The sequence below is a fragment of the Nesterenkonia halophila genome, assembly GCF_009467795.1.
Lineage (GTDB): Bacteria > Actinomycetota > Actinomycetes > Actinomycetales > Micrococcaceae > Nesterenkonia > Nesterenkonia halobia.
This window is the reverse complement of record NZ_WIAX01000017.1, coordinates 56738-105580: the sequence shown is the minus strand read 5'-3', so window position 1 is coordinate 105580 and position 48843 is coordinate 56738. Positions and strand designations below refer to the sequence as shown.

At 71.8% G+C, this 48843-nt stretch carries 41 protein-coding genes; 28 read left to right on the top strand and 13 right to left on the bottom strand.

What is annotated here, in order from left to right:
- A partial coding sequence (locus GCL72_RS08925; protein WP_211365012.1) for a transglycosylase family protein occupies positions 1-922 on the top strand: 922 nt, incomplete at its 5' end.
- Positions 923-1020: 98 nt separating this feature from the next.
- Here GCL72_RS08925 and GCL72_RS08920 read toward each other — a convergent pair.
- Positions 1021-2025, bottom strand: a complete 1005-nt coding sequence (locus tag GCL72_RS08920) for a LacI family DNA-binding transcriptional regulator (protein WP_153144366.1) — start codon at positions 2023-2025, stop codon at positions 1021-1023.
- Positions 2026-2155: 130 nt separating this feature from the next.
- On the opposite strand from GCL72_RS08920, the gene GCL72_RS08915 reads away from it, so the two are divergent.
- From GCL72_RS08915 to GCL72_RS08895, 5 genes are all read left to right on the top strand, one after another.
- The gene (locus GCL72_RS08915) at positions 2156-2713 is read left to right on the top strand and encodes a TRAP transporter small permease (RefSeq protein ID WP_153144365.1); all 558 of its coding nucleotides are present in this window, start codon (positions 2156-2158) and stop codon (positions 2711-2713) included.
- On the top strand, positions 2710-3984 hold the full coding sequence (locus GCL72_RS08910) for a TRAP transporter large permease (protein WP_153144364.1): 1275 nt from the start codon (positions 2710-2712) through the stop codon (positions 3982-3984). Before GCL72_RS08915 ends, GCL72_RS08910 begins: the two co-directional genes overlap by 4 nt.
- A 63-nt stretch (positions 3985-4047) precedes the next feature.
- Positions 4048-5043, top strand: a complete 996-nt coding sequence (locus GCL72_RS08905) for a DctP family TRAP transporter solute-binding subunit (RefSeq protein WP_153144363.1) — start codon at positions 4048-4050, stop codon at positions 5041-5043.
- Positions 5040-5945 carry a shikimate dehydrogenase gene (locus GCL72_RS08900; RefSeq protein WP_153144362.1) on the top strand — a complete coding sequence of 302 codons (906 nt, stop codon included), beginning with the start codon at positions 5040-5042 and terminating at the stop codon, positions 5943-5945. Before GCL72_RS08905 ends, GCL72_RS08900 begins: the two co-directional genes overlap by 4 nt.
- Before the next feature lie 6 nt (positions 5946-5951).
- Positions 5952-7850: a bifunctional sugar phosphate isomerase/epimerase/4-hydroxyphenylpyruvate dioxygenase family protein gene (locus tag GCL72_RS08895; RefSeq protein WP_153144361.1), complete on the top strand. Its 1899-nt coding sequence runs from the start codon at positions 5952-5954 to the stop codon at positions 7848-7850.
- Here the strand turns inward: GCL72_RS08895 and hisD are convergent.
- Positions 7783-9090, bottom strand: a complete 1308-nt coding sequence (gene hisD / locus GCL72_RS08890; protein ID WP_153144360.1) for a histidinol dehydrogenase — start codon at positions 9088-9090, stop codon at positions 7783-7785. The genes GCL72_RS08895 and hisD overlap by 68 nt on opposite strands.
- A 200-nt stretch (positions 9091-9290) precedes the next feature.
- On the opposite strand from hisD, the gene GCL72_RS08885 reads away from it, so the two are divergent.
- Entirely contained in the window at positions 9291-10997 is a 1707-nt protein-coding gene (locus GCL72_RS08885; RefSeq protein WP_153144359.1) for a mechanosensitive ion channel family protein, read from the top strand.
- Between the two features lie 299 nt (positions 10998-11296).
- Positions 11297-11959, top strand: a complete 663-nt coding sequence (locus tag GCL72_RS08880; protein WP_153144358.1) for an AMIN-like domain-containing (lipo)protein — start codon at positions 11297-11299, stop codon at positions 11957-11959.
- Here the strand turns inward: GCL72_RS08880 and GCL72_RS08875 are convergent, their stop codons facing one another.
- Positions 11960-12784 carry an SDR family NAD(P)-dependent oxidoreductase gene (locus tag GCL72_RS08875; RefSeq protein WP_153144357.1) on the bottom strand — a complete coding sequence of 275 codons (825 nt, stop codon included), beginning with the start codon at positions 12782-12784 and terminating at the stop codon, positions 11960-11962. It abuts the gene before it with no gap.
- 119 nt (positions 12785-12903) lie between these two features.
- Here GCL72_RS08875 and GCL72_RS08870 point away from each other — a divergent pair, with 119 nt between their 5' ends.
- Positions 12904-13311: a hypothetical protein gene (locus GCL72_RS08870; RefSeq protein ID WP_153144356.1), complete on the top strand. Its 408-nt coding sequence runs from the start codon at positions 12904-12906 to the stop codon at positions 13309-13311.
- 59 nt (positions 13312-13370) lie between these two features.
- Here GCL72_RS08870 and GCL72_RS08865 read toward each other — a convergent pair whose 3' ends face one another.
- Complete coding sequence (locus GCL72_RS08865) at positions 13371-14210, bottom strand: MBL fold metallo-hydrolase (RefSeq protein WP_153144355.1); 840 nt, start codon at positions 14208-14210, stop codon at positions 13371-13373.
- Positions 14211-14281: 71 nt separating this feature from the next.
- On the opposite strand from GCL72_RS08865, the gene GCL72_RS08860 reads away from it, so the two are divergent.
- Positions 14282-15427, top strand: coding sequence for a glutathione S-transferase family protein (locus GCL72_RS08860; protein WP_153144354.1), 1146 nt, complete (start codon positions 14282-14284; stop codon positions 15425-15427).
- A gap of 135 nt (positions 15428-15562) precedes the next feature.
- Here the strand turns inward: GCL72_RS08860 and GCL72_RS08855 are convergent, their stop codons facing one another.
- On the bottom strand, positions 15563-16453 hold the full coding sequence (locus GCL72_RS08855) for an NAD(P)-dependent oxidoreductase (RefSeq protein ID WP_153144353.1): 891 nt from the start codon (positions 16451-16453) through the stop codon (positions 15563-15565).
- A gap of 226 nt (positions 16454-16679) precedes the next feature.
- Between GCL72_RS08855 and otnK the strand changes: the two genes are divergently transcribed.
- From otnK to GCL72_RS08820, 7 genes are all read left to right on the top strand, one after another.
- On the top strand, positions 16680-17999 hold the full coding sequence (gene otnK, locus GCL72_RS08850) for a 3-oxo-tetronate kinase (RefSeq protein WP_170289605.1): 1320 nt from the start codon (positions 16680-16682) through the stop codon (positions 17997-17999).
- Between the two features lie 29 nt (positions 18000-18028).
- Positions 18029-18856, top strand: coding sequence for a 2-oxo-tetronate isomerase (gene otnI / locus GCL72_RS08845; protein ID WP_153144352.1), 828 nt, complete (start codon positions 18029-18031; stop codon positions 18854-18856).
- Positions 18853-19641, top strand: a complete 789-nt coding sequence (locus GCL72_RS08840; protein WP_153144351.1) for a DeoR/GlpR family DNA-binding transcription regulator — start codon at positions 18853-18855, stop codon at positions 19639-19641. Before otnI ends, GCL72_RS08840 begins: the two co-directional genes overlap by 4 nt.
- 31 nt (positions 19642-19672) lie before the next feature.
- Positions 19673-20632: a D-erythronate dehydrogenase gene (gene denD / locus GCL72_RS08835; RefSeq protein ID WP_153144350.1), complete on the top strand. Its 960-nt coding sequence runs from the start codon at positions 19673-19675 to the stop codon at positions 20630-20632.
- 63 nt (positions 20633-20695) lie between these two features.
- Complete coding sequence (locus GCL72_RS08830; protein ID WP_153144349.1) at positions 20696-22096, top strand: GntP family permease; 1401 nt, start codon at positions 20696-20698, stop codon at positions 22094-22096.
- 85 nt (positions 22097-22181) lie between these two features.
- The gene (gene otnC / locus GCL72_RS08825) at positions 22182-22820 is read left to right on the top strand and encodes a 3-oxo-tetronate 4-phosphate decarboxylase (RefSeq protein WP_153144348.1); all 639 of its coding nucleotides are present in this window, start codon (positions 22182-22184) and stop codon (positions 22818-22820) included.
- A gap of 89 nt (positions 22821-22909) precedes the next feature.
- Complete coding sequence (locus tag GCL72_RS08820; protein WP_153144347.1) at positions 22910-23701, top strand: SGNH/GDSL hydrolase family protein; 792 nt, start codon at positions 22910-22912, stop codon at positions 23699-23701.
- 133 nt (positions 23702-23834) lie between these two features.
- Here GCL72_RS08820 and GCL72_RS08815 read toward each other — a convergent pair whose 3' ends face one another.
- Positions 23835-25310 (bottom strand): peptide MFS transporter, encoded by a 1476-nt coding sequence (locus GCL72_RS08815; RefSeq protein ID WP_153144346.1) that lies wholly within the window; start codon positions 25308-25310, stop codon positions 23835-23837.
- Between the two features lie 187 nt (positions 25311-25497).
- Positions 25498-26751 (bottom strand): aspartate aminotransferase family protein, encoded by a 1254-nt coding sequence (locus GCL72_RS08810; protein ID WP_153144345.1) that lies wholly within the window; start codon positions 26749-26751, stop codon positions 25498-25500.
- A gap of 181 nt (positions 26752-26932) precedes the next feature.
- Between GCL72_RS08810 and GCL72_RS08805 the strand changes: the two genes are divergently transcribed.
- From GCL72_RS08805 to GCL72_RS08780, 6 genes are all read left to right on the top strand, one after another.
- Positions 26933-28411 carry an NAD-dependent succinate-semialdehyde dehydrogenase gene (locus GCL72_RS08805; protein WP_153144344.1) on the top strand — a complete coding sequence of 493 codons (1479 nt, stop codon included), beginning with the start codon at positions 26933-26935 and terminating at the stop codon, positions 28409-28411.
- Positions 28412-28415: 4 nt separating this feature from the next.
- Positions 28416-29198 (top strand): copper homeostasis protein CutC, encoded by a 783-nt coding sequence (locus tag GCL72_RS08800; protein ID WP_153144343.1) that lies wholly within the window; start codon positions 28416-28418, stop codon positions 29196-29198.
- A 277-nt stretch (positions 29199-29475) separates the two neighbouring features.
- The gene (dnaK, locus tag GCL72_RS08795) at positions 29476-31350 is read left to right on the top strand and encodes a molecular chaperone DnaK (protein WP_153144342.1); all 1875 of its coding nucleotides are present in this window, start codon (positions 29476-29478) and stop codon (positions 31348-31350) included.
- Between the two features lie 13 nt (positions 31351-31363).
- Positions 31364-32134, top strand: coding sequence for a nucleotide exchange factor GrpE (locus GCL72_RS08790; protein ID WP_153144341.1), 771 nt, complete (start codon positions 31364-31366; stop codon positions 32132-32134).
- Between the two features lie 221 nt (positions 32135-32355).
- Complete coding sequence (locus GCL72_RS08785) at positions 32356-33345, top strand: DnaJ C-terminal domain-containing protein (protein ID WP_153144340.1); 990 nt, start codon at positions 32356-32358, stop codon at positions 33343-33345.
- An 86-nt stretch (positions 33346-33431) separates the two neighbouring features.
- Positions 33432-33866: a heat shock protein transcriptional repressor HspR gene (locus tag GCL72_RS08780; protein WP_153144373.1), complete on the top strand. Its 435-nt coding sequence runs from the start codon at positions 33432-33434 to the stop codon at positions 33864-33866.
- A 114-nt stretch (positions 33867-33980) separates the two neighbouring features.
- On the opposite strand, the gene GCL72_RS08775 is transcribed toward GCL72_RS08780, so the two are convergent.
- Together GCL72_RS08775 and trmB are read right to left on the bottom strand one after the other, a co-directional pair.
- The gene (locus GCL72_RS08775) at positions 33981-36131 is read right to left on the bottom strand and encodes a BCCT family transporter (RefSeq protein ID WP_153144339.1); all 2151 of its coding nucleotides are present in this window, start codon (positions 36129-36131) and stop codon (positions 33981-33983) included.
- Between the two features lie 280 nt (positions 36132-36411).
- Positions 36412-37260: a tRNA (guanosine(46)-N7)-methyltransferase TrmB gene (trmB, locus tag GCL72_RS08770; RefSeq protein WP_153144338.1), complete on the bottom strand. Its 849-nt coding sequence runs from the start codon at positions 37258-37260 to the stop codon at positions 36412-36414.
- Positions 37261-37580: 320 nt separating this feature from the next.
- On the opposite strand from trmB, the gene GCL72_RS08765 reads away from it, so the two are divergent.
- The 4 genes from GCL72_RS08765 (at position 37581) to GCL72_RS08750 (ending at position 41102) form a co-directional block, all read left to right on the top strand.
- Complete coding sequence (locus tag GCL72_RS08765; RefSeq protein ID WP_153144337.1) at positions 37581-38510, top strand: TetR/AcrR family transcriptional regulator; 930 nt, start codon at positions 37581-37583, stop codon at positions 38508-38510.
- Between the two features lie 209 nt (positions 38511-38719).
- Positions 38720-39628 carry a beta-keto acid cleavage family enzyme gene (locus GCL72_RS08760; RefSeq protein WP_153144336.1) on the top strand — a complete coding sequence of 303 codons (909 nt, stop codon included), beginning with the start codon at positions 38720-38722 and terminating at the stop codon, positions 39626-39628.
- A 2-nt stretch (positions 39629-39630) separates the two neighbouring features.
- Positions 39631-40644, top strand: a complete 1014-nt coding sequence (locus tag GCL72_RS08755) for a 3-hydroxyacyl-CoA dehydrogenase NAD-binding domain-containing protein (protein ID WP_153144335.1) — start codon at positions 39631-39633, stop codon at positions 40642-40644.
- Positions 40641-41102, top strand: a complete 462-nt coding sequence (locus GCL72_RS08750; protein ID WP_153144334.1) for a thioesterase family protein — start codon at positions 40641-40643, stop codon at positions 41100-41102. The genes GCL72_RS08755 and GCL72_RS08750 overlap by 4 nt, the downstream gene beginning before the upstream one ends.
- 112 nt (positions 41103-41214) lie before the next feature.
- Here the strand turns inward: GCL72_RS08750 and GCL72_RS08745 are convergent, their stop codons facing one another.
- The 4 genes from GCL72_RS08745 to nirB form a co-directional block, all read right to left on the bottom strand.
- Positions 41215-43251, bottom strand: a complete 2037-nt coding sequence (locus GCL72_RS08745) for a penicillin-binding transpeptidase domain-containing protein (RefSeq protein ID WP_153144333.1) — start codon at positions 43249-43251, stop codon at positions 41215-41217.
- A gap of 119 nt (positions 43252-43370) precedes the next feature.
- On the bottom strand, positions 43371-44567 hold the full coding sequence (locus tag GCL72_RS08740) for a uroporphyrinogen-III synthase (RefSeq protein ID WP_246161104.1): 1197 nt from the start codon (positions 44565-44567) through the stop codon (positions 43371-43373).
- A gap of 8 nt (positions 44568-44575) precedes the next feature.
- Positions 44576-45385 carry a uroporphyrinogen-III C-methyltransferase gene (gene cobA, locus GCL72_RS08735; RefSeq protein ID WP_153144332.1) on the bottom strand — a complete coding sequence of 270 codons (810 nt, stop codon included), beginning with the start codon at positions 45383-45385 and terminating at the stop codon, positions 44576-44578.
- Positions 45382-48132: a nitrite reductase large subunit NirB gene (gene nirB, locus GCL72_RS08730; protein ID WP_153144331.1), complete on the bottom strand. Its 2751-nt coding sequence runs from the start codon at positions 48130-48132 to the stop codon at positions 45382-45384. The genes cobA and nirB overlap by 4 nt, the downstream gene beginning before the upstream one ends.
- Before the next feature lie 285 nt (positions 48133-48417).
- Between nirB and nirD the strand changes: the two genes are divergently transcribed.
- Positions 48418-48813 carry a nitrite reductase small subunit NirD gene (nirD, locus tag GCL72_RS08725; RefSeq protein ID WP_153144330.1) on the top strand — a complete coding sequence of 132 codons (396 nt, stop codon included), beginning with the start codon at positions 48418-48420 and terminating at the stop codon, positions 48811-48813.
- Positions 48814-48843 lie beyond the last annotated feature (30 nt).

The window sequence follows — 48843 nt, the reverse complement described above, 5'->3', positions numbered from 1 at the left end:
CTCGCAGGATAAGTACACCGACTCGAACGGGGTCCTCGACCACGCGGCCATTCAGGCCCGGGTGGACGAGCTCGGCGCTCCGGAATCCGTGCCGGAGTCGTCGACGGACTCCTCCAGCGGCTCGTCCTCGAGCGGATCCGGCAGCAGCTCGTCGCACAGCTTGAGCCAGTACACTGCGGCTACCCAGGGTGTGGTGAAGGAGCTGGCCTCGCTGCTGGGGCAGTCGCCGGAGCAGACCTTCGGCAACCTGGTCTCGCAGGATAAGTACACCGACTCGAACGGGGTCCTCGACCACGCGGCCATTCAGGCCCGGGTGGACGAGCTCAGCGCCCCGGAGCCCGAGCCGGAACCCGAGCCTGAACCTCAGCCCGAGGGCGACGGATCGGCCGCCCAGTCCGGCGATTCCTCCACGCCGCCGCCGTCGTACAACCCGGTCTGGGACCGGCTGGCGATGTGCGAGTCCTCCGGCGACTGGAGCATCGACACCGGCAACACCTTCTACGGCGGCATCCAGTTCACCAAACAGTCCTGGGAGGCCGTCGGCGGAACAGGCTATCCGCACCACGCTTCGAAGTACGAGCAGATCGCCCGCGGCTACGAGCTGTGGAAGATCCAGGGCTGGGGTGCCTGGCCGGGCTGCCAGGAGAAGCTCGGCCTCTCCGGCGACCCGGGCGGCGTGGAGAACTACACGCTGCCGGGCTCGGGCAGCGGCTCCGGCACGATGGAGGCCGCCACGTCCTGGCAGCTCTCGCTCAGCGTGCCGCTGCGCGCCGAGGCCGCAAGCTCCAGCGAGAAGCTCGCTCAGCTGCCGCGCGGCGCCGCCGTGCGCCAGCTCGACACTCAGGGCTCCTGGGTGCAGGTCCGCTACGCCGACGACGGCGAGACCGTCGTCGGCTGGGTCAACACCGATGTGATGTCCTGACCGGCTGATCAGCAGCGGGGCGGGCCTTCGCCCCCGACGCACGACGGCGCCGGCGTTCCTCCGTTCGCGGGATGAGCGCCGGCGCCGTCGTGTCCGATTCAGCCCGGCCGCACCACACCCGTGGATTCGCGCAGGATCAGTTCCGTCGGAAGCGTGATGCGATCGTCGGGAGGGTCGATGAGCGGGCCGTGCCGATCGGGCTCGTCGGCGATGGAACGGAGCAGCAGATCGACGCCGCGTCCCCCGACCTCTCCGCCCGGACCGTCCACGGTGGTCAGCGGGGGCGTCACCAGGTCGGCGGCGAAGTTGTTGTCGAAGCCGACCACGCTGACGTCATCCGGGACCGCGACTCCGCGCGATGCTAGACGGTCCATGATTCCGAAGGCGAGCAAGTCGTTGTGCGCCACCAGCGCGGTGGGCCGGGCCCGCAGTGCCGTGTCGGCGGCCACCCCGCCGGCGGCCACCGTCGGGGCATAGGGGCCGATCCGGTGCGCAGTGAGCCCATGCTCGTGCGCGGCGTCGCGGAGCGTGGCCCAGCGGAGCGAGCCGATCCAGGAGCCGGGTGGACCCGCGCAGAACGTGAACTCGCGATGGCCCAGCGAGGCCAGATGCTCGAGGATGAGCCGACAGCCGTGCACCATGTCCAGTCGCACGCTGGTCAGGCCGTCCAGGTCTCTGTTGAGCAGCACCAGCTTGTGCCGGTTCCCCAGCGCCAGCAGCTCCTGGTCCGGCAGTCGGCTGGAGGCCAGCACGAAGCCGTCGACCTTCGATGCCAGACCGCGGACCTGCGTCAGCTCGATCTGCGGCGACTCCTCGGCATTGACCACCACGAAGGTGAATCCCGACGACTTCGCCCGCATCTCAGCGCCGCGGATGATCTTGATGAAGTGGGGATTGGTGATGTCGGCCAGAACCATCGCGATCGTCTTCCGGGGCGTGCGCCCTTGGCGGGCCGGTGTCGCGTAGCCGACGCTCTCTGCCGCCTCCTGGACGCGCCGACGCATCGAATCACTGACTCTGGCAGGCCTGTTGAGTGCTCGGGAGACGGTCGACGGAGCGACGCCCGCTTCCTGGGCGACGTCGTAGATGGTGACCTTCGGCATGAGGAGATCTCATCAGTTTTGGCAACTAGTGGCAACTGAATTTCCGGTTTGCCATGCTGTTGCTAAGTTCAACCCCGTCATGTGAGGCGGGCCACATCCGGTCCGTCGTCCGACGACGGAAGGATGCATCATGGCATCTCAGACACGGAAGGCCGGGAGTCGTCCGGCCCGTCTCCTCGCGGCCGTCACAGCGGTGGAGCTCGGCGTGGCCGGCCTTCTCACCGGGGTGATCTTCGTGGCGGTGCTCATTCAGGCCTTTCAGCGCCACCTGCCGTTCGAGGGACTGACCTGGACCGGAGAGCTGTCACGTTTCGCGCTGGTATGGCTGACGTTCCTCGCCGCCGGCGTGCTGGTCACGCGTGACGGGCACATCGCGCTGCAGCTGGTGGACACGCTGAAGTCCGAGCGGGCGGTCCGCGGCTTCCATGTGCTCGCCCATCTGCTCGTGGCCGTCATCGCCGGGCTCTTCGCCTGGCAGTGCTGGTCGCTGATCCCGAGCTCGTCGATCCTGACGTCCCCGTCGCTCGGAATGAGCATGTCGCTGCACTATGTGCTGCCCCTGGTCGGCTTCGTCAGCACCGCGCTGCGCTCGGCGGCCGCCGCGACAGTCGTGGCGCGCGAAGGCGTTCCTGCGGCCCAGGAGAGCGACGCCCTCGCCATCAAGGTGAACCGGGAGGTCCAGTCATGACCGTCGTCCTCATGCTCCTCGCGATCGCCGTCCTGCTGTTCCTCCGGGTCCCGGTGGCCTTCGCCTTCCTCGGGCCCGGCCTCGGGTATCTGCTGCTCACCGGCCACTCGGGCGGCCTGGCCATGCGGCTGGTCGCAGAGTCCACCGCCAGCTTCCCCCTGCTGGCCATCCCGCTGTTCATCCTGCTCGGAACCCTGGCCGGGCACGCGGGCATCGCCGACCGGCTCTTCGACTTCGCCCTCGCTCTGATGGGCAAGGTCCGCGGAGGGCTGGGATACGTGAGCATCGGCGTGAGCCTGGGCTTCTCCTGGATGAGCGGTTCGGCAGTGGCCGATGCCGCCGCACTGGGCAAGGTGCAGGTGCCGCAGATGGAGAAGCACGGCTACTCCCGCCGCTTCAGCGTCGGTGTCGTGGGATCCTCCGCGCTGATCGCTCCGGTCATGCCCCCGAGCATCCCGGCGGTCATCTTCGCCGGTCTGGGCGCGGTCTCCACCGGCGCGCTCTTCGCCGCCTCGGTCCTGCCGGCCCTGCTCATGGCGGTGGGCCTGGCCGGGGTGGTCTTCATCTGGGTGCGGCGCCAGCCGGACATCACCGACGTCGGGTTCTCCTGGGAGCAGGTGCTGCGCACCGGACGGGCCGTGCTGCTGCCGCTCGTCGCCCCGGTGATCATCCTCGGCGGCATCCTGGGCGGCTTCTTCACGCCCACCGAGGCCGCCGCCGTGGGCTCGCTCTACATGCTGATCCTGGGATTCGCCTACCGACGCCTCCGTCTGCGTGATCTGCCCAGGATCTTCGTGGAGACCGTCATGACGACGGCGGCCATCATGCTGATCGTCGCCTCCGCCGCCCTGGTGGGCTACGTCTTCGCCCGCGAGCGCGTGCCGCAGGAGCTGGCCTCGATCATGCTCACCGTGACCGAGGATCCGACGCTGTTCCTGCTGCTCGTCGCGCTGCTGATGCTGGTGCTGGGCACCGTCGTCGACGCGGTGGCGGTGCTGGTGCTCACCGTGCCGATGCTGATGCCGATCGCGACGGAGATCGGCGTCGACCCGATCGTGCTCGGCGTGCTGATGGTGCTCTCGCTGATGATCGGCCTGCTCACCCCGCCGGTGGGGACGGTCCTCTATGTACTGAGCTCCACGCTCAAGATCCCGGTCGGGGATGTGTTCCGCGGGGCGGCCCCGTTCTTGATCCCCATGGTGCTCATCTGCCTGGTGATCATCCTCTTCCCGGACTTCGTCCTCTGGCTCCCCGAGCTGCTCGGTCTGTAGCTCGCACCAACAGATGCTCCATCGACCGGCCGGGTCCTCCGTGCCGCACGACCAAGGACAACCATGACACTGATACGCAGAACCCTCGCCGCGGCGACGCTGCTGCCGATCGGTCTGCTCGCCGGCTGCTCAGGCGGCGCCGGCGACGACACGGTCGAACTGACCCTCGCCCATTCCTACACTCAGGACCAGACCGCCCACACCTGCGGCGCCGAGACGATCCGGAAGGAGGTGGAGGAGGCCGATGCGGGCATGAGCGTCGAGATCTACGACTCCAGCCAGCTCGGCGGAGACGCCGATCGCATCGCCTCGGTGCTCTCCGGGGACATCGACATCGACCTGCAGGGCGCCTCCGCCCTGGCCGCGGTGCACGAGCCCATGGGCGTGGTCGACGCCGCCTACGCCTTCGAGGATGCCGCACACGTCTCGGAGTACTTCCGCAGCGGCGCGTCCGACGAGCTCACCGAGGCCTTCAAGGAGCGTTCCGGCATCAACGTGCTCGGAGCCTGGTCGATCGGACCGCGCCATTTCACGGCCAACGACCCGATACGCACTCCGGAGGACCTGGACGGGCTGCGCATCCGGTTCCCCGGCTCGACGCAGTACCTGCTCAACGCGCGGGCGCTCGGTGCCGATGCGACGACGGTGGCCTATGAGGAGGTCTATCTGAGCATGCAGCAGGGGCTGGTCGACGGCGGGGAGAACCCCTTGGGCAACATCGCCTCGGAGAACATGGACGAAGTCCAGGAGTACCTGAGCCTCTCCGCCCACCAGCAGAACTCCAATCTGATCGTCATGGGCGAGATCTACGACGAGCTCTCCGCCGACCGGCAGGAAGTCCTGCGTGACGCCGTCCGCGCCGCCGAGGACCGCATGATCGAGTGCGTCGCCGAGAGCGACGCCCGCCTGGTGGAGACCTTCGAGGCGCAGAAGGGCTTCGAAGTGGTCGACGATGTCGACGTCCAGGCCTTCCGCGCGCGGGCCGATGACTGGTTCCGCGAGCATCTGAGCGGTGAGTCGCTCGACGTGTACACCTCGATCAAGGAGTCCCGCCCATGAGCGCCGCGACACCGGACGGAACGACCCGGCACGAGCAGATCCACGGAAGTGCGATCCGCGTCGCGCTCGTCGGCGACGGCATCGGCCCGTCGCTGACCCCGGCGCTCCATGAGCGCGAGGGTGCGGCCCTCGGGCTGGACTACGTCTACGAGCGCGTCGACCTCGCCGAGGAGGACCAGGCGGATCTCGGCGCGGTGCTGGACGGGCTGGAGGCCCGCGGCGTCGTCGCCGCGAACATCACCCATCCGTACAAGCAACGGGTGCTCGAGCACGTGCACGTCGCCGGCGAGGAAGTGGTGCAGATCGGCTCGGCGAACCTGGTGCTGCTCGGTCCGTGCCGGGAGGCCCACAACACCGACCATTCGGCCTTCCGCGCCGGACTCGAGAGCTTCCTCGGCCACGACGCTCGGGGGCGGGCTCTACAGATCGGGGCCGGGGGAGCCGGGCTGGCCACGGTCCATGCCCTGGCCTCGATGGGCTTCGCCGAGATCGTGGTCCACGATCTGGACTCCGTCGCCGCTCGTCGTGTCGTCGAGAGGTTCCGGCCTCACCACCCGGGCACGCGGTTCAGCACCACCGGCGGTGACCTGGAGGCGACGCTCGGCCGCGTCGACGGGGTGATCCACGCGACCCCGACAGGGATGGCGGCGCATCCAGGAGCCGCCGTCGCCCCCGAGGACCTGCCGGCCGGGGCCTGGATCTCCGAGGTCGTCTACCGCCCGCTGGAGACCGAGCTCGTCGCCCGCGCGCGGGCCTGCGGTCTCCGGGTGCTCGACGGCGGGCTCATGGCCGTGGGCCAGGCGGCCGACAGCATCCGGCACATCACCGGTCTCGAGCCCGACCGTGACCGCATGCGCCGGCATTTCGAGCAGCTGGTGACCGACGAATCAGGGACGAGGTGACGAGGAATGCACACATCCATCGCCACGGTCTGCCTCAGCGGCAGCCTGGAGGAGAAGATGGAGGCCGCCGCCGAGGCGGGGTTCTCCGGAGTCGAGATCTTCGAGCCGGATCTGGTGGCCAGCGAGCTCACGCCTGAGGAGGTGCGAGCCCGCGCCGAACGGCTGGGACTCGCCCTGGACCTCTACCAGCCCTTCCGGGACTTCGAAGGCGTCTCCGAGGAGCTGCTGGAGGACAATCTTCGACGAGCTGAGGCCCGATTCCGGATCATGGCGCGGCTCGGCATCGGGACGGTGCTGGTCTGCAGCAACGTGTCCACGGCGACGGAGGACTCCGACGAGGTCTCCGCCGCGCAGCTGCGCCGGCTCGGCGAGCTGGCCTCCGCGCACGGGGTCCGTGTGGCCTTCGAGGCGCTGGCCTGGGGCCGATTCGTCGACGACTACCGGCGAGCCTGGCGGATCGTCGAGCTCGCCGACCATCCCGCCGTCGGCACGTGCCTGGACAGCTTCCACATCCTCTCCCGAGGGCACGACCCCGCCGGCATCGAGGACATCCCCGCCGAGAAGATCTTCTTCGTGCAGCTTGCCGACGCCCCGGCGCTCTCCCTCGACGTGCTGTCCTGGAGCCGTCATCACCGGCTCTTCCCCGGCGAGGGCGACTTCGACCTCGTGACGTTCCTCGGGCATGTCGTCCGGTCCGGCTATTCCGGGCCGATCTCCCTGGAAGTCTTCAACGACATCTTCCGGCAGACAGCCTCCGGAGCCACCGCCGCCCAAGCCCATCGCACGCTCGTGGCCCTGGCCGATCGCACCGCTCGCGAACAGGCCGGGGCCGAGGCCCTGCCGACGGTGCCGGCGGCGGGCCATCCGGTCGGGGTGGACTTCGTGGAGGTCCGCGCCGAGAACACCACCGACGTCGAAGAGGTGCTCGAGCAGCTGGGGCTGAGCTTCCGCGGCCAGCATCGCAGCAAGCCGGTGCGGCTGTGGAGCGCCGGCGGGGCGCGGATCATCCTCAATGAGCAGCACGCCCGCGGCGAACGCCCGCACGTCGCCGGGATGGGGCTGCTCTACCCCGACATCGACGCCGCCGAGGAGCGGATCTCCACCCTGGGCGTGCCGCCGGTGACGCGACGGATCCAGGCCGGCGAACATCGGCTGCCGGCTTTCGTCTCGCCCCAGGGCGTCGAGCTGTTCCTCGCCGCCGGGGAGTCGGACGCGACGGGCCGGCCGGGCTGGATCGACGAGTTCGAGCACGGCGTGCCGCAGGACGAGGACGCCGAAGCCGGCGAAGCGGGGGTGTACGCGGTCGATCATCTCAATCTGATGAGCCCCTGGGAGACCTACGACGAGACGGTGCACTTCTGCACCGGGGTGCTGGGTCTGCAGAAGGGGACCAGCACCGAGGTCGCGAGTCTCCACGGGCTGGTGCGCAGCCGTGTGCTGCGCACCCCCGACGGCGTCGTCCGAGTGCCGCTGAACGTGCTGCCGGCAGCCGGCGATCAGCACACTGAGCACGTGGCGCTGGCCTGTGACGACGTCCTCGCCGTGGCCCGGCGCGCGCAGCGCCGCGGCATGCGGCCGCTGCCGGTGCCGCGGAACTACTACGACGACCTCGAGGCCCGGTTCGGCCTGACTGACACGTTCCTCCGGTCGCTGCGCGCCCACCAGGTGATGTACGACCGTGACGCGGACGGCGAGTTCCTGCACTTCTATACCCGCCGCGTCGGCGGCGTGTTCTTCGAGCTCGTCCAGCGTCTCGGCGACTACGACGGGTACGGAGCCGCCGACGCGCCGATCCGTCTGGCCGCCCAGGCGCGGTTGGACGCGGAGCCGTCCCAGCTCAGCGGAAGCGCACGTCCACCGCGTCGCCGTGGGCGGTCAGTCCCTCGGCAGCTGCCAGAGTGGTGACGTGGCCGGCGACCTGCCCCAGCCCTTCACGGCCGTAGTGGACGACCTGCTGGGAGCGCATGAAGCTGGTGACGTTCAGCCCCGAGCTGTACGCCGAGGCGCCGCCGGTGGGCAGCACGTGGTTCGAGCCGGCGCAGTAGTCGCCCAGCGAGACCGGAGTCCAGGAGCCCAGGAAGATCGCCCCGGCATTGGTGATGCGTGCGGCGTGGGCCTGCTGGTCGGCGGTCATGATCTCCAGGTGCTCGGCGCCGTAGGCATCGGCGACGGCCAGGGCGCGGTCGATCGAGTCCACCACCAGCACGGAGGACTGCGTGCCGGTCAGCGCCTCCTTGACCCGCTCGACGTGCCGGGTGGTCGCCGCCTGCGCCTCGACCTCGGCGAGCACCGCCTCGGCCAGCGGCATCGAATCGGTCACCAGCACCGAGGCGGCCAGCTCGTCGTGCTCGGCCTGTGAGATGAGGTCCGCGGCCACCAGGGCCGGATCGGCCGTCTCGTCGGCCAGCACCATGATCTCGGTCGGGCCGGCCTCGGCGTCGATGCCGACCACACCCTGCACCGCCCGCTTGGCCGTGGCCACGAAGATGTTCCCGGGCCCGGTGACCAGGCTGACCGGCGGGCAGACCTGCGCTCCGGCGTCGTCCCGGGCGCCGTAGGCGAACATCGCGACCGCCTGCGCGCCGCCGACCGCGTAGACCTCGTCGACGCCGAGCAGCCGGGCGGCGGCCAGCACCGTCGGATGCGGCCAGCCGCCGAACTCGGGCTGCGGGGGAGAGGCGATGGCCAGCGACTCGACGCCGGCGACCTGGGCGGGGACGGCGTTCATCACCACCGACGACGGGTAGACCGCCTGCCCTCCGGGCACGTAGAGGCCGACCCGGCGCACCGGCACCCATCGGTTGGTCACCTGCGCGTCGTCGCCGGGGGCGACGGTCGAGTCCTGCGGCAGCTGGGCGGCGTGGACCCTCCGCGCCCGCCGGATCAGCTCGTCCAGGGCCGCGCGGATCTCAGGATCGAGCCCCTCGAGGGCCTCATCCTGGACGGACTCCGGCACGCGCAGGGCGGGCGGGCGCACGCCGTCGAACTGTTCGCCGAGCGCCAGCACCGCCTCGGCGCCGCCGGTGCGCACCTTCTCCAGGATGGGGGCGACAGTGTCGACGGTGGCCGAGACGTCCTGGGCGGCGCGAGGCAGCATGGAGTCGACGTCGGCAGTGCTGCCGCGCAGGTCCCTGAGCGTGATCATGGTCCTCCTCGAGGCGGGCTGGGCGACGGCGCAGGGTCGCCGGAGGCGGACTCCGGCGCGCGCCGCGGCGGGGATCGTCCCGGTCATTGTCCCCCGGAGCGTGCCCGGCCGGGAAACGCGGACGGCGGACGTCCGCCGTCCAGTCGAGGCTGGGAAGGCATGCAGGGTTCCGTGGAATGATGGATGCCATGGTGTCGAGCATGATCCCGTCTGCACTCCTCTCCTCGCTCCTTCCCCCGTCGCGGCCCCTGGGCCTGCTCGCCGGCGGGGAGTCGCCCGAGCCGACCGACAGGGCCACCGGCGGAGACCCGGCGGAGGACGTCACCGACGTCGTCGAGGACAACGTCCCGCAGGACGTCGAGACGCTGGTCACCGGCGCCGGGCCGGTCTGGGGCCTGCTCCTCGGCGTCGGCATCGCACTCGTCGTCGCCCTGGGGATCACGCTGACCACCTCGGTCGTCGCCAAGCAGCTCCTGCGACGCATCCCCGCGGCCCTGGGCGCAGTCGACCGCACCCGCCTGCCGCTGTTCCTCACGCTGCTGCTGGTCGGGTCGCGGATCTCGCTCAGCTACTCCGCCGGGGACTCGGCGTGGGCCGACGCGGCCGGCTTCGTGCTGATCGTGCTGGTGATCGTCGGTCTGGCCTGGTGGGCGGTGCGCATCGTGCGCGTCGTCGAGGCGGTGGTGCTGGCCCACTACGGCGGCGACGGCAACCTGGACGACCGGCGCGGCCGCCGCGTGCAGACCCAAGTCTCGCTGATCCGGCGGGTGATGATGGCGGTCATCATCACTGTGGCGGTGGCGGCGATGCTGCTGCTCATCCCGCAGGTCCGCGCTCTGGGCGCCGGACTGCTGGCCTCGGCGGGAGTGCTCTCGGTGGTCGCCGGCATCGCGATGCAGTCGACGCTCTCCAACGTCGTCGCCGGCGTGCAGCTGGCCTTCACCGACACCATCCGCGTCGGCGACGTGATCGTCGTCGAGGAGAACTTCGCCACCGTCGAGGACATCACGCTCTCCGTGGTGGTGCTGAAGGTCTGGGACGACCGCCGCATCATCTACCCCTCAAGCTACTTCGTGGCCACGCCCTTCGAGAACTGGACCCGGGTGGGCACCCAGCTGATGGGCACCGTCGAGCTCGACGTCGACTGGCGGGTGCCGATGGACGCGCTCCGCGGCCGGATGCGGCGCCTGCTGGAGTCCACCGACCTCTGGGACGGCCGCGACTACGGGCTCCAGGTCACCGACGCCTCCGCCGGGATGGTCAAGGTCTGGGTGGTGCTCTCCGCCCGGAACTCCGCCGAGCTCTGGGACCTGCGCTGCCTGGTCCGGGAGGACCTGGTGAACTATCTGCGCGCCGAGCACCCCTATGCCGTGCTCACCCAGCGCATGCTGGTCTCCCACGACGACGCCCTGGCCCGGGACGGCACGCAGGTGCGCACCGGGGCGCTGGACCAGGTCGACGACGAGACGGACCGGGACGAGGACGCGGCGCCCGCAGCCGGTGCGGCGTCGCCGACGCAGGAGGCCGGGGACCCCCGGCCCTCCACGGCGCCGCTGGACGTGGTGCCCGGGGAGCCCGGATGGCCGACGTCGGTCGACGCTGAGCAGCAGGAGCCCTCCGAGACGCCCGACACCGGGGAGACGCCGCTGGCCTACAGCGGAGAGGGCGCCTCGCTGTTCACCGGCAGCATCGCCGCCGTCGAGCGCGGACGCGACTTCACCGGCCCCGGCGACGAGGCGCTGCGCGAGCGGCGCGAGCGCCAGGAGGAGCATGACGGTCTGGCCACCGAGGCTCCGGAGGACGCCCAGGACGCCCAGGACGCCCCGGACGACGACGCCGCGGACGGCCACGACGACGGCGAGGACGGAGAGGACCGGCCGTCCCGCGCGCCCCGCGGGGAGGCCTGAGTCGTCGGTCCCCGCCGGATCACGATCCGGCTACGACCGCGTGCTGACCGGGGACTCGCTTCGGCCGCCCGTCGGCGACGTGGCTATGGTGGAGGCACGAGGCACGTTCCCGCCCTCGTCCGTCCCGGCCGACCTCGACCGTTCCGAGCGGCCGGCCCGAGGGCGCGCGACCGCACGAGGACCCGCAGGAGAGCATGGACACGACGACGCATGGGCAGCCGCCGCCGACGGCTGGTCTGCCGCGGCATCTGCGGCCGACGGCACGCCGCCGCGGCCGGCGTGCCGGGACTGTGGCTGCGATGCTTCTGGCTCTGAGCGTGGCCGGCTGCGGCGCCCCCGAAGCCGGGCCGACCGGCGTCGGCGACACCGCCGCGACCGGCGCGACGGCCGGCGACGCCCCCTCCGATCTCTCCTCCGACGCGTCTTCCGGCGCCGCGGAGGCCGCCGAAGCCGACCCCTCGGATGACGGGGCGCCCTCGGGCGTCGGAGACGTCGACGTCGACAGCTTCTCCGTCGAGGCCAAGCAGTCCGCGCAGTTCCCCGGTTCGGTGGATCCGGTCGGAGAGGGCGAGCAGCTGCTGTTGGACACTGTCCGCGTCGGCTCCCACTCGGAGTTCGACCGAGTCGTCTTCGAGCATGCCGGCGACGGCATGCCCGCCTGGCGCGTCGAGTACGTGGCGCGGCCGACCCAGCCGGGCAGCGGCGGCGCGGTGGACATGCCCGGCGAGGACTTCATCGCCGTGCACGCGCAAGGGCTGATGCCCGGCAACGCCGGGAAAGAGGCCGGCCACCGGGTCGGCGCGCGCGACTGGGCCCATGCCAGCTCGATCATCCGCTCGACCTATTCGACAGTGGTCTTCGAAGGCTCCTCGACCTACTACATCGGCCTCGACCGCGAGCGCCCCTTCGAAGTCCGAGCGCTCGAGGATCCGTCGCGGCTGGTCCTCGACGTCAAAGCCTGATCAGCGGGCGTCGTCCGAGGTCTCCTGGGGCGGGGCCGCGCTCGCGCCGTCCTGCTCGGCGTCGCCGGCGCGCTTGCTGACCGCCCACTGCACCAGCGAATCGGGCATGAACCGCAGTCCGGCGGTCAGCGCCTGATAGCTGCGCGAGGGCACTGAGGTCGAGGCCCCGGCGGCGTTGGCGGCCAGGCCCTCGCGGACGACGTCGTCGGCGTCCAGCCACATCCACCGCTTCGCGCCGGAGACGTCGAGGCCGGAGCGCTCGTGGAACTCGGTGCGGACCAGGCCCGGGCAGAGCGCGGTGACCACCACGCCGTCGTCGTGGACCTGGGAATGCAGCGCCTTGGAGAAGTTGATGACCCAGGACTTCGCCGCCGAGTAGGTGCTGGTCGGGGTGAATCCGGCCACTGAGGCGACGTTGATGATGCGGCCCGCCCGGCGGCGGGTCATCGCCCGGGCGGCGGTGTGGCAGAGCTCCATCGGCGTCTGGACGTGCAGTCGCAGCAGGTTCCGTTCGTCGTCGAGGGTCGAGTCCAGGAAGTCCGAGGACAGGCCGTGGCCGGCGTTGTTGACCAGCAGGCTCACCGGGTGACGCGGATCGGAGAGCCGCTCCTGCACTGCGGCGACGCCGTCGTCGGTGACCAGGTCGGCGACCAGCACGTCGACGTCGACGCTGTACTGGGCCGCCAGCGCCTCGGCCTGGGTGCGCAGACGCCCGCCGTCGCGGGCGACCAGGACCAGGTCGTAGCCCTGTCCGGCCAGCTGGCGGGCGAAGGCCGCCCCGAGGCCGGCCGTGGAACCGGTGATCACAGCAGTGTGGGAGCTCATGGAAGTATCCTAGGCGTCGTGGTCCTCCGCTGTGCAGGGGTGTCCGTGATCTGGCCGCAGAGCCGCGCGTGCGTCACCCTGGAAGGCGGGAACGGAATCGTCGAGCAGGAGGTCGCAGCATGCGCTGGCGCAAGAAGGTGGACTGGGGGCCGCGCCGCCTGACCAGGGACGAATGGGCCGTGCTCGAGGCGCTGATCGAGGCCGACGACCTCGACGCCGTCGAGTACGCCATCGAGGAGCTCACCGGGTTCATGGACGAGTTCCGCGAGGACGTCGACGGCCGGCCGCTGGTCGGGGTGACCGACGGTCAGCTCGCCGTGCTGCAGGAGCGCCGGACCTCGCATCGCGGGATGCCGGTGGTGAGCCTGACCTTCTGCGCGGCGGGCCCGCCCGGCGAGGCCGAGCCGCACGCCTTCGACCGGCTCTCCGCGGCGGCGTCCTCGCTGGTCGACCACGTGCAGGCCGAGGGAGTGGCGGTGCACGGCATCCGCTGGGTCGAGCACGACCCCATGCCGCGCCCGTTCTGAGGCCCGGGCGCCCGCAGGATCGAGGCTGGCGAGTCCGCAGCGCTGAGACTGGCGAATCCTCAGCGCTCGCCGATCCGGTGCAGGTGGTCCAGCTGGGCGGCGGCGATCTTGGTGGTCACGCCCGCGGGCAGGCCGGAGTCCTCGCCGTAGATCAGCCGGCCGAGGGCGACGGCGTCGAGGTCCGGACCGTGCGCGGCGAGCAGCCCGCGCACCTGGTCGAGCCGCTCGCGCCGGTGGGCCAGGTAGTCGTCGACGACGGCGGCCAGGCTCTCGCGCTCCGGGCCGTGGGCCGGCAGCAGGCGGGCGGCCCTGTGGGCGCGCAGCCGCTCGAGGCTGGTCAGATAGTCCGTCAGCGTGCCGTCCGGGTGGTCGAGCATCGTCGTGCCCGCGCCCAGGACGGTGTCGCCGGTGAGCATCGCCCCGCCTCCCGCGCCGTCGACGTCGGAGGGATCGTCGGGGACCCAGAAGCTGACCGAGTCCGAGGTGTGGCCCGGCGTATGGACCACCACCAGCGCGACGCCGTCGACGTCCAGGCGCTCGCCGTCGGTCAGCGGGGCCGGCGCGTCGACGGCGCCGGCAGGTCCGCGCGCGCCGTCGTGCCCGCCGTCGGCCGCCAGGCACCAGCTCGGGTCCGCGCCGCGGACCGGGGCGTCGAAGCGCCGGGCGAACTCCGCGGCGGCACCGGTGTGGTCGCCGTGCCGATGGGTCACCAGGATCGCGGAGACCTCCCGTCCGGCGACGGCTGCGGCCACGGCCTCGCGGTGCTCCGGATGGTCTGCGGGCCCCGGATCGACGATCACGACCTGCCGCGCCCCGCCGAGCACATAGGTGATCGTCCCCTGCAGCGTCATCGGGGAGGGATTGTCGCAGCGGATGCGGTCGATGCGCGGGGCAGTCATGGCTCCAGCGTAGTGACGCGACGCGTCCGGCGTCACTGACGCCGTCGGCGGCGCTGGCCTAGGCTGGAGCCATGGCACAGGACGCTGAGCAGGACTCGCAGAAGACCGTCGGGACGCAGCACTCCACCGCCGGGGCGTACGTCACCGGTGAGGAGTTCACCCGCGACACGAACTACATCGAGGACCGGGTCGTCGCCGACGTCGGCGCAGCGGCCGCGGCGCCCCGGGAGGAGGGCTCGACGATCGGCGACCCGCGGCTGGCGGGGCTGACCGAGGGCGCCGACGCCTGGCCCGTGGAACCGGGGCGCTACCGGCTGGTGGCCGCCCGCGCCTGTCCCTGGGCGCACCGGTCGATCATCGTCCGGCGGCTGCTCGGTCTGGAGGATGTGATCTCGCTGGCCGCTCCCGGGCCGGTGCACGACGTGCGCTCCTGGACATTCGACCTCACCGAGGACGGCCGGGACCCGGTGCTGGGCACCGAGCGGCTGCAGGAGAACTACTTCGCCCGCTTCCCCGACTACCCGCGCGGGATCACCGTGCCGGCGCTGGTCGACGTCCCCTCCGGCGGCGTGGTGACGAACAACTATCCGCAGCTGACCTTCGACCTCTCCACCCAGTGGCGAGCCCACCATCGCGCCGGCGCGCCGGATCTGATCCCGGACGAGCAGATCGAGGAGATGCTGCCGGTCATCAAGCGCATCTTCACCGAGGTCAACAACGGCGTCTATCGCTGCGGCTTCGCCGGCTCGCAGCGGGCCTACGAGGAGGCCTACGACCGGCTCTTCACCGCGCTGGACTGGCTGGAGGACGGGCTGGCCGACCGGCGCTACCTGATGGGCGAGACCATCACCGAGGCCGATGTGCGGCTGTTCACCACGCTGGTGCGCTTCGACGCCGTCTACCACGGGCACTTCAAGGGCAACCGGAACAAGCTGACCGAGATGCCGAACCTCTGGGCCTACGCCCGGGACCTCTTCCAGACTCCGGGCTTCGGCGACACCGTCGACTTCGACCAGATCAAGCGGCACTACTACGTCGTCCACGAGGACGTGAACCCCACCCAGATCGTGCCCAAGGGGCCCGAGCTGGCCAGCTGGCTCACCGCCCACGGCCGCGAGGCGCTGGGCGGCTCGCCCTTCGGCGCCGGCACCGCGCCGGGCCCGGTGGCGCCGGAGGAGCGGCCTCCCGGGGCGAACCCGCTCTACGGCCAGGGCTGAGGGGCCCCGGCATCGAGTGGGCGATGTGTCGAGGTTCTGGCGGCGGATCGGCGTCGAGACCTCGACACATCGCCCACTCGATGACCAGAGACCGGGCGACGACGGCGGTCCCGCTCGACGTGTGTCAGCAGGCGGTCAGCGGTAGGTCTGGATGACCTGGGAGTCGTCGTGCCCCAGCAGCCCGGCCTCCGCGGCGGCGCGGTACTTTTCCCGGGCGGCGCGCAGCAGCGGCGCGTCGAAGCCGGCGTCCGCGGCGATCTCCTCGACGAGGTTCGTGTCCTTGACGAAGATGCCGACCGCGCTGCGGACCTCGGCCTCCGGGCCCTCCAGCATGCGCGGTCCCCGGTCGGAGAGCATCCAGGAGCCGGCGCCTCCGGAGGCGACCGCCTGCAGCACCGCCTGCGGGTCCAGGTCGAGCGACTCGGCCAGGGCCAGCGCCTCGCCGGCGACGGCGATGTGCACGGAGCACAGCAGCTGGTTCACGGCCTTGAACGACTGCCCGACGCCGACCTCGTCGCCGCAGCGGACGACGGTGCCCATCGCCTCGAGCACCTCGGTCCGGTCGTCGAGCACGGCGGGATCGCCGGCGGCGAAGAGCCGCAGCGCCCCCTGCTCGGCTCCGGCGACGCCGCCGGTCACCGGCACGTCCAGGAGCCCGACGCCGGCCGTGCGCGCCGGCGCCGCCAGGGCGCGGACGGCCTCGGGCCCCACGGTGCTCATCACCACCAGAGTCGAGCCGGCGCGCATCCGGGCGAGCAGGCCGTCCTCGTCCGAGACGGCGGCGGTCAGCTGCTCCGGCGTGGCCACCATGACCACGACGACGTCGGACTGCTCGGCCGCCCGAGCCGTCGCCGCGGGGCTCAGCCCTTCCGCGGCCGCGGCGTCGCGCCGCTGAGGCGAGGTGTCGACTGCGGTGACGTCGTGTCCGGCGCGGGCGAGCTGACGAGCCATCGGCAGCCCGATGGCGCCGACGCCGACGAAGGTGATGCGGCGCCGCGGGGCGGCTGGCGCGGGGGCGGATGTCATGGCTGCTCCTGAGGTGACGAGGGCGGGCGGGGTCGTGCGGCGTCGTGCGCTGCCGTGCGGCGGAATCGTGCCTCCGGCGACGCCTCGAGCGTGAGGCTCGGCGGGTGACGCTCTTCACGGCGTGATGCGGATCATGTTAGCTTATGTGAACGTGACTCAAAAGATTCACATATCTGCACATGCCCAGGTCGGTCCGTGCCGACTGCGAGGACGAGGAGAGACGCCGATGGCCATCACGCTCGGAGTCATCGCCGATGACTTCACCGGCGCCACCGATGCGGCCGGCTTCCTGGTCGAGGCCGGACTGCGCACCGTCCAGCTCACCGGTCCCGCCGGAATCGAGGACCTCCCGGACGGGCTGGACGCCGAGGCGGTCGTCATCAGCCTCAAGACCCGGTCGACGCCGGCTGAGCAGGCCGTGGCCGAGAGCCTGCGGGCGCTGGACGCCCTCCGCGGCCTCGGCGCCCAGCGGATCCTGTTCAAGTACTGCTCGACCTTCGACAGCACCGCCGCCGGCAACATCGGGCCGGTGACCGACGCGCTGCTGGAGGCGCTCGAGGAGGACGTCACCGTGCTGGTGCCGGCGCTGCCGGTCAACGGCCGGACCGTCCGCGACGGGCACCTCTCCGTCCACGGGGTCCCGCTGCACGAGTCCGGGATGCGCGACCACCCCGTCACCCCGATGCGCGATTCCAGCCTCGTGCGACTCATGGAGGCCCAGAGCGCCGGACGCGCCGCCGTCGTCCCCCTCGCCGCCGTCGACGCCGGCCCCGCGGCGGTCGCGGAGGCGCTGGAGGCGGCGCGCGAGGCCGGGGCGCGCTACGTCGCGGTCGACGCCGTCGAGATGCGTCATCTCGACGTCATCGGCGAGGCCGTCCGCGACCTGCGGCTGGTCACCGGAGGATCGGGAATCGGCTCCGGCGTCGCGAAGGCGGTGCTGGCTCATGCCGCGTCCGACGGAGGAGAGCGGGCCGACGCCGCGGCGCCGTCGGCCCGCTGGCGGCCTGCCGCCGGGCCCGCGGTCATCCTCTCGGGCTCCTGCTCGCAGATGACCAACCGCCAGGTCGCCCGGTACGGCGAGACCGCTCCAGCCCGCGCCGTCGACGTCGACCGCGCGGTGGCCGACGCTGAGCAGCATGTCGACGAACTGGTCGAGTGGGCCGCAGCGCGGCAGGCCGAGGGGCCGGCTCCGCTGATCTACGCGACTGCCGGCCCCGAGGAGGTCGAGGCCTGGCAGCGGCGGCACGGCGCCGAGGAGGTCTCCGCGGCGATCGAGTCGCTGTTCGGCCGGATCGCCGCCGCGCTGCGCGACCGGGGCACCGTCCGGATCGTCGCCGCCGGCGGAGAGACCTCCGGAGCCGTCACCCGGGCCCTGGGCCTGGCGGCCTTCGAGGTGGGGCCGACCATCGCACCGGGGGTGCCGTGGACCCGCGGGGTCCCCGACGGGATCGACCTCGCCCTGAAATCCGGGAACTTCGGCGACGAGGACTTCTTCGCCGACGCGCTGCGCACTCCGGACCTCGACGAGACCGCCCCGCGCGGCTGACCCGCCGCCCCGCCGATCTGGAGATCCCGATGCCCCGTTTCGCCGCGAATCTGTCCATGATGTTCACCGAGATGCCGTTCCTGGAGCGGTTCCAGGCCGCCGCCGACGCCGGCTTCGCCGCCGTCGAGTACCTCTTCCCGTACGACCATCCGGCCGAGGAGGTCGCCGCGGCGCGCCGCGACGCCGGCGTCGAGCAGGTGCTCTTCAACGCGCCGGCCGGCGACTGGGCGGCCGGCGAGCGCGGTCTGGCCTGCCTGCCCGATCGGCAGGAGGAGTTCGACCGCGGCCTGGAGACCGCCCTGCGCTACGCCGAGGCCCTCGACTGCCCGCGGATCCACGTGATGGCGGGGATCCCGCGGCCCGACGGCGAACTGGACGCCGCCGGTCGGGCCGCCGCCCGCGAGGTCCACGTCCGCAGGGTCCGGCAGGCCGCCGACGCCGCCGCGGCGGTGGGCCGCCGCGTGCTGATCGAGCCGATCAACCCGGTGGACATGCCCGGCTACCTCCTCGACTCCGTGCACGAGGGCCGCGACGTCCTCGAGCAGATCGACCATCCCGCCGTCGGCCTGCAGCTGGATCTCTACCACGCGCAGATCACCGACGGGGACCTCACGCGGCTGATCCGTTCCGCCGCCGACGTCGTCGAGCATGTGCAGATCGCCTCGGTGCCGGACCGGCACGAGCCCGACGGCGGCGAACTCGACCTCGACCACGTCCTCGGCGTGCTCGACGACGTCGGCTACGCCGGCTGGGTGGGCTGCGAGTATCGGCCGGCGGGGGAGACCCGCGCCGGGCTGGGCTGGTTCCATCGACGCACCGGCTCCGGCCGGGCCGACCGGCGCGGGAGCGGGGCATGATCCCCGACGAGCGTCGACGTCGCCTGGTCCATCTGGTCGAGGAGCAGGGCTCGGTGAGCATCGCGGAGCTCACCGAGGCCCTCGGCGTCTCGCATATGACCGTGCGCCGGGACATCCGCCAGCTCGAGGAGGCCGGGCGGGTGGTCTCGGTCTCCGGCGGCGTGGCGCTGCCCTCGCGCATCGCGCTGGACGCCACGCATCAGGCCAAGCTGGGCCTGCATCCGACGGAGAAGGAGGCGATCGCCGCCCGGACGGTGGAGCTCGTCCGTCCCGGGGACCTGGTCTACCTCGACGCCGGCACCACGATGCTGGCCGTCGCCCGGCAGCTGGTGGAGCGCGCCGAGGAGCTGCCGGTGGACCTCATCACCAACGACCTGGCCGTGGCCGCCTGCCTGGGCGATCATCCCACCGCCGGAGTGCATGTGCTCGGCGGGCGGCTGGACAGCGCGAACCTCTCCACCGAGGGCGCGGTCCCCGCCGCGGAGCTGGCCGAGTTCAACATCGACCTCGCCGTCGTCTCGGCGTCCTCCTTCGACCTGCGCGGACTCTCCGTGCCCTCGGAGGCCAAGACCCTGGTCAAGCGCGCGATCGTGGAGAACTCCTCGCGGTCCTGCCTGGCCACCGACAGCAGCAAGTACGGCCGGGTGGCGGCCTGCCGCGCCGTCGCCCTGGACGCCTTCGACAGCATCGTCACCGACGGCGCGCTGCCCGATGCCGCCGGCGAGCACCTCGCCCAGCTCGGCGTCGAGCTGCTGATCGGCGAGCCCGGGCGCTCCCGCCCCTGAGACCCGAGACCTGCGAAAGGACCTGTGACCCATGAAGATCATCGTGACCGGAGGCGCCGGATTCGTCGGCAGCCGCGTGATCACCCAGCTGCTCGCCGCCCAGGATGCGGGGCGGCTGCCCTGGGACGTCGACGCCGTCGTTTCGTTGGACCTCGCCGAGAGCCCGGTGGAGGACCCCCGAGTGGAGTCCCGCGTGGGCGATCTCGGCGACGCCGAGCTGCTGGCCGACGTCGTCGACGCCGACACTGCGGCGATCTACCACCTGGCCGCCGTGCTCAGCGGCGGCTCGGAGGACGACTTCGACCTCTCCCACCGCGTCAACGTCGACGGCACCCGCGCGCTGCTCGAGGCCGCCCGATCGACCGGCGCGACGCCGCGGTTCATCTTCACCAGCTCCATAGCCGTCTTCGGCGGTGAGCTGCCGGAGGTCCTGGCCGAGGACCAGGGGGTCCAGCCGGAGTCGACCTACGGTGCGTTCAAGGCCATCGGCGAGCTGCTGGTCAACGAGTACTCGCGCAAGGGCTTCGTCGACGCGCGGATCTGCCGGCTGCCCACGATCTCGGTGCGTCCCGGGCGGCCGAACTCGGCGGTCTCCTCCTTCGCCAGCGGCATCATCCGCGAGCCGCTGCAGGGCGAGGACTCCGTCTGCCCGGTGCCGACCGACACCCGGCTCTGGCTGAGCTCGCCGCAGACCGTGGTGGACAACCTGGTCCACGCCGCCGTCGTCGACTCCGCGCCGCTGGGCTCCTGGCGGGTGCTGAACCTGCCCGGCGTCACCGTCACCGTCGAGGAGATGCTCGAAGCCCTGCGCCGGGTCGGCGGCGAGGAGGCCGTGGCCCGGGTCCATCACGAGCCGGACGAGCGGATCAGCCGCATCATCCGCTCCTGGCCCGCGGCCTTCGACGTCGACCGCGTCCTGGCCCTGGGCTTCCGTCCGGACGGAAGCTTCGAGGAGGCCGTCCGCCAGCATCACGACGAGTTCGTTGCCTGACCGTTCCGCTGCCTTCGCCGCGACCTCCGCGGCGGATGCTCATGATGTGTCGAGGAGGACACCATGAATGATGCCGTCACCACCTCTGAGATAGGCGCCGTCGTCGGCCTGGCCGTCGCCGTCGCGCTGCTGATCCTCTTCGTGCTGCGGACCAAGGTGCACGCCGTGCTCGCCCTGGTCATCGCCGCCTCGATCGCCGGGCTGGCCGCGGGCATGGCCCCGGACGCCACCATCGAGTCCATCACCACCGGGTTCGGCTCCACGCTGTCGACCATCGGACTGGTCATCGGCCTCGGCGTGATGATGGGCCGGATCCTCGAAGCCTCCGGGGCCGCCGAGAAGCTGGCGGTGACGCTCATCCGCTGGCTCGGCCGCAAGCGGGAGGAATGGGCGCTCGCCGGGGCGGGATTCATCATCTCGATCCCGATCTTCGTCGACAGCGCCTTCGTCATCCTCACCCCGCTGGTGCGGTCGCTGAGCCGCACCTCGGGGCGCTCCATCCTCACCCTGGGCATCGCCCTGGCCGGCGGGCTGACCATGACCCACCACGCCGTGCCGCCGACTCCCGGCCCGCTGGGCGCGGCGGGGATCTTCGACGTCGGCGTCGGGGAGATGATCCTCTGGGGCGTGGTCCTGACCCTGCCGGCTCTGGTGCTCGTGGTGCTCTACGCGACGATCATGGGCCCGCGGATCGAGGCGAAGGTCGCCGCCCAGACCGGCGAGCAGCTCTCCCCGAGCGCGGCCTTCGCCGAGTTCGAGGCTCAGGCCGTCGAGCGGGAGCGGAAGCTGCCCTCGCTGGCGATCTCGCTGATGCCGATCCTCGTGCCGATCCTGCTGATCTTCGCCAACACCGTCTCCACCAATCTCACCGAGGCCGGAGCGATCACGCTGCCCGAGGTGCTGGTGCAGACCGCGGCCTTCGTCGGAAACCCCGTCATCGCCCTGCTGATCGGCGTGCTCATCGCCGTCTACGGCCTGACCCGCGGACAGCCGCGTCAGGACACGCTGGCCGACATGGAGAAGGGCGTCGAGAGCGCGGGCATCATCTTGCTGGTCACCGGCGCCGGCGGTGCGCTGGGCGCGGTGCTGCGCGACAGCGGCACCGGGCAGTCGATCGGCGAGTGGGCCTCGGGTCTGCCGCTGCCGGCAGTGCTGATCCCCTTCGTCATCGCGACCATCGTGCGGGCGATCCAGGGCTCGGGGACCGTCTCCATCATCACGGCGGCCTCGATCTCGGCGCCGATCATGGCCGACATGCCCGGCGTGACGATGGTGCTCGCCGCCCAGGCGGCCTGCCTGGGGTCGATGTTCTTCAGCTACTTCAACGACAGCCTGTTCTGGGTCGTCAATCGCATGCTCGGGGTGAAGAACGCCGCCCATCAGATGCTCGCCTGGTCGGTGCCGACCACCATCGCCTGGGGGTCGAGCATGGTGACGCTGCTGATCGTCGACGCCTTCGTATGATGAATCCGCCGCGACGCCATGACGCCCCGGGCGACGGGAGAGCGGACCCGGCCGCCCGTCCCCACCAGCAGAGGAGAGCACAGCAGTGACCGACCACACCGCGGACCATGCCGCGCAGGCCGCCCGCCGTCGGATCGTCGCCCTCGGAGCCAGCCTCTTCGAGCGGGGATACTCGGTCGGCAGCGCCGGGAACCTCAGCGTCCGCACGGACACGGGGTACCTGATGACGCCGACCAACGCCTCCCTGGGACGCCTGGAGGAGGACGAGCTGGCGGTGCTGGACCACGACTGGCAGCACGTCGACGGGCCTCGCCCCTCGAAGGAGGTGGTGATGCACCGGGCGATGTACCAGGCACGGCCCGAGTCCGCTGCGATGGTGCATCTGCACTCGACCTACGTCACCGCGGTCAGCTGCCTGCCCGCCGGCGAGGACCCGGTCATCCCGCCGCTGACTCCGTACTTCGTGATGCGGCTGGGAGGCGAGGTCCCCGTGGTGCCCTACTTCCGCCCCGGGGCGGCGGAGATGCTCGACGACATCCGCACCGCCGGTCAGCGGTCACGGGCCGTGATCCTGGCCAACCACGGATCCCTGGTGGCCGGCGCGTCGCTGGAGGACGCGGTGAACGCCGCCGAGGAGCTGGAGGCCTCCGCCCAGCTGGCCTTCCTGCTGCACGACCGGCCGGTCCGCGAGCTCACGGCGGAGGAGATCGCCGAGCTGCGTTGAGCGAGCCGCGCGGCCGGCCAGTGGTCGCCCGTCGCGGCCCCGCGATAGTGTGAAGAGGTACGAAGCAGTCGTCGTCTTCAGGAGCGCCCATGTCCGCAGCAGATGAACTCGACGGACCGTTCGAGAAGCGCTTCGTCGCGCTCGGCGACTCCTTCACCGAAGGGGTCGGGGACATCGACCCCTCGAGCCCGAACGCCGTGCGCGGCTGGGCCGACCGGGTCGCCGCCCAGCTCATCGCCGAGGACCCGCGCTGGGGCTACGCGAACCTCGCCATCCGCGGGAAGAAGCTGCCCCAGGCCCTGGACGAGCAGATCGACGCCGCCGTCGCCATGGAGCCGACTCTGGTCACCCTCTACGCCGGCGGCAACGACATCCTGCGGCCGGTGGTGAACGTCGATGGTCTGATGGCCCGCTATCGGCATGCCGTCCGGCAGCTGGTCGACACCGGCGCGCAGGTCGTGCTCTTCACCGGCTTCGACTCGGCCAAGGCCCCGGTGTTCAATCTGACCCGCGGGCGCACCGCCATCTACAACGAGCACGTCCGCAAGATCGCCGACGATCTGGGCTGCACGCTGGTGGACTTCTGGCACATGAAGAAGTTCCAGGACTGGCGCTACTGGGACGTCGACCGGATGCACCTGGGCATCTCCGGCCACACCGCCATGGCCAAGGAGGTCCTGGCGGTGCTCGGGGCGAAGGACGACATCCCCGCCCCGGAGATCGAGGACCTGCCGCCGCAGAACCTCGTCGAGCGCACCGCCGGCAACGTCACCTGGACCCGCGAGCACGTGCTGCCCTGGATGAAGCGGCGGCTGACCGGCACCTCCTCCGGCGACGACCTCAGCCCGAAGTACCCCAAACTCACCTCGCGCATCTGGTGAACGGCGCGGGCCGCGCTGCGGCCGGGCCGCCGCAGAGCTCGCCTCCGCGGATACGACGACGGCGCCGCCCCGATCCTCGGCAGGTCGGGACGGCGCCGTCGTCGTGTGCAGGGTCGGGACCCGGCTCAGCGGGTCACTTCACGCCGGCCATGAGCTTCTTCAGGCCCGGCGTCGCCGCGCCCAGGGCCAGGCCCAGGACCACGCAGGTGCCGCCGAGGGAGAGGAAGTAGGGGATCTCGTTGCCCTCGGTGTAGAAGGCCGCGAGGATGCCCGCCAGCGTGGTGCCCAGCGAGATGGACAGGTAGAACAGCGCCAGCATCTGGGTCGTGAAGGCCACCGGGGCCAGCTTCGTCGCCACAGAGAGCCCGATCGGGCTGAGGAAGAGCTCCGCCCAGGTGACCAGCAGCAGGATGCCGACCAGCGCCAGCAGCGGGGTCTTCTCGAAGGACTCCAGCGGGATGAAGACCAGGTAGGCGATGCCGATGATGATCAGCGCGGTGCCGAACTTCAGCGGCGTCGAGGGCTGCCTCTCGCCCATCTTCGTCCAGATCGTGGCGAAGATCGCCGCGAAGATGATGATGAACAGCGGGTTGATCGACTGCACCCAGCTCGCCGGCATCTCCCAGCCGAGGATGTTCCGGTCCAGCCGCTCCTCGGAGTAGACGGCGATGAAGGTGAACTGCTGCTGGAAGAGCGCGAAGAACGCCGCGGAGGCGACGAACAGCGGAATGAAGGCCTTCACCCGGCTGCGCTCGACCGCGTCGACCTTCTTCGAGCGCAGCAGCACCACGAAGTAGCAGATCGAGGCGACGACCACGACGCCGACGATGACGTTGGCCAGGTTCGCCGGGGTGACGATCCCGGCGGCGAAGAGCGCGACGATCACGACTGCACCGGCCAGAGCGATCATCCCGTAGCGCAGTCTGAGCTCCTTGGGCAGCGGGTTCACCACGTCGTGGGTCTCCTCCGGCAGGTCCTTGCGGCCCGCGGCGTAGATCGCCAGGCCCAGGACCATGCCGACGGCGGCGGCTCCGAAGCCGTAGTGGAAGCCGATGCGCTCGTGCAGGAAGCCGGTCAGCAGCGGGCCGACCAGCGCGCCGATGTTCACGCCCATGTAGAAGATGGAGAAGCCGGCGTCGCGGCGCGGGTCCTGACGGGTGTAGAGCGAGCCCACCAGTGAGCCGGCGGCGGCCTTCACGCCGCCCGAGCCGACGGCGACGCAGATCAGCCCGACGGCCAGTCCGGCCGCGCCCGGCAGCACCGCCAGGGCGATATGGCCGATCATCACCAGCACAGCTGAGTAGAACAGCGTGCGCTCGGCGCCGATCAGCCGGTCGGCGATCCAGGCGGTGAGGATGGCGGAGAGGTAGACGCCGCCGCCGTAGGCGCCGACGAGGGGCAGAGCGATGCTCTGGTCGATCCCCAGGCCGCCGTCGGCGACCGAGAAGTACATGTAGTACGCGAGGATGGCCTGCATCCCGTAGAAGGAGAAGCGTTCCCACAGTTCGACCGAGAACAGGTTGAACAGCATCCGGGGGTGGCCGAAGAACGTCTTCCCCTCATCTGTGGCCGCAGGGTGGTGCGGCTCCTGAGCATGAGTGGTGGTCATTCTCACCATGGAACCGCAGGATGTCCCCTCGGCGCGAATCGGCGCGTGGGGTATGCGGCCCCTGCGGCGTCATGGCAGGGCGCACAGCAGCGCCGCGCCGCCCGGCGGTGCCGGTCAGCGGGGCGAGCAGGGGCAGGTCGTGCAGACTGTGAGGTGTGATGCGGCGACCTGCGCGGGCTGTCCGGAATCAGCCGACGACGGCGTCCACCGCCTCGCGCCAGATGCCCAGCGCCTCGTCGACGGCATCGTCGTCGACCACCAGCGCCGGGATGAAGCGCACCACCTGGCCCCACGGGCCGCAGGTGAGCAGCAGCAGTCCGCGCCGGGCGGCCTCCTGCTGGACGGCGGCGGCCGTGGCGCCGTCGGGCTCGCCGTCGGCGTCGCGGAACTGGTTGCCCTGCATCAGGCCCAGGCCGCGTACGTCGGAGATGGCCGCGGTCTCCGCGGCGACGGCCTCCAGTCCCTCGCGCAGCCGCGCGCCGCGTCCGGCGGCGTTGGCCACCAGGCCCTCCTCCTCGATGACGTCGAGAGTGGCCAGAGCGGCCGCGCAGGCGACGGCGTTGGCTCCGTAGGTCCCGCCCTGCGAGCCGGGCCAGGCCTTGGCCATGATCTCCGAGGTCGCCGCGATCCCGGACAGCGGGAAGCCCGAGGCCAGGCCCTTGGCGGTCATCATGATGTCGGCCTCGACGCCGAAGTGGTCCTTGCCCCAGAACGCGCCGGTGCGGCCCCAGCCGGTCTGCACCTCGTCGAGGATCAGCAGCACGCCGTGCCGGTCGGCGCGCTCGCGCAGTCCCTGCAGGAAGCGGGTGTTCGCCGGCATGTAGCCGCCCTCGCCGAGCACCGGCTCGATGATCATCGCCGCCGTGTCGTCCGGGGAGGTGATCGTGGCGAAGAGCCGGTCGAGCTCCTTCAGCGCGAAGTCGGTCGTCGTCTCCTGGTCCCAGCCGTAGTGGTCGGCGTCGGGGAAGGGCGCGACGACGACCCCGCCCATCAGCGGGCTGAAGCCCGAGCGGATCTTGGTCCCGGAGGTGGTCAGCGAGGCCGCGCCCATCGTGCGGCCGTGGAAGCCGCCGTGGAAGGCGATGATGTTCGGCTTCCCGGTGGCCTGCCGGGCCAGGCGGACGGCGGCCTCGGCGGCCTCCGAACCGGAGTTGGAGAAGAACAGCGAGTCCAGGTGCTCCGGCAGCACCTCGCCGAGGCGCTCGGTGAGCTGCTGCAGCGGCCGGTGCATGATCGTGGTGTACTGGCCGTGGATGAGCCGGCCCACCTGCTCCTGGGCGGCGGCGACGACCTTCGGGTGGCAGTGGCCGGTGCTGGTCACGCCGATGCCGGCGGTGAAGTCCAGCCAGCGGCCGCCGGCGTCGTCGAAGAGGTGCACGCCCTCGCCGCGCTCGGCCACGACGGGGGTCGCCTGCTTCAGGTGGGGGGAGAGGGTCGCCATCGGAACTCCTTCGCGGATCGGGTGGCGGCCGGTCGCACCGGCCGTCGGGCCCCAGGGTGCGGGCCCGCGGGGTTCGCCGCCCCGGCGGGGCGCGAGTCCATCGAGGATTGTTGACAATCTTCGCACTGGCTAGAGTACTCGCTGAGACCGTTGATGTCAGGATGCTCACAGGAGGCAGTCGATGACCGAGACCATCACCCCCGCCCGCGAGGCCGACGTCGTCGCGCAGGCGCCGCAGCAGCTGTTCATCGGCGGCCGCTGGGTCGACGCGCGCGGCGGCCGCACGCTCGACGTCGTCGACCCCTCCACCGGCCGCACGCTCTGCGCAGTGGCCGACGCGAGCGTCGACGACGGCTGGGACGCGCTGCACGCCGCCGACGCCGCCCAGGCCGACTTCGCCGCGATGGCCCCGCGCGAGCGGGCCGACATCCTGCGGCGCGCCTTCGAGCTGATGCACGAGCGCGCCGACGACCTGGCGCTGCTGATGACGCTGGAGATGGGCAAGCCGCTGGCCGAATCCCGCGGCGAGGTCGCCTACGCCGCCGAGTTCTTCCGGCACTTCTCCGAGGAGGCGGTGCGCATCGACGGCGGCTACCAGGTCGCCCCCAAGGGCGGGGCGCGCTTCCTGGTCACCAAGCAGCCCGTCGGCGTCTCGCTCTTCGTCACTCCGTGGAACTTCCCGCTGGCGATGGGCACTCGCAAGCTGGGGCCGGCGCTGGCCGCCGGCTGCGCCTCGGTGCTCAAGCCCGCCGGCCAGACGCCGCTGTCGATGTTGGCGCTGGCCGAGATCCTGCGCGAGGCCGGCGTGCCCGACGGCGTGGTCAACATCCTGGTCACCTCCGACTCCTCGGGAGTGATGGAGCCGCTGATCCGATCCGGCATCGCCCGCAAGCTCTCCTTCACCGGCTCCACCGGCGTCGGGCGGAAGCTGCTGGAGCAGTGCGCCGAGCACGTCATGCGCACCTCCATGGAGCTCGGGGGCAATGCGGCCTTCGTGGTCTTCGAGGACGCCGATCTGGACAAGGCCGTCGAAGGTGCGATGCTGGCCAAGATGCGCAACTCCGGCGAGGCCTGCACCGCGGCGAACCGGATCTTCGTCCACCGCGACGTGATCGAGGAGTTCGGCCGGCGGCTCACCGAGCGGATGGCGGCGCTGCGCGTCGGCCGCGGCGTCGAGGACGGCGTCGACGTCGGCCCGATGATCGACGCCGGCCAGCGCGACAAGGTCGCCGAGCTGGTCTCCGACGCGGTGGACTCCGGCGCCCGCGTGCTCGCCGGCGGCGAGACCCCCGGCGGCGAGGGCTACTTCTACCTGCCCACAGTGCTCACCGACGTGCCCGACTCGGCGCGGATGCGCGACGAGGAGATCTTCGGCCCCGTGGCGCCGCTGACCCCCTTCGACACTGAGGAGGAGGTCATCGCCGCGGTCAACTCCACCGAGTTCGGACTGGTCAACTACGTCTACACCGAGGGGCTGACCCGCGGGCTGCGCATCGGCGAGGCGCTGGAGTCGGGGATGGTCGGGCTCAACCAGGGCGTGGTCTCCAACCCGGCCGCGCCCTTCGGCGGCGTCAAGGAGTCCGGCCTGGGCCGCGAGGGCGGTTCCGAGGGGATCGACGAGTTCCTCGAGACCAAGTACCTCGGCATCGGGATGGCCTGAGCCGGTGGCGGCGACGTCCGGGGCGGTCGCGCCGCGAGGTCCGGTGCGGCTGGAGATCGCCGTCCAGGACGTCGACGGTGCGACGGCGGCGGTCGCCCACGGCGCCGAGCGTCTGGAGGTCTGCCAGGCGCTCGCCGTCGGCGGCCTGACGCCGTCGCTCGGGCTGGTGGAGCATGCCGCGGGGCTCGGCGTGCCCGTGCGCCCGCTCCTCCGCCCGCGCGCCGGCGGGTTCCGCGTCTCCTCGGGCGAGCGTCAGGTCATGCGCCGCGACGTCGAGCTGCTGGTCTCCGCCGGAGCCGAGGCGCTCGTCGTCGGGGCGCTGGCCGAGCGGCCCGACGGCGCGCCCAGCCTCGACGTGCCGGCGCTGAGGACGCTGGCGGAGGCCGCCGCCGGCCGTCCGGTGATCGTCCATCGCTGCGTGGACGTGCTGCTGGGCGCCGGGGTCGAGCCTGAGGAGCTGGTCGAGCAGCTGATCGCCTGCGGCGTCGACGGGGTGCTGACCTCGGGCGGTGCGGCCGACGCTCTCGCCGGCTCCGCGACGCTGGCTCGGCTGGTGCGAGCCGCCGCGGGCCGGCTGGAGATCGTCGCCGGCGGGGGAGTGCGGCCCGAGGGCTTCGCGACGCTGGTCGCCGCCGGCGTCGACGCAGTCCATCTCTCGGCCTCCGGCCCGCAGTCGGCCGGCCCCGCGGGCCCCGGCGGCGGGGAGGAGACCTTCAGCACCACGGATGCGCAGCAGGTGCGCGCAGCCCGGGCGGCGCTGGACGCCGCGCCGTCGTCCGCTCGCTGAGTGGCCGTTCGTGACGACGTCTGCCGGGCGTGGGATCGGTTGTCACGCTCTGTCGTCGTCACGAGCGGCCACTCGACGTCGCAGCGCCCGGTGAGACGCCTCGTCCCGGCGACTCGGCGAGCCCGGGAATGAATCGCGGGACTGCTGAGTTGGACACCACGTGAGAAGTTGAGTCGAGTCGACTCAAGTCAGTTTGACGCCGGAGAGCGCTCCGTGGAGACTTGAGTCTGGTTCGCTCAATCAGAAGCACCAGCAGTCCATCGAAGGGAGACCCCTCATGTCCCGTGCAGTCGGCATCGACCTCGGAACCACCAACTCCGTCGTCACCGTCCTCGAAGGCGGCGAGCCCACCGTGATCGCCAACGCCGAGGGCGCTCGCACCACGCCCTCCGTCGTCGCGTTCTCCAAGGACGACGACGTCCTGGTCGGCGAGATCGCTCGCCGCCAGGCCGTGAACAACCCGGACCGCACGATCTCCTCCGTCAAGCGCCACATGGGCACCGACTGGAAGAAGCAGGTCGGCGAGAAGGAGTACACCCCGCAGGAGATCAGCGCCCGGACGCTGATGAAGCTGAAGCACGACGCCGAGTCCTACCTGGGCGAGGACGTCGCCGAGGCCGTCATCACGGTGCCGGCCTACTTCAACGACGCCGAGCGTCAGGCGACCAAGGAGGCCGGCGAGATCGCGGGCCTGAAGGTCTCCCGCATCGTCAACGAGCCCACCGCCGCGGCGCTGGCCTACGGCCTGGACAAGGGCAACGAGGACGAGCAGATCCTGGTCTTCGACCTGGGCGGCGGCACCTTCGACGTCTCGCTGCTCGAGGTCGGCAAGGACGAGGACGACTTCTCCACCATCCAGGTCCGCGCCACCGCCGGCGACAACCGCCTCGGCGGCGACGACTGGGACCAGCGGATCATCGACTGGCTGGTCGAGCAGGTCAAGAACAAGGAGGGCGTGGACCTCTCCAAGGACAAGATCGCGGTGCCGCGTCTGAAGGACGCCGCCGAGCAGGCCAAGAAGGAGCTGTCCTCGGCGACGTCGACCGACATCAACCTGCAGTACGCCGCGATGACCGAGAACGGCCCGGTGCACGTCAACGAGACGCTGTCCCGCGCGAAGTTCCAGGACATGACCTCCGACCTGCTGGAGCGGACCAAGAAGCCGTTCCAGGATGTCATCAAGGAGGCCGGCGCGAAGATCTCCGACATCGACCACGTGATCCTCGTCGGCGGCTCCACCCGCATGCCCGCCGTCGCGGACCTGGTCAAGGAGCTCTCCGGCAAGGACGCCAACAAGGGCGTGAACCCGGACGAGGTCGTCGCCGTCGGCGCCGCGCTGCAGGCCGGCGTGCTGGCCGGTGAGCGCAAGGACGTGCTGCTCATCGACGTCACCCCGCTGTCGCTCGGCATCGAGACCAAGGGCGGCGTGATGACCAAGCTCATCGAGCGCAACACCGCCATCCCGACCAAGCGGTCCGAGACCTTCTCCACCGCCGAGGACAACCAGCCCTCGGTGGCCGTGCAGGTCTTCCAGGGCGAGCGCGAGTTCACCAGGGACAACAAGCCGCTGGGCACCTTCGAGCTCACCGGCATCGCCCCGGCGCCGCGCGGCGTGCCGCAGATCGAGGTCACCTTCGACATCGACGCCAACGGCATCGTCCACGTCTCGGCCACCGACAAGGGCACCGGCACGGAACAGTCGATGACCATCACCGGCGGCACCTCGCTGGCGCAGGAGGACATCGACCGGATGGTCTCCGACGCCGAGGCCCACGCCGAGGAGGACAAGAAGCGTCGCGAGGCCGCCGAGCAGCGCAACGCCGCCGAGTCCACCGCCTACTCGGTCGACAAGCTCATCAAGGACAACGACGAGAAGCTGCCGACCGAGGTCAAGGACGAGGTCCAGGCCGACGTCGACGCGCTGAAGAAGGTCCTCGACGAGAACGGCTCCGACGAGGACGTCCAGGCCGCCTACGAGAAGCTGCAGGCCTCCCAGACCAAGCTGGGCGAGGCGCTGTACTCCCAGGGCGGCGCCGACGGCGCCGACGGTGCTCCGGCCTCCGAGGCCTCGAGCGAGGACGAGGACATCGTCGACGCCGAGGTCGTGGATGAGGAAGCCTCCGACGAGACCACGGCCGACGAGAAGAAGTGAGAGGTCGACGCTGATGGCAGATCAGAGCCAGCACCCCGACGGGATCGAGCCGGAAGGCGACGGTTCTGAGCAGCCGGAGCCGATCCGCTTCACCGACCGGCGGCGGGTCGACCCGGAGACCGGCGAGCTGCGCGACGGCGGCGAGGCGTCCGACGCCGGCGCCGAGCCGGACGCCGAGTCCCCGGCGGAGGCCGCGGCCGAGCAGGACGCGGTGAAGGATCCGCTGAGCCAGGCCGAGGAGGTCCTCCGCGAGGCGCCGGCCGACTCGGCCGGCACGGCCGAGGGTGAGGTCGCCGTCGACGGCGAGGTCGTCTCGGAGGACGAGGCGGCCGAGGCCTCCGAGGAGGTCCCGGCCTCGGCCTCGGAGCGCGAGGCCGAGCTGCAGGCCGACCTGCAGCGGGTCCAGGCCGAGTACGCCAACTACCGGCGTCGGATGGATCGGGACCGGGCGACGGACCGCGACCGCAGCGTCGGCGAGGTCATCGCGGCACTGATGCCGGTGCTCGACGACATCGCCGCGGCCCGCCAGGCCGGCGACCTCGAGGACGGCCCCTTCGCGGCCATCGCCTCGAAGCTGGAGAGCACGCTGGCCCAGCAGGGGCTCGAGGTCATCGACGAGGTCGGCGTCCCGTTCGACCCGACCGTCCACGAGGCTCTCATGCAGCAGCCGCACGAGAGCATCGAGGCCGACCACGTGGCTGCCATGCTGCGGGCCGGCTACCGTCACGGCGACCGCGTGCTGCGCGCCGCCCAGGTGATGGTCTCCACCGGTCCGGCGGAATGACGCCGATCCCGGCCGGTCGGGCCTGAACCGATCCGTCGCGGGGCGGTCCGGGCGAGCATCGCCCGGGTCTCCCCGCGGCCGGGGCCGGTCCGTCGGCGGCTCCCTCCGGAGGGAGCCGTCGACGGACCGGCCGCACACAGCACTGGACGTCCAGCACGGGCTGTCCAGCACAGACTTTTCAACGCATCGCAGGATTCCGCAGCAATGGGGAGGGAGGCGCCGTGGCCTCGCAGGACTGGGTCGACAAGGACTTCTACGCCATCCTCGGCGTCTCGAAGGACGCCTCGGACGAGGAGATCAAGAAGGCGTACCGCAAGCTCGCGCGCAAGCATCACCCGGACACCAACCCGGGGGACGAGGAGGCCGAGCGGAAGTTCAAGGACGTCGCCGAGGCCCACACCGTGCTCACCGACCCCGAGCAGCGTCAGCAGTACGACGCGATCCGGGCGATGGGATCCGGCGCCCGCTTCTCCGGCGCGCCGGGCGGCGGCGCCGGCGGCGCGGCCGGGGGCGCCGGCTTCGAGGACCTCTTCGGCGGGCTGTTCAACGAGGGCGGCTTCGGCGGGGGACAGCCCCGCGGCGGCCGCGGCGGCCCGGACTTCACCGATCTCTTCGGCGGCATGGGCGGCTCTCCGTTCGGCGGGGGCTTCGGCGGCGGCGCGCCGGCCAAGGGAGCCGACCGCACGGCGAAGACGACCATCTCCTTCGGCGGCGCGGTGCGCGGGACCACCGTCGGGCTGCGCGAGCCCGACGGGAACGTCATCGACGTGCGCATCCCCGCCGGCGTGAAGGAGGGCCAGAAGGTCCGGGTCAAGGGCAAGGGCCAGCAGAGCCCGGCCGGCGCCGGCGACCTGCTGGTCGAGGTCTCCATCAGTCCGCATCGGCTGTATGAGCGCGACGGCGACGCCATCCGCATGCACCTGCCGGTGTCCTTCGACGAGGCCGCCCTCGGGGCGACGGTCGAGGTGCCCACCGTGCACGGCGAGCGGGTCCGCATCAAGGTCCCGGCCGGCACCACCACAGGCAAGGTGCTGCGGCTGAAGGGCCACGGCATCCGCCGGAAGTCCGCCAGCGGCGACATGCTCGTCACCGTCGACGTCCAGGTGCCCGCCGAGCTGCCCGAGGAGGCGCTCGAGGCGGTCCGCCGCTATGCGGAGGCCACCGCCGACGTCGATCCGCGCGACGGGCTGGAGTCGAAGGCGGCGGTCTGATGGTCCAGCGCCCACGGGATCGCCGGACGTCCGCCGCTGCCGCCGCCCCGGGCGGCTCCTCCGGCGCCGGCGGCGAGGACCCGCGCATGCAGCGTGCCGAGCACCGGCATGCGCCGCTCTTCGTGATCTCGGTGGCCGCCGAGCTCGCGGAGATGCATCCGCAGACGCTGCGCCAGTACGACCGCATCGGCCTGGTCATCCCGCGGCGACAGGGCGGCCGGCACCGTCGCTACTCGCCCTACGACGTCGAGCAGCTCCGCCAGATCCAGCAGCTCTCGCAGGAGGGCGTCTCGCTGGAGGGCATCCGGCGGGTCATCGAGCTGCAGAATCGCGTCGAGGAGCTGGAGGCCACCGTCGACGAGCTCCGCTACGAGCTGCGCGAGTCCGAGCGGCACGCGAACCGCCCGCGGGTCTTCGCCGTCGGGCCGCACGGCGACGTCGTCACCGTCGCCCATGGCCGACGGCCCCAGCCGCGGACCCAGGCCATGGTGCTCTGGGATCCGCCGCGCCGGCGTCGCTGACTCCACGCGCGCCCTCTGTGCACGTCGAGCGGGGGATCCCTCGCGGTCCGCGCCCGGTGTCGGGCATCGGCACCACGAGGGATCCCCCGCTCGATGCGTCTCAGCCGACGCCGGTCAGCGCGGAGCGGACTCGGGCTCGGGCTCCGGCTCCTCCGGGTCGTCCGCATCCTGCGCGGGGTCCTGGACGGTGCCGTCCGCGGACACCACCGGCACCGGAGCGGTGGCCAGCGTCGTCGCCGGGTTGTAGTTCTCGACGTCGCCGTGCCACTCGTCGTCCTCCTCCGGAGTCCAGCCGTCCTCCCACTCGCCGGTGGTGAAGTCGTAGCCCACCGGCACGTCGTTCTCGTCGGTGCGCTGGTACCACTCGGTGTACATCGGGTCCTCCGAGTCGACGCCCGCGCCGGCGCCGAAGCCCGGAGCGGTGGGCACGACCTGCAGGGTGAAGTCGTCGCCGTAGCGGTCCACGCCGTCGATCACCGCGTCGCGCAGCGCCTTCTCGCCGTACTTGGTGCGCAGCGCCCGCGGATCGGTGCCGAGCTCGCGGAACCAGGCGACCATGATGAGCAGCATGATGATCGCGAAGGGCACTGCGGTGATGATCACCAGCGACTGCAGCCCCTGCAGGGCGGTGGCGTCGCCGAGCAGCAGCATGACCACGGCGATGCCGGTCATCACCAGGCCCCAGAAGACCACGACCCAGCTGCGCGGCTTCTGGTCGCCGCGGGTGGTGAGCATGCCCATGACCACTGAGGCGGAGTCGGTGGAGGTGATGAAGAAGATCGCCAGCACCACGATGATCAGCAGCGGCAGCCAGTCCAGCGCCGGCAGGTTCTCCACGATGGTGAAGAACACCGTCGGGGCGGCCATCTCGTCGCTGAAGCCCTCGATGCCCTCGCGGTACATCCAGATCGAGGTGCCGCCCATGATGCCGTAGGCGACGAAGAGCAGCGTCGACGGGATCAGGATGGTGCCGAGGATGAACTGACGGATGCTGCGGCCGCGGGAGATGCGGGCAATGAAGATGCCCACGAACGGCGACCAGGAGATCCACCAGGCCCAGTAGTAGACCGTCTGCGCCGACTGGTAGTCCAGCGTCTCCTGGCCCCAGGAGGCCGACCGGCCCATCATCTCGAACATCGAGTTGAAATACTCCATGATCGACGCCGGCAGCAGGTTCAGCAGGAAGAGCGTCGGGCCCAGGATGAAGACCAGGCCGACCAGGGCGACGGTCAGCACGATGTTGATGCTGGAGAGGTAGCGGATGCCGCGCGAGACGCCGGAGACCGCCGAGAGCACGAAGCCGATGGTCAGCACGCAGATGACGACCACCAGAGCGGTGTTGGTCAGCTCGTCGACACCTGTGATGATCGTGACGCCCTGGCCGATCTGCATCGCGGCGATGCCCAGGGCGGCCGCTGTGCCGAAGAGCGTGGCGATGATCGCGAAGATGTCGACCAGCTGGCCGGCGAAGCCCTCGGACTGCCGCCGGCCGAAGAGGCTGCGGAAGATCGAGGACATCAGCAGCACCCGGCCGCGGCGGTAGGCCGCATAGGCGACGGCGCCGCCGACGAGGGCGTACATCGCCCAGGCGTGGAAGCCCCAGTGGTAGAAGACCTGCGCCATGCCGCGGTGCAGCGCCTCTGGCGTCTCCGGCGCCGCCGTGAGCGGAGCCGGGTGCTGGTAGTGGTCCATCGGCTCGTAGGGGCCGAAGAACAGCACGGCGATGCCGATGCCGGCGGCGAAGAGCATCGCGACCCAGGCGAAGGTCGAGTATTCGGCCTCCTCGCCGTCCTTGCCCAGCGGGATCCTCCCGTACCGGCTGAAGGCGACGATGAGCAGGAAGACCAGCACGGCGATCGCGACGACGTTGAACAGCCAGCCCAGGTTCTCCATGGTCCAGGTGAAGGCCGCGCCGGAGACGGTGGAGACGCTCGCGGGGTTCACGATGCCCCAGATGACGAAGGCCACGGTGAGCGCGCCGGCGATGAGGAACACCACTTTGTCCACCCGGTAGCGGCGGCGCTGCTCGTCGATGGCGAGCCCCGGCACCAGGGCCGGGTGGATGTCGTGCGGGTAGTCGCGCCGGGAGTAGAGGCTGATGCGGCCCAGGGCCTGTCCGGCGCGACGCGTGGCGTCGGTGGCGCGGCGGGAGCGGGAGCGCTCCTCCGCGGTCCGGCCCGGACTCTGTGCGGCATCCTGCGTGGAATCCTGCGCGGGATCGTCTCCGCCCTCGGGGCGGGTGTTCGGCGGCTGATCATCAGCCATGGGTTCTCACACCTCGTTCGTCTCGTCGTCGAACATGTCGACCTCGTCGATCATGCCTGCGGCCATGCGGTCCGCGCCGACGGCGCGCGTCCCGGGCAGGGACGCGGGCACGGCGGCGCGCGGTGCATCTGCGGCGCGGGGCGCCGCGCATGCACGCCGGACTGCCGGGCGGCGTCGACGGCGACGCCGAGTCTCCGTCACCGCGTCCGGCGGGCCGGAGGCGGGGGAGTGCGGCGTCGCGACGGCGCGCGGCCTGCAGTCGCGCGGCGGGAGGTGGACGTCAGGAGATGTGACGGACTGCGGTGAGGTCGAAGATGCGTCGGCCGGCCTGGAGCGCCTTGGACTCGAAATCGGTCTGCACCCGTCCGGAGAAGCGCGGAGCCCAGCCGCCGACGGGGTCGATCGCCTCGTCGTCGTCCAGCGGCTCCTCCTTCTCCAGGCCCAGGCGCCGCACCTGCGTCAGCGGCGACTCCTCGCCGGCCAGTCGGCCCTCGTGCGGGTTGACGAAGGCCGGCGAGCCGGCGACGACCTCACGCATCTGCGCCGCGTAGCCGGACCAGTCCGTGGCCAGCCGCCAGACGCCGCCGTCGGGCAGGACCCGGGCGACGGCCTCGGCGAAGGCCGGCTGCACCAGACGCCGCTTGGTGTGCTTCTTCTTGTGCCAGGGGTCCGGGAAGAAGATCCACACCTCGGAGGCCGATCCGGCCGTCAGCAGCTTGTCCAGCACCTCGGTCGCGTCCAGGCAGGCCACCCGCACGTTCGTCAGCCCTTCGCGTCGCAGCCGGCTGACCAGCTGGGCGACGCCGGGCCGATAGACCTCCACGGCCAGGAAGTTCGTCTCCGGGTGCGCGGCGGCCGCATGGGCCACCGCCTCGCCGGAGCCCGAGCCGATCTCGACGATCAGCGGCGCCGACCGGCCGAACTCGCGGTCCCAGTCGACGGTGATCCCCTCGGCGACGGTGGTGTCCCGCTCGCCGTGGGGCAGGTCCAGCAGCTCATGGCCCAGTGCGGCGTCCCAGGCGCGCTGGCGCCGCGGAGAGAGCCGGTTGCTCCGCCGCACGAAGGACAGCGGGCGACGACGGTGCGTCGCCGCGGTCTGCGGTGCGGAGGGCTGCGACTGCTCGGGCACGGGCCGGATTCTCCTCTGGTGCGACGCCGCGGGGTGCGCGGGCCGCAGGTCGGTGCGGTGTCGGTGCATCAACGGTGCATCGTCGGTGCGGCGATGCGCAGTGATCGAGTCGGCGGCTCGCCGTCGATCAGTGACGACGTCCCATCCTATCGGACGCGCTCCGTGCCTCGGGTTCCTCCTCTGCCTGGTATGCCGCAGGGGCGCGTCCTCCACGTCCACGGAACCCGGAGACCAGGTCCCGCCGTCGCCGATAGTATCGCAAATCCTGACCAAAAGTCAGGTGCTTGCGATTCCCCTCGGTCATCAGTAGAGTGGCGGCCATGTCCAGCACGACGAGCAGCCTCGCCATGGCCCGCCGGGTCCGTGAGGCCATCCGGGCCGCCGGGCGCTCTCAGCGCCAGATCGCGGTCGAGGCGGCGATCGACGAGACCAAGCTCTCGAAGTCGCTCTCCGGCCAGCGCCGGTTCACCCGGCAGGAGCTCGTCGACCTCGCGCGCTGCACCGGCGTCACCGTCGGGCGGCTGCTCGGCGAGGAGGGGGACGACACCTCGGTCTCGGTCACCCCGCCGCAGCTGGAGACCGCCGGCGCCACGCCCGCGTCCCCGGACCAGGCGCGCCGACATCGGGAGATCGTCGAGGCCGCCTGGCGCCTCTTCGCCGGGAAGGGCTTCGACGCCGTGCGGGTCAGCGACGTCGCCGCGGCGGCCGGCGTCTCCAGTGCGACCGTGCACTACTATTTCCCCGGCAAGCCGGACCTCTTCGCCGCGACGCTGATGTATTCGGTGAAGCTCGCCCATAGTCGGCAGATCGCCCGGCTGACCGCCGTCGACGACCCGGTGGCACGACTCTGGCAGCTGCTCGATATGCAGTCCCCGCACGGCGAGATCGGTCGCCTGGAATGGTCGATCTGGCTGCAGTCCTGGAACCGCGTGGCTCTGGCGCAGGGCATCGACGAGGAGTACCTGGAGATCTACCGCCGCTGGTCGGAGACTGTCCGTGCGGCCATCGCCGACGGTCAGGAGCTCGGGGCGATCCAGCCCGGCTCCAGCGAGGCCATGGCCCAGGAGCTCACTGCCCTGGTCGACGGCCTCGGCACGCAGGTGCTCACCGGCGTGCTGGACGACGAGACCATGGCCCGACGGATCGGCGAGTACGTCCAGCGACGGCTGCTGGTCCCCGGCGTCGAGCTGACGATCGAGCGGCCCGTCCCGTCCTCGGAGGGCTCGCCGCCCGACCGAGCCACCGCCTGACGCCAGGCGCCCTCCGCGCCCCGACGCGTCGCGCGTCGGATCCTCCCGCCGCCTCAGCAGCCGGACCCTCGACGGTCCGGCGATGCGTCCTGCTCGCGGGGCGCCGCCTCGACGGCACTGGACGCGACAGCACTGGGCGCGGCGGCAGTCCGCACCGGACCCTCTGACAGCACCATCGACTGCACCACCGACTGCACAGGAGCACACCCATGCCGAGGAGCGTCATCCTCACCTGCGCCCTGACCGGCGCCGGAGACACCGCCGGCCGGAACGAGAACGTCCCGGTCACCCCCGAGGAGATCGCCGCCGATGCGATCGCCGCCGCCCGCGCCGGCGCCTCGATCGTCCACATCCACGTCCGTGACCCGCAGACCACGCTCGGCTCCCGCGACGTCGCCCATTACCGCGAGGCGGTGCGGCTGATCCGCGAGTCCGACGTCGACCCGGTGATCAACCTGACCGCCGGGATGGGCGGGGACCTCGTCGTCGACCCGCAGCAGCCGACTCGCCAGCTGCCCGGCACCGACCTGGTGTCCGGCCTCGACCGGCTGCCCCATGTGGAGGAGCTGCGCCCGGAGATCTGCACCATCGACTGCGGCACGCTGAACTTCGGCGAGGGCAGCGACGTCTACGTCTCCACCCCGGACATGCTCCGCGAGGGCGCGGCGGCCATCCAGCGGATGGGCGTGACCCCGGAGATGGAGATCTTCGACACCGGCCACCTGTGGTTCGCGAATGTGCTGGTGTCCGAAGGGCTGATCGACCCGCCGCCGCTCTATCAGCTGTGCATGGGCATCCCCTACGGCGCCCCGGCCGATCCGCGGCTGCTGCAGACCATGGTGGACATGCTCCCGGAGGGGGCGGAGTTCACCTCGTTCTCGCTGGGTCGGAACCAGCTGCCGTGGGTGGCCCGCTCGGTGCTCGCCGGCGGCCACGCCCGCGTGGGGCTGGAGGACAACCTCTACCTCTCCAAGGGGGTGAAGGCGACCAACGCCGCACTCACCGAGCGGGCCGTGTCGATCATCGAGGACCTGGGCCATCAGGTCGCCACGCCCGATGAGGCGCGCGAGATCCTCGACCTGACCGTCCAGACGCCGACCGCCGCGACGGGAGCCTGATGATGACCGAGAGCACTGAGAGCACTGAGAGCACCGAGAGCGCGCCCGCGCTCGCCCTGCCGACCCTGGAGGAGGTCAGCACTGTCGCCTGCGTCGGCGCCGGCACAATCGGCGGCGGCTGGGCGGCCTACTTCCTGGCCCGCGGCTTCACCGTGCGGGTCTGGGACCCCGCGCCCGACGCCGCCGAGCGGCTCGGCCGGCTCATCGACGCCGCCTGGCCGGCGCTGCGTCAGCTGGACATGGTCGCCGGCGCGTCCCGGGACGCCTGGAGCGTGCACGCCGACCTCGCCGAGGCCGTCGACGGCGCGGGCTTCGTCCAGGAGTCCGCCCCGGAGGACCTGGCCATGAAGCGCCGGCTGCTGGCCGACGTCGACGCCGTCACCGCGCCCGACGTCGTCGTCGGATCGTCGACCTCCGGCTACGGGATGACCGAGATGGCCGCCGAGGTCTCCCGCCCCGAGCGGTTTGTGGTCGGGCATCCGTTCAATCCGCCGTACCTGATCCCGCTGGTGGAGGTCGTCGGCGGCGAGTCCACCGCCGCCGAGGCGGTCGACTGGGCCGCGGCCTTCTACACGCGGCTGGGCAAGTCGGTGATCCGGATGGACCAGGAGGTTCCCGGATTCATCGCCAACCGGCTGCAGGAGGCGCTCTGGCGAGAGGCGCTGCACATGGTCGACAACGGTGAGGCCACTGTCGAGCAGATCGACCGCTCGATCACCGAGGGGCCGGGGCTGCGCTGGCCGATGCAGGGGCCCATGCTCACCTTCCACCTGGCCGGCGGCGAAGGCGGCATGGCGCATATGCTCGACCACTTCGGACCCTCGCTGCAGTCGCCGTGGACGCGGCTGGACGCCCCGGAGCTCACGCCCCGGCTGCGCGACGCCGTGGTGGCCGGCAGCGACCGGGCCGCCGACGGCCGCGGGGTGGCGGAGCTGATCGCCGAGCGCGACGCCGGCATCGTCGCCATCCGGCGGCTCTCGGAAGCCGCGCGCGCCGGCGTGGAGGTCGGGCGGTGAACGCGGCGGAGCCGCCGGCGGCCGGACCGCCGCCGCACGAGACGACAGTCGCCGCGGAGTGGGTCGACTACAACGGCCATATGTCCGAGGCGTTCTACGTGCTGGTCTTCGGCCACGCCACCGACGGGGTGCTCGAGCACATCGGGCTGGGTCCCGAGGGGCGTCAGCGCACCGGCTGCTCGGTCTACACCGTCGAGGCCCATGTCCGGTACCTGCAGGAGGTGGGCCTCGGCGCGCCGCTGACGGTGCGCACGCGGGTGGTCGGAGCCGGGGCGAAGAAGCTGCACCTGGCTCACGAGATGCTCTCCGGCGAGGAACTGGTCGCGACCGAGGAGGTCCTCGGGCTGCATGTCGACCAGCAGGCCGGGGCGACGACGCCGTTCGACGCCGCCGTCGCCGAGCGCGCCGCGGGGCTGGTCGAGGATCCGCCCTCCTGGTGCGGCCGCCGCCTCGGCTGACCGCCCACCTCGCCCCGCCCGGGGGCGACTCTGTGGAGCGTGCGGGAATGTCGATTCTTCCCCGCGCCTTCCACGGGCTCATCCCCGGGGCGGGGCCATCCCCCGGGCGGGATCACTCGAGGATGTCGGGGGCTCCGGTGAGGAAGTCGTGGAGCAGCGGGCCGTTGGTCGAGGAGCCGTACTCGCCCTCCTCGACGAAGATCGCCACCGCCAGATCGTCCTGGACGGCCACCACCCAGGTGTGGGCGTACATGTCCTCGCCCGACCCGGCCTGCGCAGTGCCCGTCTTGGCAAGCACCGGCGCGCCGGGGACCTCCCCCATGGTCTTCAGCGTGCCGTAGTCGACGGTGTCGGCGAGCAGCGTGCGCAGGTCCTCGGCCTCCTGGGAGGTCAGCCCGGACTCCTCGGCGCCCTCCGAGCTCTCCTCCGAACCTTCGTCCGAGCCCTCGTCCGAACCCTCCTCGGCGTCCTGCTGGTCCTCCGGGTCCACCAGCCACGGGTGGACGGTCTCGCCGGCGGCCACGGAGGAGACCACAGTGGCCATCCCGAGCGCCGAGGCCTCGACCACGCCCTGGCCGAAGAGGTTCGCCCCGAGCTCGTTGCGCTCGGAGTCCTCGGGCGCCGAGCCGAAGTCCGCCGGCATCCCGATGTCCTGGAGCTCGTTGCTCAGCCCGAGGTCGGCGGCAGCCTGCTGCAGCTCGGGGGAGGTGGTGTCGTCCCAGCGGTCCACGAAGACGGTGTTGCAGGAGGTCGCCACCGCCTCCTGGAAGGTCACATCGCCCAGATACTCCGGAGAGAAGCCCTCATGGTTGTTGAAGACCTGGCCGTGCACTGTGGTGCTCATCGGGCACTGCACCGTCGAGTCGGGCTCGATCCCGTCGCGCAGCATCGTCAGCGAGGAGACGATCTTGAAGCTGGAGCCGGGCGCATAGGTCGCCTGCGTCGCCGTCGGGACCCAGCTGTCCTCCGGCGTGTGGCTGGCCGCGGCGAGGACCTCGCCCGAGGACGGCTTGATCGCCACCAGCGCCGAGGCCGAGTCCTGATCGGCGATGGTGTCCTGGGCGAGCTGCTGCAGCCGCGGCTCCAGTGACGTGTCGACGTCGTCGCCGGCGCTGGGCTCGACGGTGTGCTGGGTCTGGCCTCCCACGTGGATGCGCAGCCCGCCGTCGCCGCGCAGCGTGTCGTCGTAGGTCGCCTGCATGCCGGAGGTGCCGATGGTGTCGCCGGCCTGCAGCGTCTCGTCCTCCTCGAGATCCTCGGCGGTCACGTCGCCGACGCCGCCCAGCAGCAGCGGGGCGAAGTCCGACGACTCGGCCAGCGACATGGTGTCCTCGCGCCCGACCGCGCCGGGGATCGACTCCAGCTCCTCGGCGGTGACCCGGTCCGAGTCCGCGCGCAGCGGGATCGCCTCGACGAAGGCCTCGTCTCCGTAGCCGACCACCTTGTCGGCGTAGCCCTCGGCGTCGATGTCGACCAGTTCGGCCAGCTGACGCGCCGCCTGGCGCTGGCGCTTCTCCGAGGCGGGGGAGCCGTCCTCGGTCAGCCGCGTCTTGTCGAGGCCGACGCGGATGATCTCCCGGTCGCGCACCATCGCCTTGCCGTGCCGGTCCATGATTCGACCCCGGTCGCCGGAGACGGTGGAGATGCCCACCGCCTCGGCGCCGTCGTAGTCGGCGAGGACGTCCTCGACGTCGGCCTCCAATCGCCACTCATCGGCGTCGCGGGAGTAGGTGAACTCGGCCTCGGTGTCGTACTCCCAGGTCTCGCCCGGCGCGCCCAGCTCGGAGAGGTCCCAGGCGTGGTGCAGCGGGACCGTCGCCGTCGGCGCCTGCGGCGAGTCCTCCTCCGGCACGTCCAGGGCGATCTCGCCGACGGTGATCTCCGGGTCGATCTCGCCGAAGGGCTCGTGGAGGTTCGCCACGGCGGCCTCGAGGTCGTCGGCGGTCGATCCGTCGACGGGGACCTCGGAGAAGTCGCCGGTGGTCAGCGCCTCGGCCAGCGTCTCGGCCGGGGCCTGGGGCGCATCGGGGGAGCCGTCGCAGCCGGTGAGCAGCGCGAGCGTGCCGACGGTCAGCACGGCGACGCCGAGCCGGGCCGGCCGCCGGGCGCCGCGCCGGGCGCGAGAGGCGGGGGAGGTGGCGATGATCATGGCTCCAGTATGCCGCCCGGCTCCCGGCGCGTGCCGACGACGACGAGCGCCCGCGGCCCGACGCCCCTGACGTCGCGCCGCTCGGCCCGGCCCATCCGCGCCGTCGTCGTGTGCTCTGGTCAGACTGTCAGGCGATAACCGCGCTTGACTACTGTGGAGATGACGTCGGAGACCGGAAGTGCCTTGCGCAGCCGCGAGACCCACATCTCCAGGGCATGCTCGGAGTCGCACTGGCTCAGCACGGTCAGCAGGTGCGCGCGCGAGAGCACTGCGCCCTCGGCCTTGACCAGGGCCCGCATCAGCGCCAACGGGCCCGGGGCCAGACGCACCGGCTCCGCGCTGACCTCGGGGAAGCGGACCTCCGCGCCGCGCAGCTCCACCGGCCCGTGCCGGGTGGTCGCCCGCAGCGTCTGGTGCTGCTCCAGGTGGTCGCCGACCAGTCGGATCAGCGCCCCCTGCCGCCACCGAGACGGGATGATCGGTCGGACCCCGGAGTCCAGCAGCGGGGCGGCGGTCACGTCGCCGACGGCCGCGCAGGTGACGTCGGAACGGAAGGCCTCCAGCATCGCTTCGGCCTGACCGTACTGGTGGGCCACCTCGAGGAAGGCGTCCACCGCCGGGGCTGCAGTGAAGGTGACGATGTCCAGCTGCCGGTCGATCACCGCCTCGATCATCCGCAGCAGCTCGGAGTCCTCGGTCGGCTTCATCCAGGCGTAGGGCATCACTGTGATCGCCCGGGCGCCGGCGGCCTCGATCCGCGCGATCTGCTCGTGGTCGGTGCGGCCGTGCAGCTGGAAGGCCACCGTCTTGCCGGACAGATCGTGCTCGAGGAGCATGTCGATGACGGTGGCGGTGCGCTCGTCCTCGGCGGAGCCGTCGTCGTCGAGCCCGGCGGCCCGCACCGCGCCGCGGGCCTTGGGTCCGCGGACCAGGATGGAGGAGCCGTCCAGCGCCTCGTGCAGCCGGGTCCCCAGCCCGTAGGAGTCGGCGGCCTCGGTCCAGCGGCGCATGCCGTAGGCGGTGGTGATGATCGTGTAGTCCGGCGCCGCGTCGACGACCACGTGGGTGTCGCGCTGCAGCGTCACCGATTCGGTCAGCGGAGCGATGCGCAGCGCCGGGGCGTGCATGACCTCGGCGCCGCGGCGCTCGAACGCCGAGATCAGATCCTCGCTGCGCCGGTCGGAGGTCACGCCGATGCGGAAGCCGGTCAGCGACTGCGGCAGCCCGCCGCCGGGCGGGGCGGGGGAGATGGCCTGCGTGTCGGGCGGTGTCGTGTCGTCCGACGGCGGGCCGGCGGCGGTCGCGGAATGCTCCATAGGGGCCATCATCCCACCGCCGTCGCGGCCAGATCACGGACGTGTCGCATGCCGGGACGCTCGACGGCGGCCTCGCCGGTGCCCGGCTCGCGGGCGGCCAGGGCGACGACGTCGCCGATCACCAGCACTGCCGGCGCGCCGATGCCGCGGCCGGCCGCGGCCGAGAGCACCTCGGACAGCGAGGCGATCGTGGTGCGCTGGGCGGCGCCGAATCCCTGTTCGACGATCGCCGTCGGCGTCGTCGGCGCCATCCCGCGGCGCTGCAGCCCAGAGACGGTGTGGCCCAGCGTGCCCACCCCCATCAGCACCACCACGGTCCCGCCCAGGCCGACCAGACCGGCCAGCTCCTCCTCGGTGAGCGGGTCATGTCCGGAGATGACAGTGCAGGCCTTGGAGACGCCGCGGGCGGTGACCGGGATGCCGGCCGCCGCCGGGACGGCGAACGCCGAAGAGATCCCCGGCACCACAGTGACCGACACGCCGGCCGCGCGGCAGGCGGCGACCTCCTCGCCGCCGCGGGCGAAGACGTAGGGGTCGCCGCCCTTGAGCCGGACCACCACGCGTCCGGCGCGGGCTGCGGAGACCAGCATCCGGCCGATCTCCTCCTGCGGCACGCGGTGGTGGCCGGGGCGCTTGCCGACGTCGACCAGTTCCGCGCGCGGCGCCCAGGCCGGCAGGTCGTCGGTGGGGGCCAGCCGGTCGTGGTAGACGACGTCGGCGGCGGCCAGCGCGTCCCGGGCGCGCACCGTCATCAGGTCGGCGGCCCCCGGCCCGCCGCCGACCAGCGTCACGGCGCCCCGCGGAGTCTCGCCGCTCATGAGCTCACCCCCGTTCCCGCCGGCTGGGGCGCGTCAGCATCGGCGTGGTCGGTCGGTGCGGCGGCCGGCTCGACGTCGGGCTCCGCCGCGTCGGTCCCGCGCACCGGGATCCGCGGGCCGGAGAGCAGCACCGGGCGCTCGCCGGTCTCGGCGGCGGCGAGCTCCTCCTCGGTGGCCGGACGGCGCTGGTCGCGGTCGACGACGTAGGACAGCCCGGTGTCCGGAGCCTCCGGGGCGTTGACGAAGCTGCGGAAGCGGCGCAGCTTCTCCGGGTCGCGCAGCGTGGCCGCCCATTCGTCCTCATAGGTGTCGACGTGGCGGGCCATGGCCTCCTCGAGATCGGCGGCGATGCCCAGCGAGTCCTGCACCACGACGTCGTGGACGTGGTCGACGCCGCCGTCGAGCTCGGCCATCCAGTGCGCGGTGCGCTGCAGTCGGTCAGCAGTGCGCACATAGTAGATGATGCACCGGTCGATATAGCGCAGCAGCGTCTCGTCGTCGAGGTCCTTGGCCAGCAGCTCGGCGTGGGCCGGCGTGGCGCCGCCGTTGCCGCCGACGTAGAGGTTCCAGCCCTCAGCGGTGGCGATGACGCCGACGTCCTTGCCGCGGGCCTCGGCGCACTCGCGGGCGCAGCCGGAGACGCCGAACTTCAGCTTATGCGGGGACCGCAGCCCGCGGTAGCGCATCTCCAGCTCGATGGCCATGGCCACCGAGTCCTGCACGCCGTAGCGGCACCAGGTCGAGCCCACGCAGGACTTCACGTTGCGCAGCGCCTTGCCGTAGGCCTGGCCGGACTCGAAGCCGGCGTCGACCAGCCGCCTCCAGATCGACGGCAGCTGCTCCAGCCGTGCGCCGAACAGGTCGATGCGCTGGGCGCCGGTGATCTTGGTGTAGAGGTCGAACTCCCGGGCGACCTCGGCGATGACCGCCAGCTTCTCCGGAGTGATCTCGCCGGCCGGCACGCGCGGGACCACCGAGTAGGTGCCGTCCTTCTGCATGTTGGCCAGCGCGCGGTCGTTGGTGTCCTGCAGCGCGCCGCGGCCGTCGTCGAGGATGTGCTCGTCGTACTCGGCGGCGAGGATGGAGGCCGCCGCCGGCTTGCAGATGTCGCAGCCGAAGTTGACCGTCGAGTCCGCCGGCGTGCCGAAGCGGTCGACGATCGCGGTGAAGGAGGTCAGGCCCGTGGCGCGCACGGCCTCGTAGAGCTCGCTGCGCGAGGGGGCGAAGTGCTCGCAGAGGGCGGTGGAGACCTCCATGCCCTGGGCGACCATCTCCTTCTCCATGATCTTCTTGGTCAGCGGCAGGCAGGAGCCGCACTGCGTGCCCGCACCGGTGCAGGCCTTGATCGCGCCGATGTCGCCGCAGGGCGGGTTCTCGCCGTCGCCGGCGACGGCCGAGCGGATGCTGCCGGCGCAGACGTCCTGGCAGGAGCAGATCTGCGCGTCGTCGGGCAGCTCGACCTCGGCGGGCTCGCCGCCGGCGGCGGAGAGGAAGCCGCCCGGCTCGGAGGGCAGCTCGCGGCCGAGCAGCGGCCGCAGCGAGGAGTAGGGGCTCGCGTCGCCGACGAAGATGCCGCCCAGCAGGGTCTTGGCGTCGTCGGTGACCACCAGCTTCTGGTACACGCCCTCGGCGGGGTCGGCGTAGACGACCTCCAGCGCGTCGTCGGCCTCGGCGAAGCCGTCGCCGAAGGAGGCGACGTCCATGCCGGCGAGCTTGAGCTTCGCTGCGGTGTCGAAGCCGTCGAAGGTCGCGTCCCCGCCGGCCAGCCGGTCGGCGACGACCTCTGCCATCGCGTTGGCCGGGGCGACCAGGCCCATGGTGGTGTCCTCGAAGCAGGCGACCTCGCCGATGGCCCAGACGCCCTCCGCAGAGGTCGCGCAGGTGCCGTCGATGGCCGCGCCGCCGCGCGGACCCAGCTCCAGGCCGGCCTCGCGGGCCAGCTCGTCGCGGGCGGTGATGCCGATGGCCGCGACGACAAGGTCGGCGGCGACGTCGTCGGCGGTGGGGAAGTGCAGCGTGTAGGGGTGCTCGCGCTCGGCGCGCTCGAGGTCCACCGTCAGCGCGGCCGGCCGCTCGCCCAGCTGCAGCGTGTAGCCCTCCTGCTCGAGCAGGCGGTTGAGCGTGCGGCCGCCGAACTCGTCGAGCTGGGCGTTCATCAGCCACGGGCGGGAGTGGACCACGGTGACCTCGGCGCCGCGGCCCCGCAGCCCGCCGGCGGCCTCCAGGCCGAGCAGCCCGCCGCCGATGACCGCGCAGCGCGGGGCGCGGCCCAGGTCGTCGGCGAGCTCGGCGGCCTTGGCCCGCAGCCAGTCGACGTCGTCGAGCGTGCGGTAGACAGCGATGTGCTCGCTGTTCTCGATGGGCGGGCGCGGGGCGGAGGAGCCGGTGGCCAGGACCAGCTCGTCGTAGCCGACGGTCTCGCCCTCGGCGGTGGTGATGGTGCGCGCCTCCGGGTCGAGCCCGGTGACGGCTACGCCGGTGCGCAGGGTCACCGCCGGGTGCTCCCAGAGGCTCGGCTCGCCGAGCAGCAGGTCGTCGTCGGTCTCGAAACGCCTGGACAGCGCCACTCGGTCATAGGGGGCGACGGGCTCCTCGGCGAAGACGGTGATGGTCGTCCCCGGCAGACGGCGGGCGAGCAGCGCCTCGGTCAGCCGGTGGCCGGCCGGGCCGCCGCCGACGACGACGATGCGGCGGGCCTCTCCGGTCGGCGCGCCGTCGGTGGTGGTCGCTGTGCTGGGTGCAGACATCGGAACTCCCCTTCGCGATCGGTCGGTGCCGGGCGCCCCGGAGGGCGCGGCGGTCGATCGGCGCCGTGCGGCCGCGGCCTGCGGCCGTCGCAGATCTGCGGCGACGCCGTCCCCGACTCCGGGTGCATTCCACGCTAGGCGGGGGCGATTTCCCGGCCGTATCGCCTCTGTAAAGCCAGGATGACGAGGTCCTCTGGTGAGGAGTCAGGCGGGATGAAGGACGTTTCACCGGCGGGAAACACCGCGGCACGATGGGGGAAACGCCGCGGACATAGCCTGGTCGGCATGACAGCTGCACTGGATGCCCGCACTGCGCACGAGACCGCCGACGAGTCCTCGGGAGGGGCGTCGCCGGCCGGCACCGAACATGTGGTGTGCCGGCTGGAGGACCTCGAGCCCTTCTTCGGCGAGGCCGCCCTGGTCGACGGGGTGCAGATCGCGCTGATCCGCGTGCCCGGCGACCGGATCTTCGCCGTCTCGCAGTGGGACGACGTCGCCCGCGCCAACGTGATGGCCCGCGGCATCGTCGGCACGAAGCAGGGGCGGCCCACGCTGGCCTCTCCGATCCACAAGCAGGTCTACGACCTGGAGACCGGGGAGTGCCTGAGCCAGGAAGGCCCGCGCCTGGAGGTCTTCGCCGTGCGCGTCGACGAGGCCGGCCGCATCGCCGTCGTCGTCTGAGCCGGCCCGCTTCTGCCGTGGAGCCCCCAG

Bases quoted from the DNA above. Each gene is read 5' to 3' on its own strand.
- GCL72_RS08920 (WP_153144366.1), bottom strand. From the start codon at position 2,025: ATGCCGAAGGTCACCATCTACGACGTCGCCCAGGAAGCGGGCGTCGCT.
- GCL72_RS08915 (WP_153144365.1), top strand. From the start codon at position 2,156: ATGGCATCTCAGACACGGAAGGCCGGGAGTCGTCCGGCCCGTCTCCTC.
- GCL72_RS08910 (WP_153144364.1), top strand. From the start codon at position 2,710: ATGACCGTCGTCCTCATGCTCCTCGCGATCGCCGTCCTGCTGTTCCTC.
- GCL72_RS08905 (WP_153144363.1), top strand. From the start codon at position 4,048: ATGACACTGATACGCAGAACCCTCGCCGCGGCGACGCTGCTGCCGATC.
- GCL72_RS08900 (WP_153144362.1), top strand. From the start codon at position 5,040: ATGAGCGCCGCGACACCGGACGGAACGACCCGGCACGAGCAGATCCAC.
- GCL72_RS08895 (WP_153144361.1), top strand. From the start codon at position 5,952: ATGCACACATCCATCGCCACGGTCTGCCTCAGCGGCAGCCTGGAGGAG.
- hisD (WP_153144360.1), bottom strand. From the start codon at position 9,090: ATGATCACGCTCAGGGACCTGCGCGGCAGCACTGCCGACGTCGACTCC.
- GCL72_RS08885 (WP_153144359.1), top strand. From the start codon at position 9,291: ATGATCCCGTCTGCACTCCTCTCCTCGCTCCTTCCCCCGTCGCGGCCC.
- GCL72_RS08880 (WP_153144358.1), top strand. From the start codon at position 11,297: ATGCTTCTGGCTCTGAGCGTGGCCGGCTGCGGCGCCCCCGAAGCCGGG.
- GCL72_RS08875 (WP_153144357.1), bottom strand. From the start codon at position 12,784: ATGAGCTCCCACACTGCTGTGATCACCGGTTCCACGGCCGGCCTCGGG.
- GCL72_RS08870 (WP_153144356.1), top strand. From the start codon at position 12,904: ATGCGCTGGCGCAAGAAGGTGGACTGGGGGCCGCGCCGCCTGACCAGG.
- GCL72_RS08865 (WP_153144355.1), bottom strand. From the start codon at position 14,210: ATGACTGCCCCGCGCATCGACCGCATCCGCTGCGACAATCCCTCCCCG.
- GCL72_RS08860 (WP_153144354.1), top strand. From the start codon at position 14,282: ATGGCACAGGACGCTGAGCAGGACTCGCAGAAGACCGTCGGGACGCAG.
- GCL72_RS08855 (WP_153144353.1), bottom strand. From the start codon at position 16,453: ATGACATCCGCCCCCGCGCCAGCCGCCCCGCGGCGCCGCATCACCTTC.
- otnK (WP_170289605.1), top strand. From the start codon at position 16,680: ATGGCCATCACGCTCGGAGTCATCGCCGATGACTTCACCGGCGCCACC.
- otnI (WP_153144352.1), top strand. From the start codon at position 18,029: ATGCCCCGTTTCGCCGCGAATCTGTCCATGATGTTCACCGAGATGCCG.
- GCL72_RS08840 (WP_153144351.1), top strand. From the start codon at position 18,853: ATGATCCCCGACGAGCGTCGACGTCGCCTGGTCCATCTGGTCGAGGAG.
- denD (WP_153144350.1), top strand. From the start codon at position 19,673: ATGAAGATCATCGTGACCGGAGGCGCCGGATTCGTCGGCAGCCGCGTG.
- GCL72_RS08830 (WP_153144349.1), top strand. From the start codon at position 20,696: ATGAATGATGCCGTCACCACCTCTGAGATAGGCGCCGTCGTCGGCCTG.
- GCL72_RS08820 (WP_153144347.1), top strand. From the start codon at position 22,910: ATGTCCGCAGCAGATGAACTCGACGGACCGTTCGAGAAGCGCTTCGTC.
- GCL72_RS08815 (WP_153144346.1), bottom strand. From the start codon at position 25,310: ATGACCACCACTCATGCTCAGGAGCCGCACCACCCTGCGGCCACAGAT.
- GCL72_RS08810 (WP_153144345.1), bottom strand. From the start codon at position 26,751: ATGGCGACCCTCTCCCCCCACCTGAAGCAGGCGACCCCCGTCGTGGCC.
- GCL72_RS08805 (WP_153144344.1), top strand. From the start codon at position 26,933: ATGACCGAGACCATCACCCCCGCCCGCGAGGCCGACGTCGTCGCGCAG.
- dnaK (WP_153144342.1), top strand. From the start codon at position 29,476: ATGTCCCGTGCAGTCGGCATCGACCTCGGAACCACCAACTCCGTCGTC.
- GCL72_RS08790 (WP_153144341.1), top strand. From the start codon at position 31,364: ATGGCAGATCAGAGCCAGCACCCCGACGGGATCGAGCCGGAAGGCGAC.
- GCL72_RS08780 (WP_153144373.1), top strand. From the start codon at position 33,432: ATGCAGCGTGCCGAGCACCGGCATGCGCCGCTCTTCGTGATCTCGGTG.
- GCL72_RS08775 (WP_153144339.1), bottom strand. From the start codon at position 36,131: ATGGCTGATGATCAGCCGCCGAACACCCGCCCCGAGGGCGGAGACGAT.
- GCL72_RS08765 (WP_153144337.1), top strand. From the start codon at position 37,581: ATGTCCAGCACGACGAGCAGCCTCGCCATGGCCCGCCGGGTCCGTGAG.
- GCL72_RS08760 (WP_153144336.1), top strand. From the start codon at position 38,720: ATGCCGAGGAGCGTCATCCTCACCTGCGCCCTGACCGGCGCCGGAGAC.
- GCL72_RS08755 (WP_153144335.1), top strand. From the start codon at position 39,631: ATGACCGAGAGCACTGAGAGCACTGAGAGCACCGAGAGCGCGCCCGCG.
- GCL72_RS08745 (WP_153144333.1), bottom strand. From the start codon at position 43,251: ATGATCATCGCCACCTCCCCCGCCTCTCGCGCCCGGCGCGGCGCCCGG.
- GCL72_RS08740 (WP_246161104.1), bottom strand. From the start codon at position 44,567: ATGGAGCATTCCGCGACCGCCGCCGGCCCGCCGTCGGACGACACGACA.
- cobA (WP_153144332.1), bottom strand. From the start codon at position 45,385: ATGAGCGGCGAGACTCCGCGGGGCGCCGTGACGCTGGTCGGCGGCGGG.
- nirB (WP_153144331.1), bottom strand. From the start codon at position 48,132: ATGTCTGCACCCAGCACAGCGACCACCACCGACGGCGCGCCGACCGGA.
- nirD (WP_153144330.1), top strand. From the start codon at position 48,418: ATGACAGCTGCACTGGATGCCCGCACTGCGCACGAGACCGCCGACGAG.